Origin of the sequence: Formosimonas limnophila (assembly GCF_014652675.1) — a bacterium.
In the GTDB taxonomy this organism is placed as follows: Bacteria; Pseudomonadota; Gammaproteobacteria; order Burkholderiales; family Burkholderiaceae; genus Hydromonas; species Hydromonas limnophila.
In genome coordinates this window covers 113714-171384 of the sequence record NZ_BMZG01000005.1, presented here as the reverse complement: position 1 = coordinate 171384, position 57671 = coordinate 113714, and the positions used below count along the sequence as shown (strand labels likewise).

General features: G+C 48.7%; 55 protein-coding genes, 1 tRNA gene and 3 pseudogenes (2 of these 59 running past the window's edge). 44 read left to right on the top strand and 15 right to left on the bottom strand.

All coding sequences use genetic code 11. The annotated features are described in order from the left end of the window. A pseudogene (locus IE082_RS11255) lies at nt 1–1006 on the bottom strand (MJ1255/VC2487 family glycosyltransferase); it reaches 23 nt to the left of the window's first position. A gap of 207 nt (nt 1007–1213) precedes the next feature. Further along, nucleotides 1214–2641: a pyruvate kinase gene (gene pyk, locus IE082_RS06020; protein WP_189493059.1), complete on the bottom strand. Its 1428-nt coding sequence runs from the start codon at nt 2639–2641 to the stop codon at nt 1214–1216. A 326-nt stretch (nt 2642–2967) separates the two neighbouring features. Between pyk and IE082_RS06015 the strand changes: the two genes are divergently transcribed. Further along, nucleotides 2968–4194, top strand: a complete 1227-nt coding sequence (locus IE082_RS06015; RefSeq protein WP_189492970.1) for an ISL3 family transposase — start codon at nt 2968–2970, stop codon at nt 4192–4194. Nucleotides 4195–4312: 118 nt separating this feature from the next. Here IE082_RS06015 and IE082_RS06010 read toward each other — a convergent pair. Next, nucleotides 4313–4827, bottom strand: a pseudogene (locus tag IE082_RS06010) (transposase). A gap of 223 nt (nt 4828–5050) precedes the next feature. On the opposite strand from IE082_RS06010, the gene IE082_RS06005 reads away from it, so the two are divergent. The 5 genes from IE082_RS06005 to IE082_RS05985 all read left to right on the top strand — a co-directional run bounded on the left by IE082_RS06005 (nt 5051) and on the right by IE082_RS05985 (nt 10576). After that, nucleotides 5051–7633, top strand: coding sequence for a DNA topoisomerase III (locus IE082_RS06005; protein WP_189492968.1), 2583 nt, complete (start codon nt 5051–5053; stop codon nt 7631–7633). A gap of 161 nt (nt 7634–7794) precedes the next feature. After that, entirely contained in the window at nt 7795–8178 is a 384-nt protein-coding gene (locus IE082_RS11455) for a DUF4345 domain-containing protein (protein ID WP_373295066.1), read from the top strand. After that, entirely contained in the window at nt 8067–8945 is an 879-nt protein-coding gene (argB, locus tag IE082_RS05995; protein WP_373295071.1) for an acetylglutamate kinase, read from the top strand. Before IE082_RS11455 ends, argB begins: the two co-directional genes overlap by 112 nt. 36 nt (nt 8946–8981) lie before the next feature. Further along, nucleotides 8982–9440 (top strand): HIT family protein, encoded by a 459-nt coding sequence (locus IE082_RS05990; protein WP_229809743.1) that lies wholly within the window; start codon nt 8982–8984, stop codon nt 9438–9440. Further along, nucleotides 9437–10576 carry a DUF3734 domain-containing protein gene (locus IE082_RS05985; protein WP_189492964.1) on the top strand — a complete coding sequence of 380 codons (1140 nt, stop codon included), beginning with the start codon at nt 9437–9439 and terminating at the stop codon, nt 10574–10576. The genes IE082_RS05990 and IE082_RS05985 overlap by 4 nt, the downstream gene beginning before the upstream one ends. A 13-nt stretch (nt 10577–10589) precedes the next feature. Here the strand turns inward: IE082_RS05985 and IE082_RS05980 are convergent, their stop codons facing one another. Next, the gene (locus IE082_RS05980; protein WP_189492962.1) at nt 10590–11576 is read right to left on the bottom strand and encodes an RluA family pseudouridine synthase; all 987 of its coding nucleotides are present in this window, start codon (nt 11574–11576) and stop codon (nt 10590–10592) included. Between the two features lie 666 nt (nt 11577–12242). Between IE082_RS05980 and IE082_RS05975 the strand changes: the two genes are divergently transcribed. The 3 genes from IE082_RS05975 (at nt 12243) to IE082_RS05965 (ending at nt 16605) form a co-directional block, all read left to right on the top strand. Further along, nucleotides 12243–15086: an Rne/Rng family ribonuclease gene (locus IE082_RS05975; RefSeq protein ID WP_189492960.1), complete on the top strand. Its 2844-nt coding sequence runs from the start codon at nt 12243–12245 to the stop codon at nt 15084–15086. A gap of 234 nt (nt 15087–15320) precedes the next feature. Further along, complete coding sequence (locus tag IE082_RS05970; protein ID WP_189492958.1) at nt 15321–15512, top strand: hypothetical protein; 192 nt, start codon at nt 15321–15323, stop codon at nt 15510–15512. Nucleotides 15513–15849: 337 nt separating this feature from the next. After that, complete coding sequence (locus IE082_RS05965; RefSeq protein ID WP_189492957.1) at nt 15850–16605, top strand: hypothetical protein; 756 nt, start codon at nt 15850–15852, stop codon at nt 16603–16605. On the opposite strand, the gene IE082_RS05960 is transcribed toward IE082_RS05965, so the two are convergent. The 7 genes from IE082_RS05960 to IE082_RS05930 all read right to left on the bottom strand — a co-directional run bounded on the left by IE082_RS05960 (nt 16582) and on the right by IE082_RS05930 (nt 21217). Next, entirely contained in the window at nt 16582–16911 is a 330-nt protein-coding gene (locus IE082_RS05960; RefSeq protein ID WP_189492955.1) for a DMT family transporter, read from the bottom strand. The genes IE082_RS05965 and IE082_RS05960 overlap by 24 nt on opposite strands. After that, nucleotides 16862–17047, bottom strand: a complete 186-nt coding sequence (locus IE082_RS05955) for a hypothetical protein (RefSeq protein ID WP_189492953.1) — start codon at nt 17045–17047, stop codon at nt 16862–16864. The genes IE082_RS05960 and IE082_RS05955 overlap by 50 nt, the downstream gene beginning before the upstream one ends. 28 nt (nt 17048–17075) lie before the next feature. Continuing rightward, a complete protein-coding gene (gene gatB, locus IE082_RS05950; RefSeq protein WP_189492951.1) occupies nt 17076–18539 on the bottom strand; it encodes an Asp-tRNA(Asn)/Glu-tRNA(Gln) amidotransferase subunit GatB in 1464 nt (487 codons plus the stop codon). A gap of 8 nt (nt 18540–18547) precedes the next feature. Further along, entirely contained in the window at nt 18548–19036 is a 489-nt protein-coding gene (locus tag IE082_RS05945) for a hypothetical protein (protein WP_189492948.1), read from the bottom strand. A 6-nt stretch (nt 19037–19042) separates the two neighbouring features. Continuing rightward, complete coding sequence (gene gatA / locus IE082_RS05940) at nt 19043–20533, bottom strand: Asp-tRNA(Asn)/Glu-tRNA(Gln) amidotransferase subunit GatA (protein WP_189492947.1); 1491 nt, start codon at nt 20531–20533, stop codon at nt 19043–19045. A gap of 54 nt (nt 20534–20587) precedes the next feature. Next, nucleotides 20588–20887, bottom strand: a complete 300-nt coding sequence (gene gatC, locus IE082_RS05935) for an Asp-tRNA(Asn)/Glu-tRNA(Gln) amidotransferase subunit GatC (RefSeq protein ID WP_189492944.1) — start codon at nt 20885–20887, stop codon at nt 20588–20590. A gap of 153 nt (nt 20888–21040) precedes the next feature. Then, entirely contained in the window at nt 21041–21217 is a 177-nt protein-coding gene (locus tag IE082_RS05930; RefSeq protein ID WP_189492941.1) for a hypothetical protein, read from the bottom strand. 798 nt (nt 21218–22015) lie between these two features. On the opposite strand from IE082_RS05930, the gene IE082_RS05925 reads away from it, so the two are divergent. Further along, nucleotides 22016–22249, top strand: a complete 234-nt coding sequence (locus tag IE082_RS05925) for a hypothetical protein (protein ID WP_373295065.1) — start codon at nt 22016–22018, stop codon at nt 22247–22249. A gap of 3 nt (nt 22250–22252) precedes the next feature. On the opposite strand, the gene mutY is transcribed toward IE082_RS05925, so the two are convergent. Both mutY and mutM read right to left on the bottom strand, forming a co-directional pair. Beyond that, a complete protein-coding gene (gene mutY, locus IE082_RS05920) occupies nt 22253–23305 on the bottom strand; it encodes an A/G-specific adenine glycosylase (RefSeq protein WP_189492939.1) in 1053 nt (350 codons plus the stop codon). Further along, a complete protein-coding gene (gene mutM, locus IE082_RS05915; protein WP_189492937.1) occupies nt 23302–24153 on the bottom strand; it encodes a bifunctional DNA-formamidopyrimidine glycosylase/DNA-(apurinic or apyrimidinic site) lyase in 852 nt (283 codons plus the stop codon). The genes mutY and mutM overlap by 4 nt, the downstream gene beginning before the upstream one ends. 77 nt (nt 24154–24230) lie before the next feature. On the opposite strand from mutM, the gene IE082_RS05910 reads away from it, so the two are divergent. From IE082_RS05910 to IE082_RS05835, 17 genes and pseudogenes are all read left to right on the top strand, one after another. Next, on the top strand, nt 24231–25142 hold the full coding sequence (locus IE082_RS05910) for a tetratricopeptide repeat protein (protein ID WP_189492935.1): 912 nt from the start codon (nt 24231–24233) through the stop codon (nt 25140–25142). A 16-nt stretch (nt 25143–25158) separates the two neighbouring features. Then, nucleotides 25159–25710 carry an outer membrane lipoprotein LolB gene (locus IE082_RS05905; RefSeq protein ID WP_189492933.1) on the top strand — a complete coding sequence of 184 codons (552 nt, stop codon included), beginning with the start codon at nt 25159–25161 and terminating at the stop codon, nt 25708–25710. A 5-nt stretch (nt 25711–25715) separates the two neighbouring features. After that, nucleotides 25716–26585, top strand: a complete 870-nt coding sequence (gene ispE / locus IE082_RS05900; RefSeq protein WP_189492931.1) for a 4-(cytidine 5'-diphospho)-2-C-methyl-D-erythritol kinase — start codon at nt 25716–25718, stop codon at nt 26583–26585. A 129-nt stretch (nt 26586–26714) separates the two neighbouring features. Beyond that, on the top strand, nt 26715–26876 hold the full coding sequence (locus IE082_RS11250) for a hypothetical protein (protein ID WP_229809742.1): 162 nt from the start codon (nt 26715–26717) through the stop codon (nt 26874–26876). Between the two features lie 53 nt (nt 26877–26929). Continuing rightward, nucleotides 26930–27151 (top strand): annotated as a pseudogene (locus tag IE082_RS11450) (lipase family protein); the annotation flags it as partial. A gap of 37 nt (nt 27152–27188) precedes the next feature. After that, nucleotides 27189–27533, top strand: a complete 345-nt coding sequence (locus tag IE082_RS05885) for a hypothetical protein (protein ID WP_229809741.1) — start codon at nt 27189–27191, stop codon at nt 27531–27533. 72 nt (nt 27534–27605) lie between these two features. Then, nucleotides 27606–27682, top strand: a tRNA-Gln gene (locus IE082_RS05880). Nucleotides 27683–27821: 139 nt separating this feature from the next. Next, nucleotides 27822–28784 carry a ribose-phosphate pyrophosphokinase gene (locus IE082_RS05875; RefSeq protein WP_189492924.1) on the top strand — a complete coding sequence of 321 codons (963 nt, stop codon included), beginning with the start codon at nt 27822–27824 and terminating at the stop codon, nt 28782–28784. 128 nt (nt 28785–28912) lie between these two features. Next, nucleotides 28913–29467 carry a 50S ribosomal protein L25/general stress protein Ctc gene (locus IE082_RS05870; RefSeq protein ID WP_189492922.1) on the top strand — a complete coding sequence of 185 codons (555 nt, stop codon included), beginning with the start codon at nt 28913–28915 and terminating at the stop codon, nt 29465–29467. A gap of 108 nt (nt 29468–29575) precedes the next feature. Further along, entirely contained in the window at nt 29576–30244 is a 669-nt protein-coding gene (locus tag IE082_RS05865) for a glutathione S-transferase family protein (RefSeq protein WP_189492920.1), read from the top strand. 159 nt (nt 30245–30403) lie between these two features. Further along, complete coding sequence (locus tag IE082_RS05860) at nt 30404–30628, top strand: glycosyltransferase family protein (protein WP_189492918.1); 225 nt, start codon at nt 30404–30406, stop codon at nt 30626–30628. 2 nt (nt 30629–30630) lie between these two features. Further along, complete coding sequence (locus tag IE082_RS05855; RefSeq protein ID WP_268244685.1) at nt 30631–31023, top strand: dTDP-4-dehydrorhamnose 3,5-epimerase family protein; 393 nt, start codon at nt 30631–30633, stop codon at nt 31021–31023. Continuing rightward, nucleotides 30939–31145: a dTDP-4-dehydrorhamnose 3,5-epimerase family protein gene (locus IE082_RS11335; RefSeq protein ID WP_373295064.1), complete on the top strand. Its 207-nt coding sequence runs from the start codon at nt 30939–30941 to the stop codon at nt 31143–31145. The genes IE082_RS05855 and IE082_RS11335 overlap by 85 nt, the downstream gene beginning before the upstream one ends. A gap of 297 nt (nt 31146–31442) precedes the next feature. Then, on the top strand, nt 31443–33002 hold the full coding sequence (gene rsmB, locus IE082_RS05850; protein ID WP_189492916.1) for a 16S rRNA (cytosine(967)-C(5))-methyltransferase RsmB: 1560 nt from the start codon (nt 31443–31445) through the stop codon (nt 33000–33002). 107 nt (nt 33003–33109) lie between these two features. Then, nucleotides 33110–33703 carry a DUF4390 domain-containing protein gene (locus IE082_RS05845; protein WP_189492914.1) on the top strand — a complete coding sequence of 198 codons (594 nt, stop codon included), beginning with the start codon at nt 33110–33112 and terminating at the stop codon, nt 33701–33703. An 83-nt stretch (nt 33704–33786) separates the two neighbouring features. Then, the gene (locus tag IE082_RS05840) at nt 33787–36063 is read left to right on the top strand and encodes a sensor histidine kinase (protein WP_189492912.1); all 2277 of its coding nucleotides are present in this window, start codon (nt 33787–33789) and stop codon (nt 36061–36063) included. Nucleotides 36064–36132: 69 nt separating this feature from the next. Further along, nucleotides 36133–36870 (top strand): response regulator, encoded by a 738-nt coding sequence (locus IE082_RS05835; protein WP_189492910.1) that lies wholly within the window; start codon nt 36133–36135, stop codon nt 36868–36870. Between the two features lie 74 nt (nt 36871–36944). Here IE082_RS05835 and IE082_RS05830 read toward each other — a convergent pair whose 3' ends face one another. Continuing rightward, nucleotides 36945–37334 carry a c-type cytochrome gene (locus IE082_RS05830; protein ID WP_189492908.1) on the bottom strand — a complete coding sequence of 130 codons (390 nt, stop codon included), beginning with the start codon at nt 37332–37334 and terminating at the stop codon, nt 36945–36947. Between the two features lie 403 nt (nt 37335–37737). Here IE082_RS05830 and IE082_RS05825 point away from each other — a divergent pair, with 403 nt between their 5' ends. The 3 genes from IE082_RS05825 (at nt 37738) to IE082_RS05815 (ending at nt 44484) form a co-directional block, all read left to right on the top strand. Next, nucleotides 37738–41730: a DUF3683 domain-containing protein gene (locus IE082_RS05825; RefSeq protein ID WP_189492906.1), complete on the top strand. Its 3993-nt coding sequence runs from the start codon at nt 37738–37740 to the stop codon at nt 41728–41730. A gap of 358 nt (nt 41731–42088) precedes the next feature. Then, nucleotides 42089–43678, top strand: a complete 1590-nt coding sequence (locus IE082_RS05820; protein ID WP_189492904.1) for an ATP-binding protein — start codon at nt 42089–42091, stop codon at nt 43676–43678. 116 nt (nt 43679–43794) lie between these two features. After that, nucleotides 43795–44484, top strand: coding sequence for a response regulator (locus IE082_RS05815; RefSeq protein WP_189492902.1), 690 nt, complete (start codon nt 43795–43797; stop codon nt 44482–44484). A 305-nt stretch (nt 44485–44789) separates the two neighbouring features. Here IE082_RS05815 and IE082_RS05810 read toward each other — a convergent pair whose 3' ends face one another. Further along, a complete protein-coding gene (locus IE082_RS05810) occupies nt 44790–45230 on the bottom strand; it encodes a hypothetical protein (protein WP_189492900.1) in 441 nt (146 codons plus the stop codon). A 204-nt stretch (nt 45231–45434) separates the two neighbouring features. Between IE082_RS05810 and IE082_RS05805 the strand changes: the two genes are divergently transcribed. From IE082_RS05805 to mlaE, 14 genes are all read left to right on the top strand, one after another. Then, entirely contained in the window at nt 45435–46526 is a 1092-nt protein-coding gene (locus tag IE082_RS05805) for a ligand-gated ion channel (RefSeq protein WP_189492898.1), read from the top strand. Nucleotides 46527–46572: 46 nt separating this feature from the next. Continuing rightward, the gene (locus IE082_RS05800) at nt 46573–48099 is read left to right on the top strand and encodes a YifB family Mg chelatase-like AAA ATPase (RefSeq protein ID WP_189492896.1); all 1527 of its coding nucleotides are present in this window, start codon (nt 46573–46575) and stop codon (nt 48097–48099) included. Nucleotides 48100–48357: 258 nt separating this feature from the next. After that, complete coding sequence (locus tag IE082_RS05795; RefSeq protein ID WP_189492894.1) at nt 48358–48687, top strand: ATP synthase subunit I; 330 nt, start codon at nt 48358–48360, stop codon at nt 48685–48687. Nucleotides 48688–48714: 27 nt separating this feature from the next. Continuing rightward, a complete protein-coding gene (atpB, locus tag IE082_RS05790; RefSeq protein WP_189492892.1) occupies nt 48715–49569 on the top strand; it encodes a F0F1 ATP synthase subunit A in 855 nt (284 codons plus the stop codon). 95 nt (nt 49570–49664) lie between these two features. Next, nucleotides 49665–49907 carry a F0F1 ATP synthase subunit C gene (atpE, locus tag IE082_RS05785; RefSeq protein ID WP_189492890.1) on the top strand — a complete coding sequence of 81 codons (243 nt, stop codon included), beginning with the start codon at nt 49665–49667 and terminating at the stop codon, nt 49905–49907. A gap of 110 nt (nt 49908–50017) precedes the next feature. Continuing rightward, nucleotides 50018–50488, top strand: a complete 471-nt coding sequence (locus IE082_RS05780; RefSeq protein WP_189492888.1) for a F0F1 ATP synthase subunit B — start codon at nt 50018–50020, stop codon at nt 50486–50488. Nucleotides 50489–50502: 14 nt separating this feature from the next. Then, entirely contained in the window at nt 50503–51036 is a 534-nt protein-coding gene (locus IE082_RS05775; protein WP_189492885.1) for a F0F1 ATP synthase subunit delta, read from the top strand. Between the two features lie 71 nt (nt 51037–51107). Continuing rightward, nucleotides 51108–52649: a F0F1 ATP synthase subunit alpha gene (gene atpA, locus IE082_RS05770; protein WP_189492883.1), complete on the top strand. Its 1542-nt coding sequence runs from the start codon at nt 51108–51110 to the stop codon at nt 52647–52649. A 23-nt stretch (nt 52650–52672) separates the two neighbouring features. Then, nucleotides 52673–53551, top strand: a complete 879-nt coding sequence (gene atpG / locus IE082_RS05765) for a F0F1 ATP synthase subunit gamma (RefSeq protein ID WP_189492881.1) — start codon at nt 52673–52675, stop codon at nt 53549–53551. A gap of 223 nt (nt 53552–53774) precedes the next feature. Beyond that, nucleotides 53775–54014: a hypothetical protein gene (locus tag IE082_RS05760; protein ID WP_189492880.1), complete on the top strand. Its 240-nt coding sequence runs from the start codon at nt 53775–53777 to the stop codon at nt 54012–54014. A 56-nt stretch (nt 54015–54070) separates the two neighbouring features. Beyond that, nucleotides 54071–55450, top strand: coding sequence for a F0F1 ATP synthase subunit beta (atpD, locus tag IE082_RS05755; protein WP_189493057.1), 1380 nt, complete (start codon nt 54071–54073; stop codon nt 55448–55450). 94 nt (nt 55451–55544) lie between these two features. Beyond that, entirely contained in the window at nt 55545–55961 is a 417-nt protein-coding gene (locus IE082_RS05750) for a F0F1 ATP synthase subunit epsilon (protein WP_189492877.1), read from the top strand. A gap of 257 nt (nt 55962–56218) precedes the next feature. Further along, nucleotides 56219–56965, top strand: coding sequence for an ABC transporter ATP-binding protein (locus tag IE082_RS05745; RefSeq protein ID WP_189492875.1), 747 nt, complete (start codon nt 56219–56221; stop codon nt 56963–56965). Continuing rightward, nucleotides 56962–57671, top strand: partial view of a lipid asymmetry maintenance ABC transporter permease subunit MlaE gene (mlaE, locus tag IE082_RS05740; RefSeq protein WP_189492873.1) — the 5' portion only. The gene runs 73 nt beyond the window's last position; only the first 710 of its 783 coding nucleotides appear in the window; its start codon is at nt 56962–56964; the stop codon falls past the right edge of the window. Before IE082_RS05745 ends, mlaE begins: the two co-directional genes overlap by 4 nt.

Sequence of the window (57671 nt, the reverse complement as noted above, 5' to 3'; positions counted from 1 at the left end):
ATAACTGGTTGACCAAAGGCAAATGCGCTTGCGGTGCAGCCAAGTCTGCCCGCCCAATCCACTGTGCAATCACCTGCGCCACATTCGGATAGCGCATCGGCTCAATCGAATCGGCTGACAAAAAGCTATTGATGGCGCCTGCATCCAAATGCTCCATGGACCATCCCAGCTTTTGCTGCACCAACCCTGTCGCGTTGGACAATTGCTCATATTGACGGTGCAGTGGCTTGACCAACAGTTTTTTGCCAAGATGCAACGCCTCACTGGGCAACTCAAAGCCTGCCTGACAAATCACACCAGAACAAGAGCGCAAATCACTCAAGAAGTTACCTCGATGAAAGGGGCAAAGCTAAATATTGTCAATATGCTGTATCTCAGCCACATCACAATAGACACGAAAAACATGTCGATCAAAACGCCGAAGAAGCCCCACCACCACCTCACGACTCTCGAAAGGCAGATACACCAAAATCATTGACGCATCCAGCTCAGATACTTCAAGCGTGGTGTCAATAATCGGCGGCAAAATCGGTTGGTTAAAATGATGCCAGTGCAAACCAATAGAGTGCTTGGTCGGCGCGTAATAACGCATGATGGCGCGTGCGGATACTTGGCCGCTTCGTTTAGGGATCTCGTAGCGAAAAGCCTCTTGGTGCGAAATACCGACACTGGGGATTTTTTGGCGATGCGCCGCCCATGCTGTAATGGGCTCAAAATCGGAAATCACCACATCGTATTGGCTCACATCTAGGGCCTTTATGTCATTGAATAACACACGAGGTTTTGCGTAACGTATGGTTTGACCATAATCAATTTGCCCATTAGATGTCATAAAGGTCAGTCCATGTGCTTGGGAAAACGGCTCAAACACCGAATAATCCCAAAATTTGGGACAACCCAAACCACTGAACAAAGTGGTCACAGAATGCCCTTGCACTTTTAATGCTGACACCATCAAACGCGAACGACTGATGTGTCCATTACCTGTTGTCTGAACCCCATACAAAATCCTCAAAGCACTTCTCCTTTCGATGAACACTCAGAGACCACATTGGCACTTGATGCAAAAAGTATAGGGAACGAATGTGACACAGTCATGACCAAGTCATGACAATTACACGACAACAACAGCAACTCCCGATAAACACCACACAAACAAAAACGGCATTGAGCCAAAGCCCAATGCCGTTTTTGTTCAATCACCATCAAACCATCACGAACCGATGCGACGCACCAGCATGGTATCAGAACCACCAATCTTGCCCATCGTTGAACCTGAGGTAGTCACCACCAAATCACCCAGCTTGAGCAAACCACGCTTCATCAACAACGCCTCTGCCGTTGCCATAGCGTGCTCACGTGTCATATCCTCTGTCGGCATCGGCACCACCGACACCGTGCGGTACAAACTCAAACGACGCAGCGTGTGGATGTTTCGGCTCATGCATAGAATCGGCACGCCACTGTTAAAACGAGACATCCACAAAGCGGTCGAGCCAGACTCGGTCATGCACAAAATCGCATTGGCATTGAAGTGATAAGCGGTGAACATCGCCGCCATTGCCACAGACTGGTCAATACGACCAAAGGTGCGATTGACCATCTCTTGGTCAAGGTTAATGGGGGTAAATGACGCTGCTTCCACACAGACCTGCGCCATCACGCGCACAGTCTCAATCGGGAAAGCACCCGACGCCGTCTCCGCTGAGAGCATCACAGCGTCCGTACCGTCGAGCACCGCATTCGCCACATCCGACACCTCTGCGCGTGTTGGGACATGGCTGGTAATCATGGACTCCATCATTTGGGTGGCCGTGATGGAAAGCTTGTTTTTTTCACGCGCCATGCGAATCATTTTTTTCTGTAATGCTGGCACTTTCGCATCACCCACCTCAACCGCCAAATCACCTCGCGCGACCATAATACCGTCAGAAGCCTCAAGAATTTCCTCAAGGTTTGGAATGGCTTCCGCACGCTCAATTTTGGCAATCATCAAAGCATTTGTACCACCCGCATTGCGCATCAGCTCACGCGCCATGTACATATCAGCGGCATTTTTTGGGAAAGACACTGCCAAAAAATCTGCCTCAAATGCGGCTGCGGTCAAAATATCCGTCATATCTTTGCTCGTCAGTGCCGCCGCAGACAGCCCACCACCGAGTTTATTAATGCCTTTTCGATTGGACAAAACACCGCCTTGCTCAACCACGCAACGCAAGCTCGATTCATTTTTTGACAATACCTTCATGCGGATTTTGCCGTCATCCAGCAGCAATATATCACCACCAGTGACATCTTTAATTAATTCAGGATAATCCAAACCAACGCGCTGCACATTACCTGGTGTAGCAGAATCTGTATCAAACACAAACTCCGCACCGTTGCTCAACACCACGCTTTTTTCCTCAAACATCGCGATGCGGATTTTTGGCCCTTGTAAATCGGCCAATACACCTACATACACACCTTCTTCTTCAGCAATGCGACGCACCAGATTCACACGGTCAATGTGGTCTTGTGCCGCGCCATGCGAAAAGTTAATGCGCACGACATTCACGCCCGCCCGAATCATTTCACGTAAAGTTTGCTCATCAGATGAAGCAGGCCCGAGCGTGGCCACGATTTTTGTGTCTCTCATTATGTGTCTTCTTGTCTTGTGTGGTTGATCGAATATTGTGTCCTACACGCCCAAGAGGATGCGCTTTTTTCCCAATAAAATCAAGGGTCAATGTAAAATAATTACTTAAAATTTCTATTTATTTGTTGTTTTACTACAAGGCTCAAGATGTGCTGTCCGAACTGTTTAGACCCCGCGAGACTCTTCAAGTGTGGTGATTTTTGAAGGTTTTTTATTTTGAAATAGCTTTGCCAAGGTTGAGTAAGTCCTAAATGGCTTGGTGAATTGTTCTTTTGGTGGTTCTATAACGTTTGGTGTGGGTTAAACTGCTAATTTTGAGAAGAAAGCACATGAACAGTGAGCAGTTACTTGAACTGGCATTGAACTTGGGTGCACCATGGCGTGTAGAGGAATTGAGTTTTACAGGTCAGCAAGGCAGCCAAGAGTTAAAGATTCGAATTGGTTATGCCAAGTGCTCAAAGTTTGAAGATGCAAACGGACAAAGCTGCTCGGTTTATGACTCAGAGGTTAGGCATTGGCAGCATTTAGACTTCTTCCAACATCGCTGTATTATTGAGTGTAAGGTTCCACGGATACTTGATAGCACAGGTAAAGTAAAAACGGTTGTTGTTCCGTGGGCGCGAGAAGGAAGTGGTTTTACGTTACTGTTAGAAGCATTCATGATGTCGTTGATAGAATCAGAAATGCCAGTGAGCCGAGTGGCGCAATTGCTTGGTGTAAACGCCCCGAGAGTATGGGTCGTATTTAATCATTGGGTTTCACGCGCATTGCGCGGCGATTGCTGCAAAAGTCTTACCCGATTAGGTGTTGACGAGACGAGCTCGAAGCGAGGTCAGGACTATATCGCGGTAGCTGTTGATTTAGACCAGCGTAGGGTCGTTGCCGTCACAGAGAAGCGAAACCGAGAAAGTGTACAACGAGTATCTGAGATATTAAAAACTAAGGATGCAACAACGGCGCAAATTTCAGAAGTAAGTATGGACTTGTCACCTTCATATATTGCTGGCGTCAGCGAAACATTTCGGTCTGCCAAAATTACATTTGATCGATTTCATGTGGTGAAGTTGTTGAATCAGGCCATGATGGAAGTTTATAGAATCGAGTGTGCTTGGCATCGTGAATTAAAAGGTAATAAATATACGTTTGTCCGAAATAGAGACACTTTGTCGAGCAAGCAGGAAGCTAATCTCACTATGTTCACAGAGGCCTATCCATCACTCGGCGAAGCCTATCGCCTTAAAGTGCTATTTAATGATTTGTGGGATATGGCAGATGCACAGGAGGCTCGTTCATTTGTAATTGATTGGTGTACCGAAGTTGAGCGCAAACGCATCCGCCCTCTGATGGTGTTTGCTAAAACGGTACGTGGACATTTAACAGGTATTGTGCGGTTTGTTGAAACCAGAATTTCTAATGGCATACTTGAAGGCATCAATTCTAAAATACAACTTGCAAAACGACGTGCCAGAGGATTCCGAAAAATCAAGAACTTCATGAACATGATTTATTTCTTGTGTGGACGTCTAAAAATGAACTACCCACACCAAACGTTATAGAACCCTTTTGGTGTTTGCTTTTGAATCCATTTAAGTGCTTTGTGAGTGTTTGTGCACCAGTTGGCTCAGACAACGCTTGGCTGGTTTGGTTGAGGGGCTTTGGTGTATGGTTCAAGTTTTAGGGCGTGTTAACACTATTCAAGCAATCAACGATAAGTGCGAAAAGAATAAAGCCGCTAAACAAAACATCAAGTTTATCAAAGCGAGAGGATATACTACGAAAGCCTTTTAACCTTCAGAACAAACGCTCGATTTCATTTTTGCGTGCATAAACTTTTCGGTCGAACATGCGTATTTTTGTAGTCCAGCCTGCCCGTGATTTACCTATGGCTTGTATGCCGTTTTTTAAAGCACCAGTGCCATCGGGATGGTACTGTATAGGATGCGCAGCAATTGTTCTTTCTGCAAGTGCTCAAACACTTTGGTGAGCGCATCAGACTTTGACCAGCGGCTCATTCGGGTGTAGATAGTGTGCCAGTTACCAAAGTGCTTAGGCAGTCCGCGCCTCTTGCAACCGTGTTCGGTGACGTACAATATAGCATTGAGCACTTGCAGGTTGCTTAAACTTACGTTGCCGCGTTGTTTGGGGAGGACTGGTTTTATTTGCTTGTATTGGGTTTGTGTGCGCTTCATACACACATGTAACAATTTATTGGTAGTATTAACACGCCATAGCGAAAAATCCCAGTCGTTCAGACTGGGATTTTTTTATGTCTGTTGCAAACAAAAAAATAACAAAAACGACACAAGGCTTGCAAACAGCGCAATCTTGCGCGTATCATGAGCCGAAATTTCGGGGACAGAAAAACATCTGTAGATTGGTTGTCGCATATACACACACTATAATAGGTTAAAAATGAGCAAAATCCTCATCATTGCTGAGAAACCCTCGGTAGCGAATGACATCGCCAAAGCGATTGGTGGCTGTACCAAAAAAGACGATTTCCATGAAAACGACGAGTATGTGGTTGCGGCGGCGGTCGGTCATTTGTTGGAATTGGTGGTGCCAGAGGAGTATGACATTAAGCGGGGTAAATGGAGCTTCACCCATTTGCCGCATATTCCGCCGCATTTTGATTTGCGCCCGATTGCCAAATCAGAGTCGAAACTCAAAACCTTAACAAAACTACTCAAACGCAAAGATGTGTCAAGCATCATCAATGCCTGTGACGCGGGGCGCGAGGGTGAACTGATTTTCCGTTACATCATGCAGTACACGAAAGCGAAACAACCTTCAACACGGCTGTGGTTGCAGAGTATGACGCCCACGGCGATTCGAGATGGCTTGGCTCATTTGCGAACGGATGAGCAGATGCTTAACCTTGCCGATGCGGCGCGTTCGCGCTCGGAGGCTGATTGGCTGGTGGGGATTAATGGCACGCGTGCGATGACGGCGTTTAATTCGAAAGACGGTGGGTTCTTTTTGACCACGGTCGGGCGTGTGCAGACGCCGACACTGACGGTCGTGGTGGAGCGAGAGGAAGCGATTCGCGCTTTTAAGTCTCGTGATTACTGGGAAGTGCATGCCGAATTCGTTTGCGCACAAGGCGTGTACAAAGGCCGCTGGTTCGACCCGAAGTTTAAAAAAGATGCGAAAGAAAACGCGGAAGACCCTGAGCGCAAAGACAACCGTCTGTGGAGCAAGATTTCTGCCGACACTGTGGTCATCGCCTGCGAAGGTCAAAGTGGTGTTGTCACTGAGGAAACAAAGCCCGCAACCCAAATGTCGCCTGCCTTATTTGATTTGACCAGTTTGCAGCGTGAGGCGAATGCCCGCTTTGGGTTCAGTGCGAAAAACACGCTTGGCTTGGCACAAGCGCTGTATGAAAAGCACAAAGTGCTGACTTACCCACGTACCGATGCGCGTGCGCTGCCCGAAGACTATATTAATACAGTCAAACAAACATTGACGCAGCTCAAAGAACAAAACAACTACACACGCCATGTCCAGCCGATTGAAAAAAATGGCTGGGTCAAACCGAACAAGCGAATTTTTGACAATTCTAAAATCTCTGATCACTTTGCGATTATCCCGACGTTAGAGAAGCCAAAAAATCTATCTGAACCTGAGCAAAAACTCTACGATCTTGTGGTCAAACGATTTTTGTCCGTGTTTTACCCGCCTGCAGAGTTTCTCGTCACCACGCGTGTGACCACAGTCAAAGGCCATCATTTCAAAACCGAAGGTCGCGTGTTGACCAATCCGTCGTGGCTTGCCATCTATGGTCGTGATGAGTCAAAAGATGATGACACCTTGGTGGCTGTTGCTGAGGATGAAAAGGTTAAAACAGATCATGTCGATCCTGTGTGCTTGGCGACGCGCCCGCCTGCGCGTTATTCTGAAGCCACGTTGCTCTCGGCGATGGAGGGTGCGGGTAAGTTGCTCGATGATGAGCTCAAAGAAGCCATGAGTGGTAAAGGTCTTGGTACGCCCGCGACGCGTGCGACGATTATTGAGGGCTTACTGGGTGAGAAATACATCGTGCGTGAAGGTCGCGAGTTGATTCCCACGGCCAAGGCGTTCCAGCTGTTGACTTTATTGCGCGGTTTGGGTGTCGAGGAATTGACGTCTCCCGAACTCACTGGGCACTGGGAAACCAAACTGGCTCAAATGGAGCGTGGCGAGCTAAAACGCGATGCGTTCATGCGTGACATTGCGCAAATGACACAAATCATCGTCAAACGTGCCAAGGAATACAATGCCGACACTATCCCTGGTGATTATGCGACACTCAAAACACCATGCCCGAACTGTGGCAGTGTGATGAAGGAAAACTACCGCCGTTTTGCTTGTGCAAAGTGTGAGTTCTCGATCAGCAAAACCCCTGGCGGTCGCACGTTTGAGTTGCCCGAAGTCGAAGATTTGCTCAAAACCCGCGAAACACCACTGCTCACTGGATTTAGAAGCAAACGTGGTTTGCCGTTCGCCGCGATTTTACGCATTGTTGAGGACAAAGAATCGCCCGCTCGTTACAAAATGGAGTTTGATTTCGGTCAATCGAACGATGACGACGAAGAAGTCGATTTCACGGGGCAGACGCCGATTGGCCTATGCATCAAATGCGGTGGTAAAGTTTATGACAACGGCGTTTCTTACATTTGTGAAAATGCGACGGGCTTGACCAAAAACTGTGATTTTCGTTCCGGCAAAGTGATTTTGCAGCAAGAGGTGTCGCCTGAACAAATGGCCAAGCTGCTTACCACAGGTCGCACGGACTTACTCACGAGTTTTAAATCCGCGCGTACAGGACGTATGTTTAAAGCGTATTTGGTGAACAACAACGGCAAAACAGGTTTTGAATTTGAAGCCAAAGCACCGAAAGCTGAGCCAGCGACCAAGTCGAGAAAAACCGCTAAGACAGATGTTGCAGATGACGTCCCAGTGAAAAAGACCGTGGCCCAAAAGACCGTCGCTAAAAAACCTTCCACCAAAAAATAGGTTGAGGTCGAATGACGTTCACTATTCCTCTATTTCTCAGAACCTCCGGCGTAACCATCATCCTGATTGGGCTGCTTTATGGCGTTGCACCACAGGCTGTGTGGCCTGCGTTGCTTGGCTGAGTGGTGGTGCCGCCTGAGTTGCACGCGTTACGTGCGTTCATGGGCTTGTACATTAGCATTGGTGTTTTGCTGATTCTTGCGGCGCGCCGTGAAATGCACTGGCGCAGTGGCTTGACTTTAGAGGCTGCTTTTATGGTAGGTTTGGCTTCTGGACGAGTGCTCGGTTTACTGGTTGATGGGGTTGAACGGCTGGTTTTTGTGGTCTGCACTGATTGCCGAGATTCTCTGTTTGGGAATGTATTATCACTTTTTACGTTTGAAAGAAATTCGCCATGTTCGTTAATACCGACGTCAAAGAACTGTATGAGCAAATTGCGACGATTTCGCCGAATCTCAAAGCGGGTATCCTCGCCGAAGCCCTGCCGCACATTCGACGCTTGCAGGGCAAAACGATTGTCGTCAAATATGGCGGCAATGCGATGACGGATGAATATCTACAGCAATGCTTTGCACGAGATGTCGTGTTGCTCAAGTTGGTTGGTTTGCAAGTGATTGTTGTACATGGCGGCGGCCCGCAGATTGAGAATGCTTTGAGCCGTATGGGTAAAAAAGGCGAGTTTGTCCAAGGCATGCGAGTGACCGACAAAGAAACCATGGTCGTGGTCGAAGCCGTGCTCGGTGGTCAAGTTCAGGGGCAAATCGTCGGCTTGATTAACCACGCGGGTGGCTCGGCGGTCGGATTGTCGGGGCGCGATGCTAATATGATTCGCGTGAAAAAATTAATGCTACAGGATACGCATGATGCGAGTGTGCAGCATGACATTGGTCAGGTGGGCGATGTGACGCACATTGACCCTTCGGCGGTGACGGCGTTGCTCAAAGGCGGGTTTATCCCTGTGGTTTCACCGATTGGCTTTGATGAGCACAACCATGCTTACAATATCAATGCGGATGTCGTCGCAGGCGAGCTCGCTCGTGTGCTCAATGCCGAAAAACTCGTCATGCTCACCAACATCAAAGGCGTTCTGAACAAAGATGGCGAGCTGATGAGTGAATTAAATAATGCGCAAATTGATGATTTAATCGCCGATGGCACGCTCTCAGGTGGTATGCTGCCCAAAATCGCTTCTGCACTTGATGCAGCCAAAAGTGGCGTGAATGCGGTGCACATCATCGATGGACGTGTGCCGCACTGTATGTTGCTCGAAATGCTCACCGATACGGGTGTGGGCACGATGATTACACAGTGATTGGCTGTTGACGTTCGTTGATACAAGGATACCACCATGTTGCCTATTTATGCCCAGTCGCCTGACTGCCCGTTGTGCCAAGACAGTGGTGGTGAGCTCATTTGGCAAAATGATGAGTTGCGCGTCATTATGGTTGCGGACCCTCATTTTGTTGGATTCGTTCGAGTGGTTTGGAATGAGCATGTGTCGGAGATGACTGATTTATCTGCTGATCAGCGCCATCTTTTAATGGAAACGGTGTACTTGGTTGAGGAAGTCATGCGCCAAGTGCTCAATCCGACCAAAGTCAACCTTGCTAGTTTGGGCAACATGACGCCGCATTTGCATTGGCATGTCATCCCACGCTTTACCAATGATGTTAATTTCCCTCATCCTGTGTGGGCCATCACGCCAGAACAAGCGGCGCAGCCACCAAAACCTGTTGTCACGCCCGAACAATACACCGCTTTTGTGACGGCGTTGCGCATCGGTTTGTGGGCTGGGCCATCGTCATGAAAAAATCACTGGTGCACGGGTACGAGCAAGTGGCCTTGGTGCTTCAGGGCGGCGGTGCACTCGGTGCATATCAGGCGGGTGTGGTAGAGGGCCTGATTAAGGCAGGTATTGAGCCAAATTGGGTAGCGGGGATTTCGATTGGCGCGTTCAATACGGCCATCATCGCGGGCAATCCACCTGAGCAGAGATTTAGCGCCTTGCGTGCCTTTTGGCAAGAAATCTGTTCGCCCAACTACAGTCCGACACTTGGGTTGTTTGCACCATGGTTATCGATGTTGGGTGACAAGGCGCGCTATGGTGTGAATAGTTTTGAAGCCACGCGCACTTTGCTTGAGGGGCAGCGTGGCTTTTTTCGTCCGCGCTTTCCGCTGCCTATTTTTGGTAAAAAGTACACACCCGATGAGGTGAGTCACTATCGCACTGATGAGTTGCGTGTCACTTTGCTCAAATACGCTGACTTTGACCGCATTAACCAAGGCGATATCCGTGTGTCGGTCGGCGCGGTGAATGTGCGCACGGGTAACCTCACTTATTTTGACAACACTGACACCACGCTCACACCTGAACACTTTATGGCCAGCGGTGCTTTACCACCTGGATTCCCAGCTGTCATGATTGATGGTGAGTATTATTGGGACGGTGGATTGGTCTCTAATACGCCATTGGCGCACATTGTTGACCATCTCTCGCATAAGGATACATTGATCTTTCAAGTGGATTTGTGGTGTGCCCATGGTCAGCTACCCACTAATTTTTTCGACATCGATGAGCGCACCAAAGACATTGTTTACTCCTCACGTACCCGCATGGTCACAGACCAGCTTGCGGTTCGTGCGCGTCATCGCCATCTGCTGAAAAGCCTTTTGGAAAAAATACCTACCAAGCAACGTGACGCCATCACGGCTCAAGCCGCTGCGTTGGCTGCCGATGATGCGCGTGTCAACATCATGCACCTCATCTATCAAGACAAAGGCTATGAAGGGCACTACAAAGATTATGAGTTCTCAACATTGACCATGAATGAGCACTGGAGTAGTGGTTTAAAGGACATCGAGCGAACGCTCGCACATCCGGCATGGTTTGAAAAGCCCAGTGAAGAGGACATGGTTGTGACCCACGACGTTCACAGAAAGTAAGCTGACTGCGCTGCTAATGAGCGGCGTGCGCTTGCATAAATCGCACAAATTCGACGGGTAAATCACTCGTCACACTCAACACCTCGCCTGTGGCGGGGTGTTTGATTTTTAGCTCATGGGCATGCAAAAACATGCGGCCGTGCTTGGCACGAGCCAGTTGCTTGTTGAGATTGAAATCGCCATATTTTTCATCGCCGACGATGGGGTGATGCAGATGCAGGCTGTGCACACGGATTTGGTGGGTGCGTCCGGTGTAAATTTTGACGCGCACGGCAGTGTACCCATTGAGCGGTTTGTCTATGGTGAATCGACTGTGAGCGGATTGACCGTTCTCGTCGATTTGGACGCGTCGCTCACCAGTGGTTGTGACGTATTTATAGAGTGGTGCTTTGACGTGGGTCTCTTTGGCGGTCAACTCGCCGATGAGAATGGCGTAGTAGCGTTTGTCCATTTGTCCGAGTCGGATTTGTTCGTGGAGATTGACCAAGGCGCTGCGTTTTTTGGCCAAAATGAGCAAACCTGAGGTTTCGCGGTCAAGGCGATGAACGAGTTCGAGGAATTTTTGATGGGGATAGGCCGCGCGCAATTGTTCAATCACACCAAAAGAGACACCTGAGCCGCCATGGACAGCCAAACCTGCCGGTTTGTCAATGATCAGTAAATGCTCATCCTCATAGACGATGGGCAGTGGCATGGCACGGCTGTTGGGTACGGAGTTGCTTGGTTTTTCGGCGATGCGTACGGGCGGAATGCGGATGGTATCGCCTGCTTGAAGCTTGTAATCCGCGTCAATGCGACCTTTGTTCACACGAACCTCACCTTTGCGGATGACGCGGTAAACCCATGTTTTGGGCACGCCCTTGCACACACGCAACAGAAAGTTATCAATGCGCTGACCTGCCTCGTCGTCCGTGACAATGTGTGAGCGAACGCTTACTTCTGGTGCGTTTTGTGCCTTATTGGCATGATTTTGTTGAAATGTCTTGCGTAAGTCATTCATTTTGTTATAATTTCAGGGCTGTGGTCACCAAAACCGCAAAAGCGGCTTTTATGTAAGAGTCTAACGCCAGTGGGCGATTCGTGCGGTATTTATGAAGGTGGCGAATAAAGCAGCATTGTACAGGTTTAACCGATTTTCCCTGTTGATTTTGACGCTCAAGTCGTGGGGTCAAATGACAAAAAACGGGTGTCCAAGCAAACACTTGGCTCGCATGCGCGAACGGTGCTGTGGGGAGGTGGTTGTGGACGTGATGGTTGATAGGAAGTTTTGAAGAATTAGGGTTAGATGCCCAGCGAATCTCGCAGCATCTGGCCAGCGCGGTGTGAGTCCGCGCCGAGTGTGAGCCGAGCCAAGACAAAAGCTCGATTCAAACTCTCCATGATGCGCAACAGGTGATAATTGAGAACAAAACACCTGATGTCAAACCAAAGCGGTTTTTGAGTGATGTGGTCGGTTGTGTCGTGATACACGCGAGGCCGCATTATGCCCGTGTACACACGCGCCGAACCTAATTGTGTTCAATTGATTTGCTGTCATTTTTTAACGTTTTGCGAAAACGTCATCTTCTTTTTTCCTCACGCGTTGCGTTCAGGGCATGGCGGGTAGCTGCCACAGCTACCGATTAATCATGGATTGACCATTTCAATCCATTGAGGGAAATACATCATGAAACGTATGTTAATTAACGCCACGCACGCAGAAGAGTTGCGCGTGGCGATCGTTGATGGGCAAAAGCTCATTGATATCGACATCGAGACCTCAGGTCGCGAACAACGCAAAGGCAATATTTATAAAGGTGTTGTCACCCGCATCGAGCCATCGCTTGAAGCGTGTTTTGTCAATTACGGTGAGGAGCGTCATGGCTTTTTACCATTCAAAGAAATCGAACGCAGCTTTTTCAAAGCAGGCGTCGATCCACGTGGTGCGAGTATTAAAGACGCCATCACCGAAGGTCAAGAACTGCTGATTCAGGTCGAAAAAGAAGAGCGCGGCAACAAAGGCGCCGCACTCACGACCTTTGTGTCGCTCGCAGGTCGTTATTTGGTACTCATGCCAAATAACCCGCGCGGTGGTGGCGTATCTCGCCGCATCGAAGGCGAAGAGCGTCAAGAGTTGCGTGAAGCCATGTCTGAGCTCAATATTCCGCAAGGTATGAGCATCATTGCGCGCACGGCGGGTATTGGCCGTTCTGTTGAAGAACTGCAGCACGATATGGATTATTTGTTGCGTTTGTGGACGGCGATTGACGAAGCCAATAAAGTCAACCCAGCACCACAGCTCATCATCGAAGAATCCAACCTCGAAATCCGCGCGATTCGCGACTACTTCTCGCCAGACATCGGTGAAATTTTGGTCGACAACGCGACAGTGGCTGAAAACGCACGTGGTTTCATGACGCACGTCATGCCGCACATGGCCAACCGCATCAAGCATTACACGGACGATATTCCGCTGTACTCACGTTTCCAAATCGAGCACCAGATTGAAACGGCGTATTCGCGTACTGTACCTTTGCCTTCGGGTGGCGCGATTGTGATTGATCACACCGAAGCCCTCGTGTCTGTGGACGTCAACAGTGCGCGCTCAACACGCGGTTCTGATATTGAAGACACCGCTTTTCGTACCAATTGCGAAGCCGCCGAAGAGGTCGCTCGCCAATTGCGTTTGCGTGACTTGGGAGGCTTGGTGGTCATTGACTTCATTGATATGGAGTCATCGAAAAACCAAAAAGAAGTTGAATCTCGCCTCAAAGATGCGCTGCACTATGACCGTGCTCGCGTGCAAATGGGTAAAATTTCGCGTTTTGGTTTGATGGAATTGTCACGTCAACGTCTACGTCCGTCGCTGTCTGAAGGCTCACACACGACTTGCCCACGTTGTAATGGCACAGGCGTGATTCGTGACATCGAGTCCTCTGCATTGCATATTTTGCGCATTGTGCAAGAAGAGGCGATGAAAGAGCAAACAGCTGAGCTGCGCGTGCAAGTGCCTGTTGAGGTGTCTTCGTACTTACTCAATGAAAAGCGTGCAGAGGTTCATCATCTTGAGCACCGCACAAAAACCAAAATTGTCTTGATTCCAAACCGTCACATCGAAACACCGCACTATAAAATTGATCGCTTGCGCCAAGATGACGAGCGTTTGGACTCAGAGCAAGCCAGCTATGAGCAAGTTGAAAAACCATCAGATGATGTGGAGTACGCTAAAAAAGAAATCGCTAATCGTCAAGAACCTGTGGTCAAGGGCATTGTTCCTGACACACCTGCACCAATGCCGATTGAGAAACAGGCGGTTGTCGCACCAGTTGTGAAAAAAGGCTTTTTTGCGCGCCTCAAAGCATGGTTTGTTGGTGAGTCAGAGCCTGTTGTCGTTGTTGAAAAGCCCAAAAAACCTGCCCGTAACAGCAATGGTCGCAATGCACACAACAACCGTTCGCGTTCAGAAACCCGTGGAGGCAACCGTCCGAACGAGCGTCGTCGCAATCGCAATGATAAAGTGGAGCGAAAAGACGAGGACGCACCAGCGGCTCAAGCCCTAAATGAAACACGTACAGAACGCGCTGAGGGTAACAACCGTCGTGAACGAAACAACCGCAATCGCAATGACAAAACAGAGCGCAGAGAAGTGGTCAGTGCCGATGTCACCAGCGAAACCAAATCGGAGCAGCCACGGACTGAGCGCAGCGAAAGTAACAATAATCGCCGTGAACGAGGCAATCGCAACCGCAATGAGCGCAAGGAAACGGGTGATAACACTGAATTAACAAGTGTTGCGACGGCGGCTGTCGTTGCAGATACTGTGGTTGAGTCTGTGGCTGTGAATACAGCATCAACACCAATACCAACACCTGTGGTGGTCAGCGCACCGGCCATCAATGAAAACGCCGATCCTACCGAGCAAGCAAACGAAAGTGAACCTGCGCGTGAGCGTCGCGAGCGTCGCTCGCGTGGTGGTCGCGATCGCCGTGAACGTCGTGAGCGTCGTGAACAGCGTGAAGCGGTAGGTACAACCAATCCAGAAATGAGTGCCGCTGCCAGTACGGTGTCGCAGCTCATGCGTGATGATGACTTGACGGTGGATCATACCCCCATCACCATTGAGGTTGCTGCACCCGTGACTTCCAGTGTTTATATTGCCCCTGTGTCTGAGTTGCCTGTTGATACAGCCGAGACTTTTGCGGCGTTGATTCAGGATGAGGCTGTTTCTGAGGCTGTTGTTGCCACATCGGTGGTTGAAGTGATTCAGACACCGACACCTGTTGAACCTGCAGCCACTTTGCCTGTGCAAGGGGTTGTTGATTCGGTATCGGAAGTCGTACCATCGGCTGCGCCTGTCGTGTCGTTCGATGCGTTATTGACGCAAGCAGGTTTGGAGCTTGTGCAAACGGACAGTACAGCGGTCACCCCTGTCAGCGTTACCCCGCCTGCGCGCAATCACCCACCGAGAGAGCGCAAACCGCGCGCAATGATTGCTGATGAGCCGTTGCAGTTGATTGAAACTCGTAACTAATAGTGGTGCATGTGATAAAAACCGCAACCTTTACAGGTTGCGGTTTTTTATTGGAAGTGACTTGTCATGGTTTTGATTCTGTGGCAATTAGCCATTAAATTTGCCAGCCCTTTTGTCGATAAGTCTGGTGTAACAACCACAGTGGGCTGATGAGTAGAAATTGTATGTCTTTGAAGAATGATGGCTTTTCCTTCAATATAATGGCCATAAAAGCCGCAGTGCGCAGAAAAGAAAATGTCTACAGCTGCCCCACACCTACGCATCAGAAGCCACAGCCCAACGCGCCAAGCCCTGCAGCGCATGACTGCCACCCCCACCCTCAGCCTGCCGTATGGACAAGCCGACACCATCCCCGCAGCAGCCCATCACGGTGCAAGGTATCAAAAACGCCATCGACGCCACTGCGTGGGCGGCCAAGCAGATTAATCATGATTTATCTGTGCGAGTTTTACGAGCAACGTGGAACTTGAGTGGGTCGATGTGGGCAAGTAGCAGTGCTTAATTGAATAGTTTTCACCGCTTTTGTTGACAGTGAGGCCTTGCACAATTTATAAGCAAGACTCTGCCCTACCGTATCCGTAAAGAGTAGAAAGATTGTTTTTAAGTTTCTGCGAGTTTTTATATATGGGCTTACAATTTGTTTTTGAAGACAGTCAGAATCAATAGAGTCTGACCCCTTTGATTTTTGATTTTTTGTCTACTTTAGGATACAGAGATCAGGGTAGGTGGTGTTCAAATCACTCAATAGGAAAAACTGAAAAGCATGGAAAATAAAGTAAATAAATTACAAATGACTCTGTTGGGCTTATATACCATCATGGCGCTATATATTTTTGGAATTGTATATGAGCTATCCTTTTTTATTACGCTTGGGGCGGATGGGGTTTATTTGCTTGGTTGGAAGCAATTTATTTATTCAGGCTTTTTTCATGGGCTTATCTTCCCAACAATAATGGCAATTATTGCGCTATTTACTGCTTGGATTGCCATGCTTTTATCAAGTCTGAAGGTGTTTTTTTCAAAGGAAGTATATTTAAATAAATCCATTACTGAACGGTTTGACGAAATTAATCGAAAACCTCAAGGTAATCGAGCAAAAGGTTCGGCAGGTGGAGATTCATTTTTGTTAAATTATATTCCGCTTGCAAGAGTATTTTTTTTATTAAATTTTGGCATTTGGATTACCACAATTATTCTATTTCAAAATGGCTATTCGACAGAGTGGAATTTCATCATCATAGGTTTTGCATTTTCTTTGCCTTACTTTTGTGATATTTTTATCATAATTTATTGCGGAAAAAAGAGATTAGCAATGATGTTGAATGTAGCTTTATTTAGTGGCACGTTCCTAGCGTCCGCATTAGGGATAACAGATGCCGCTCAAGCAATTTCTGAGCCAAGCAAAAATATAGTAGTTAGAGATGATTCTATAGTCTTGATTGAACGTCAAGAAAACTCATACATAGTAAACGTAAAAAAAACACCACTACCATTTTTATTTGGCAAGCTTATTGATTAAATATCGGCATCGCTCAGTCTTGAAAAAAGTTAGAAACCAACCCAGCGCAGATGATGAGGAGCCACCAGCCCAAGCACGCGCACTCATCACCTCCCCCGCCAATAGCCAGCTTGACACGGCCGCAATGACCAGCTCGCATGACAGAATTAGCACGGCTTGATGCGTCGATAAGTGTGTCATATCAAATTGATACGCCAAATAAGACACATAAGCGAAGCCACCGAGCAACAGCAGTATCACCGACGCCTGCAACACATCACCCGCCGATGGCCAATACGCTGCCCGCTTCAAAGGGCAGTAACGCAAGCCCAAACACCACAGTCCCCGTGGTTAAAAAAACGTCCTCGATGCGCCAGTCAACCCCAAACAAATAGACTGCCAGCCCGCCCAGTTGGTGCGTTCTTTCAAAATCACAAGCGCCACGCTCATCTGCTGTACTCATGGCCGCACTCCTGAAAATGTTACTACACTTAACCTTTGAGCTTGGAGAGCAGGATTTCGTTTACTTGGGCTGGGTTGGCTTTGCCCTTTGAGGCTTTCATGATTTGACCGACGAGGAAGCCGAAGCTTTTTTCTTTGCCTGCACGGTATTCGTCGACGATGGTGGCATTAGCCATCATGACTTCGAGAACGATGGCTTCAATCGCGCCGCTGTCGGATACTTGCTTTAAACCGCGCGCTTCAATGATGGCATCGACTTGTCCATCGTTGGCATCGGCTTGCTCGCCCATCCAAATCGCTGCAAAGACTTCTTTGGCTAATTTATTAGACAGTGTGCTGTCTTGCACGCGGGCGATGAGCTGTGCCAAACGGCTCGCACTCACAGGTGAATGCGTCAGCTCAAACTCATCGCGGTTGAGGGCTGCGGCTAAGTCGCCCATCATCCAGTTGGCCACGAGTTTGGCGTCAGGCTGGCTCATGGCGGCAACGGCGGATTCAAAATACTCGGCGTGTGCTTTGCTCTGTGTCATTTGTTCTGCATCGTATTCTGATAAGCCATATTGACTGACCAGTCGCTGTTGCAATGCAGCGGGCAACTCTGGCATTGCGGCGCGGACGCGCTCGCGCCATTCGTCACTGATGACGAGTGGCAGCAAGTCAGGATCAGGGAAATAGCGGTAGTCGTGCGCGTCTTCTTTCGTACGCATCACGCGGGTTTGGCCGCTGTTTGGGTCAAATAGCACAGTGGCTTGGACAATGCTGCCGCCGTCTTCGAGGATGCGGATTTGCTCAGAGATTTCGTAGTTAATCGCGTCTTCGAGGAATTTAAATGAGTTTAAATTCTTGATCTCGCGTCGCGTACCCAGTTTGGTTTCGCCAACGCGTCGTACAGAGACGTTGGCATCGCAGCGGAACGAGCCTTCTTGCATATTGCCATCGCACACACCGAGCCAGACGACGAGTGCGTGCAGTGCTTTGGCGTACGCCACCGCTTCTTTCGCGCTGTACATCACGGGTTCGGTGACGATTTCTAATAATGGCGTTCCTGCGCGGTTCAGGTCAATGCCACTTTCGTTGTCGAATAATTCATGGTTCGATTTGCCCGCATCTTCTTCGAGGTGCGCGCGGGTGAGCTGCACGGTTTTTCGATAGGGCGTTTTGTCATCCACCATAATGCTCAGCGTGCCGCCTGAAACCACGGGCAGGTGCAGTTGACTGATTTGATAGCCTTTTGGTAAATCAGGGTAAAAGTAGTTTTTTCGGTCAAATACACTGACTGGTGCAACGTCTGCGCCGATCGCTAAACCAAAGGCAATGGCTTTTTCGACCGCCGTACGATTGAGCACAGGCAATACACCAGGAAGAGCCAAATCAATGGCCGCGGCTTGTGTATTGGCTTCGGCACCATAGGTAGTGGACGAGCCTGAAAAAATTTTAGACTGTGTAGACAGTTGTGCGTGGGTTTCTAACCCGATAATGACTTCCCAGCTCATGGTTATTATTAACCTTTTTTTGCGGTGTTTTGAGGATTATCATTGCCTGCTGGTTTACATGCTCCTGTGTCATGCTCAAGTAAAACAGGTAAAAGGCGATCATTCTGTTTGCAGAGTTTTTTGCAATTATATGTGGCGACAGTAATGTGGCGATCGTCTTGCCAAACATAGATATTGCATTTTTTGTCTTTTTTATGCTCTAACTTGGCTGTGGGGCTGGTGGCCACTTGTGTAAAGTTTTTTAGCTCAAAGCGACATGCGCCCGATTTTGGTACGATTTTCCAGTCAAGAGAGTTAACCACATTGTCTTTGACGGAAATTTTGATATCGTCTCGATAGCCATCGATTGTACGCTGTGCACAACGTCCTTCAATCGTGACAGGCTCGCTGCTTTTAGGTGGCTTTTTCGGCTTTGCCCTATTGTCTGAATTGATTATTTCGGTGTTTTGACAGGCGGATAACAAAAGCACCAGTATTAATGGCAGTATTTTTTTCATGTTGATTTATTCCTTATGGTTAGTGGCTTGTTTTGTGTGCCAGTTAGTCGTGTTTTGATAAATGTGTGCTATTTGCAACAAACGCGCTTCATCAAAGTAATTACCGATGATTTGCAATCCAATCGGCAGTCCGCAAGCGGAAAAACCGCAAGGGATGCTCATGCCCGGTAAACCAGCCAGATTCAGTGATAAGGTGTAAATGTCGGCCAAATACATCTGAACGGGGTCGGCAGATTTTTCGCCTATGCGCCATGCAGGCGTGGGAGCAACAGGTCCCATAATCACATCGCATTGGCTCAGTGCGTTTTGATAGTCCTCTGCAATCATGCGGCGCAGACGTTGCGCTTGCAAATAATAAGCGTCGTAGTAACCGTGAGACAACACATAAGTCCCGACGAGGATGCGTCGTTGCACTTCCCAGCCAAAGCCCTCTGTGCGGGTTTTTCGGTACATGTCTTCGAGGTCGCTGTATTTTCTGGCGCGATGGCCATAACGCACACCATCAAAGCGTGACAAGTTGCTGGACGCCTCTGCGGGTGCAATTACGTAGTAAGTGGGGATAGATAGCTCAGTTTTTGGTAAGCTGACTTCAACCACCGTTGCGCCGAGTGTTTCGTATTGGGCAATCGCCGCTTGTGTGGCTGCTTTGACTTCTTCGTCTAAGCCTGCTCCATAAAACTCGCGTGGCACACCGATTTTTAAACCTTTGAGCGGCTGAGATTCGGTTGCGTTGCTTGAAAAAGGTTGGTTGAGTAAGCGTGCATAATCCTCATCAGCGCGTTCGATAGACGTCGAGTCCTTCTCATCAAAACCCGCCATCGCCGTGAGCAACAGCGCACAATCCGCTGCAGAGCGCGCAAACGGCCCGCCTTGATCCAACGATGACGCATAAGCAATCATGCCATAGCGCGACACGCGGCCATACGTCGGCTTAATGCCTGTGATGCCCGTGAATGAAGCGGGTTGGCGAATCGAACCACCTGTGTCTGTTCCAGTTGCACCCAGTGACAAGCCCGCCGCCACTGCCACCGCGGAACCACCTGACGAACCACCTGGTACGCGCGTCACGTCCCATGGGTTTTTGACTTTGCCATAGAATGAGTTTTCGTTGGACGAGCCCATGGCGAATTCATCCATGTTTGTCTTGCCCATGCACACCGCACCTGCGCTTGATAATCGATCGATGGCTGTGGCGTCAAATGGACTTTTGTACTGTGCCAAGATTTTTGAACCAGCCGTCGTGACAAAATCTCGTGTGACAAACACGTCTTTGTGTGCCAAGGGAATTCCTGTCAACAATTGAGACTGTCCAGCTGCAATAGTTGCATCGGCGATTTTGGCCTGCGCCAGCGTCGCTTCACTGTCTACGGAAATAAAGGCATTCAAGTCGCGTTGCGCTTCAATGCGCGTCAGGAAGTGTTGGGCGACTTCAACCGCTGAGGTTTTTTTCTCATCAAGCTGAGCGCGCATTTCGGAAATGGATAAGGTATGTAGCATGAGCTATCTCATAAAAATAATAGCGGATTGAATAGACGGGTCAGATGTGGGTGATTATTCAATCACTTTAGGTACCAAAAACAGGCCAGCATCTTTTTGTGGCGCGTTCGCCATATTCGACTCTCGCTGATTCACCTCGGTGACCTCATCGGCACGCAGGCGTTGGTTCGCCTCTTGTACCAGAGAAATGGGGTGATTTAACGGTGTGACACCTGATGTATCGACAGATTGCATCTGATCGATCAATGAAAAAATATTGCTTAAATGGGAAAGTGTTTGTGCTTCTTGCTCTGGAGCCAACTTCAACATGGAGAGTCGAGCTACTTTGCGCACGTCATCAATGGTGAGAGACATAGGAAAGCCTTGGTGTAATGGGTCAAAAATTCCAAGGATTATAGCGCAAATGCTGATTGAAACGGGTGGTTAGATGGTATTCATTGGGGTATTGGGCGTTCCGCGCGAAGTGAAACGTCACAGCCTTGCTGAATCAATACCCTATTACTAAGACTACTTGGTTTGAGTTTTGTTTGGGTTGCGCAATGCTTCTTGAACGGGCGAGACGGCTGCTTTGACTACCTCTTCGGTAATTTGGTAAAAATGGCTTTGAGTGGAAGGCGGCCAGTATTGATGCGATTCAAGCAGCACGGACGCCACAGCAGGAGAGCTTTGCGCAGTTGGCGGCACTTGACTTGATTTGCAGCAAAGTCAGCAGCAGGACAACCCGACTCAGACGCAGAATCTCAATAGAAGTGGTCCGAAGATGGGTTAAAAGTTGCTTGAGTATATATAATTCTATTTGAATGTGAGTTGATGTGTTTTGTCGTGTTTTAAAGAATGTTGTTGTAATTGGCATGGGACATCGCAGCATTTAGCGGTGTCTTTTGTAGGAAGCGGCATGGTTGTGCTGCTATTTTTAACTAAGATGAATAATGCTTTGGCATTGGATGTGAGCTTTGCTGTGGTGAGGCGGCATTTGGTCATGAGACTGAGCGGCTGCTTTGGACTTTAACAATCTTACACCCCATAAAGCTCCTTGGTGTTCTACTGGGGGCGGCTGCATTGGTGGCCGCCTCACAGGGTTCAGGAGTTTGGTGTTTATTAGTGTGCTACTAATATAGTGGTGCTTAAAAAGAATATAAATAAAGCGTCATTGCGGGCTTAGCGACTTGTTCGCGTCCGCAATCTCCTATAGATAAATAGATTTTATGCGTTTGATGGTGGGCGTTGCCCACCGCTGACGCCACAGACGGCTCGTTTCGCGTGCCGTGATGTGACCAGCGGCTTTGTCGCTTAGTTTACAACCAATTCTCATACATCAATCGTTGCCGCTGTTGGCGGCAAAGGTTAAGTCAACCCCCGTGAGGAGGTTTGCGAGGGTGGTTTGGCTACGGCCGTCCTGCTTCGCTACACTTAACTTAGCTACGCTAAGTTAGCCTACGCCGTAACGGCGCGTCACGCTGCGGCTTCGCCGCTCCCAGCGTTTTGGCTTGTTGTGACTACACCGAAGTCATCGACAACCCCGAAGTGCGCACGCCCGTCATCAACTACTTCATCCGCCGCATGGACAGCCTCATCGACGGTCGCCGCTTCATCTACGTCATGGACGAATTTTGGAAGATTCTCGATGGCGACGGCGGCCTCAAAGACTTCGCCAAAAACAAACAAAAGACCATCCGTAAACAAAACGGCATGGGCATCTTCGCCAATCAACAATAGAGCTTATTCAGACAATAAATTCAACACTGTGGCCACGGGTTTTGGCACACCGATGGACTCATGGTTGCTTTTCGTGAGCCATAAGCCGCCATTAACCGATTCCATATCTTCGAGCGCGAGTGCTTGCACATCGTCAAGCTCGGTCAGGTGTGGCGTTAAATAAAGTTGCCTGTGTGTGAGGCGATGAGTGATGGTGTTTAATGTTTGAGTGGATGTGTCGGTGCTCACGAGGGGGTGTTCGGGGAAGCTGTATAAGCTAGCCCAGATGCCTGTTTTGGGGCGTTTTTCTAACCAAATGTTGTTGTGGTGGCGGTAGATATAGAGGTCGATGTGCACGTCTCTGACCGCTGTGGCGGTTTTGCGTAGCGGGAGTTCTGCTGTGCGGTTGTCCCTGTACGCGATGCAGTCATTGACGAGGGGGCAGATGCCACAAGCGGGTTTACTGCGGGTGCACAGAGTTGCACCTAAGTCCATCAGGCCTTGAGTGTAGGCGCGCAGAGCCGTGGCGTGGTCGAATTGGATGTCACGAGCTGCTACTGCCGTGATGAGCTGTTCGTGGGCTTGCGCCCAGAGTGTTTTGTCGGTGGAGGCAGATGGTGGTGTGTCGATGCCGAAATAACGGCAGAGAATGCGTTTGACATTGCCATCCAAAATCGCAGCGGGGTAGCCGTAGGCAAATACGGCGATGGCAGCAGCGGTGGATGCGCCGATGCCCTTGAGGGTGATGAGTTGTTCGGGATTTGGGGGAAACGTTCCGCCGAAATCGCTGACAACTTGTTTAGCGCAATGATGCAGGTTGCGGGCGCGGCTGTAGTAGCCCAAGCCCGCCCAAAGTGCGAGGACGTCATCTGTGTCAGCACGTGCCAAGTCTTGAACAGTGGGAAAGCGATTCAGAAAACGCTCGTAGTAGTCCATGACGGTGATGACTTGGGTTTGCTGCAGCATGATTTCGGACAACCAGACATGGTAAGCGTCAGTGGTTTTTTGCCACGGTAAGCTGTGTCGGCCATGCTGACGTTGCCAAAGAATGATGTTTTGCGCGAATGTGTGGCTCATTTGTTGGGGCGTTCTGGTTGGCAATGGGGGCAGAAATACGTGGCGCGTTGGGCTTGGATGATGTGCTCAATAGGCGTTTTGCACATCAGGCAAGGCAAATTCGCTCGGTCGTACACGTGGGCTTCAAGCTGAAAGTAACCGCTCGAACCATCGGAGTGTACGAAGTCTTTGAGCGTGCTGCCGCCACGCGCGATGGCGGCGGACAGGACTTTCTTGACGTGCTTGGCGATGATGTTGCACTCACGACGCGTGAGTTGATTGGCGGGTGTGGCGGGGTGGATTTTGCTGTCAAATAGGACTTCAGAAGCATAAATATTGCCCACGCCAACGACAATTTCGCCGCCGAGCAACACAACTTTAATGGCTTGCGAGCGTTTAGCCGCTCGCTCATAAAAATACCCACCATCAAACGCTTCATCAAACGGCTCAATCCCCAAGGTAGCCAAACGGGGATGCAGTAAATAATCACCCTCAGTTTCATCGTGCCACAGCACCGAGCCAAACCGACGCGGGTCGCGATAGCGCAAGCGATGACTGGCAAACACCCAATCAATGTGGTCGTGCTTTTGTACCGCTGTATCGTGAGTGACGATGCGCAGGCTGCCCGACATGCCGAGGTGTATCATCAATACGCCGCGCACATCATTGACACATTTGACATGCAAAATCAGATACTTACCACGCCGTGAGGTGTGGGTGATGAGTGCGTTTTTGAGTAATTGGGTGAGACGCGCATCGACAGGCCAGCGCAGATTCGGATTGCGCACGATGAATTGGCTCATGGTGTGTTGCTCGACATGTGGCGCAATGCCAAGGCGCGAGACTTCGACTTCGGGTAATTCAGGCATGGTGTTTGACTATAACAAAGATAAATTAAGTACAATGCACATCATAACTCAGAAGACACAACCCAGAGAAAACCCCCATGAAAAAAACGCTCACCCACTTTATCTGCATGGCCGCATTCGGTTTAATGTCTGCGGCACACGCTCAAGAAACAGTAACACCTCAACCAAAATACAACTTGCCCCAACAAAAGCTCACGGCCGATATTATGTTTGGTCAATTGATTTCGGACTTCGCTCTGTCCCGTGGTTTGCTTGCCGATGCGTACAGTGGTTATAGACAGTTGGCTATGAAGACAAAAGATCCGCGCTACGCTGAGCGCGCGCTTGATGTGGCTCGGCTCGCGGGCGATCGCGAAGCGGCGATGCAGGCCGCATTGCTGCTGCAATCGCTTGCGCCGAATTCGCCAATCGGTAGAGACATCAGCGTTGGCAAAAGCTTTGAACAAGTTCAAAAAAACTACAAAGACGGCAATTACCCCGCAGCTTATGACAATCTCAAAACCATCCTCAAGGTCAACCCTGATCAACCGATGGCATTATTGATGATGGGTGATGTGGCGGATCAGTTGGGGAAACAGACTGAAGCACGCGCTGCTTTGACGAGACTGGTCCAAGTTTCGCCAAAAGATGCTGAAGCGCTGAATGCCTTGGGTTATTTTTTGGCGGATAAAGGCATTGACTTGGAGCAAGCGCGCCTCCACATCGAACACGCGCATGACCTCAATCCTGATGCACCTCACATCATTGATAGCCTAGCGTGGGTGGCTTATCGACAAAATCGGCTTGATGAAGCGGTGGAGTGGATTAACCAAGTCGCAGACAGCAAACAAGTGGAGGTTCAAGTGCATCGCGGCGAGATTCTTTGGGTTGCAAACCAAAAAGATTTGGCGATTGCTGCATTTCAAAAAGCCCGTCAAATTGAGTCGAAAAACCCAATGCTAATAAACACATTAAAACGTCTGAACATTGACCCCAAAACCATTCAATAAAAGCGGCACTGACAATATGACCATACTCACACGTACCATTATCGCTGTTATTGCATTGTTGCTCACCGCCTGTGCCAGTGTGCGACCCGTCCGTGATGCCAACAATATCAACGATCAAGTCACCTTTAGTATGGGTGGCCGTTTTGGTGTGACCTACATCGACAACGGCGAAGACAAAAGCACCACGGGCAAAATCGAGTGGCAAGAAACCCGCCGCGCGACCGATATTATTCTCGCCACGCCGCTGGGTAATGCGATGGCCAGCTTACACATCACGCCCCACGAAGCGGTGCTCAAAAGTGCCAATGGCGACATGCTGACCGAAAAAACACCCGAAGAATTGCTCTATCGCGCGCTCGGCTATGAGCTGCCCATTTCTTTGATTCAACAAGCCATTGGGCGGTCAGGTCAACCAGCGCCCGACAGAATTGGTGACAGAGACTGGGATATTGCCATTGCATCACGCTTTGACAACGGAAAGCCGAAAAAAATCATTGCAGAGCGTCAGCGCCCATCGCCATTGACTATGACTGTGTTCATTGATGAGCGTTCGGATGCGAGCGATTGAGCATCATGGCAGCTCACACTTATTTAGCGCCAGCCAAAATCAACTGGTTTTTGCACATCACAGGGCGTCGCGCCGATGGCTATCACACGCTGGAGACGGTTTTTCAGCGGATTGACTGGTGTGACGAGTTGACCATTCAGACAACCGATGATGGTGTGATTACGCTCACAGGTGACTTATCGGGTGTCGCAATGACGGCGAATTTGGCGTATCGCGCTGCGGTGGCTCTGCGTGATCGTGCGGAGTTACCAAAAGGTCACTCGCTTGGTGCACGCATTCATTTAGCCAAAAACATTCCCATGGGCGCGGGATTGGGCGGTGGCAGTTCCAATGCCGCCACGGTTTTGACAGCTTTGAATGACTTATGGGGTTTGGATTTCGCCAATCAAACGTTACAAAAAATCGGTTTGACACTCGGTGCGGATGTGCCGTTTTTTGTCAGTGACTTTAATGCAGCATTTGCCACAGGTGTTGGTGAGGTGCTCACACCGATTGATTTGCCTGCACGTGAGTTGTTTTTGGTTAATCCGAATGTGCATGTGCCCACGGCGCAGGTCTTTTCTGGGTTCAGGCGATTTGGCTTCACGCCGTCGTTGGATGTTTCGCTTAGCGAGCTGCCAGATTTGCTGCCGAATCATCAAGTCTTTTCAAATGACTTGGAGAAAAGTACTTTTGAGATTGCACCAGCAGTGGCTCATGTATACGAGGTATTGAGTGCTGCCATGCCCGATGGCTTTGTGCGAATGAGCGGGTCGGGTGCGACGGTGTTCGCGATGCCAATGGATGGTGCGCAACGTCAAGTATTGGATGATTGGCGACAGGTGTGCCCACCTGATTGGCAATGTCGCTGGGTGTCAACCGCATCATTATTTTAAAAATTATTTTAAAACCAAAGGAGAGTCGCATGATTTATTGGACAGTCGACAGTGTGCCTGAGTTAAAAGGCATGGAAAAAGCAGAGCAAAAACGTTTGTTTAAAGAGATGTTTAAAGAGAAGGACTCGTTTGGGCAAAGAGTTTTGGCTTCGAGTGGCCGGTTTGTTGGCCATTGCTGTGGCATTGGCTGTTTTTTGGCCTCTGGGTGGTTTGATTGCTGTGATTTTGGTGCAGCCCCCATCTATTGACAAGGGGCGTGAATGGTTGCGTGAGCAGAATTATCCGAAATAACCACGGCCGAAACAGTTGTCTTGATCCATGGTTTGGGACGAACGCCGCTGTCAATGCGGCGTTTGGATGTGTTTCTGACGCGCTCTGGCTTTCGGGTTGTGCGGTACGGCTATCGTTCACGAAGCGACGATATGGCAACCATTGTGGCTGGGCTGCAAAAGCAGCTGGGTATTTGGCATGCTCAGCACAATCAGCCCGTATTTCACTTCGTCACGCATTCACTTGGTGGGATTGTGGTGGGGGCGTTGTTGGCGCAGGAGTCTGAAGTGCGCATCGGGCGTATTGTCATGTTAGCTCCGCCGAATCACGGCAGTGAAATCATTGATTTTTGGCCGAGTCATGGGCGATGCGGCGCTGAGCTTACATACGGGTGCGGACAGTTTGCCCAATATACTGCCTCGATTAGCAGAACACCAAGTGATGGTGATTGCGGGCACGCGAAGCATTGAGCCGTGGTTTCACCCGCTGTTTGATGGGCTGCATGATGGCAAGGTTTCTTTGAGCAGTGCGCGGCTAAATGACATTGCACCAGTGGTGTCTTTGCCCACAACCCATACTTTTTTGATGAACGATGCGCGGGTACGACGTGAGCTTTTGAGCTTTCTACGTGACGCAAAAACGGCCGAACGTGGTTTTTATGCTGCAAATTTTCAGTAATTTTTAAGCCTTTACCACTTTTGTTACTAAAACACTTGCGGTTAATTCTCAGGTTGTATTATAATTTTGGGTAGAGGCGTCGCCAAGCTGGTTAAGGCTCTGGATTTTGATTCCAGCATGCGCAGGTTCGAATCCTGCCGCCTCTGCCAAATAATAATAAACTGTTCGATGAATATCGAGCAGTTTTTGTTTATGATGGTCACTATTTTGTGATAGCCGTGAACAACAATGGCGCATTTGTCTTGGCTTTGCGCACATCAAACACCCACTCCCTCGCTTAGGATTGTTATGACCAGCAACGATTTGATGATTTTCACGGGTAATGCTCACCCCAAGTTAGCCAAAGATGTTGCCGATTACTTGCATTTGCCGCTTGGTAAGGCCAATGTGGGTCGCTTTTCTGATGGCGAGGTGATGGTTGAGATTAATGAAAACGTCCGTGGTAAAGACGTTTTTATTTTGCAATCAACTTGTGCACCGACCAATGAGTCATTGATGGAAGTCATGTTGATGGCTGATGCGCTCAAACGCTCTTCGGCTGGACGCATCACTGCCGCTTTGCCTTATTTTGGTTACGCTCGCCAAGACCGCCGTCCGCGTTCGGCACGTGTCGCCATCTCGGCAAAAGTGGTGGCCAATATGTTGCGCGTCGCAGGTGTGAATCGCTTCATGACGATGGATCTGCATGCAGAGCAGATTCAAGGCTTCTTTGATATCCCTGTCGATAATATCTACGCATCTCCTTTGTTGCTCGGTGACTTGATGAGCAAAAAGATCGACGACATCGTCGTAACCTCGCCTGATATTGGTGGTGTGGCGCGTGCGCGGGCTTTTGCCAAGCGCTTGGAAGTCGATTTGGCCATCATTGACAAACGTCGCCCTAAAGCGAATGTATCTGAGGTGATGAACATCATTGGTGATGTGGATGGGCGCACATGCGTTCTCATTGATGACATGGTTGATACCGCTGGTACGTTGTGTAAAGCGGCTGCTGCTCTGAAAGAGCGAGGTGCTAAGCGAGTGCTTGCTTACTGTACGCATGCCGTATTGAGTGGCGGTGCGGAAGAGCGTGTTCGTGATTCGGTATTAGACGAGTTGGTGGTTAGTAACAGTATTCCTTTGTCGCCAAAGGCACAAGAAGTCGCTGCGATGGGTAAAATTCGCCAGCTAAGCTGTGCCAAATTACTTGGCGAGACGATTATGCGCATTGCGCGTGAAGAATCAGTCAGCTCATTGTTTACAGAAGAATGAGTGACAAAACAGTTTGAGCGTCACGATGGAATCGTGAGGCACAAACGTTCAACTGGTCGCGGTTGAACGACATGTCGGTTTGGGTTTATTGCAAAACGCGAATCGAACTTTTTTATTTTGGAGTTTTTATGAAAATTATTGCTACTAGCCGTTCATTGCACGGTACGGGTGCGAGCCGCCGTATGCGCAACAATGGCCAAACGCCAGGCGTGGTTTACGGTGCTGCCGCAGCCGCTACATCGATTGAACTCGAACACAACAGCCTGTTCCACGCTTTGCGTAAAGAAGGCGTGCGTCACTCTGTGCTTGATTTGGAATTAGACGGTACTGTTGAGCAAGTCATTGTTCGTGACGTTCAAGTTCACCCGTTCAAACCGATGATTTTGCATGTTGACTTACAACGTGTGAAAGCAGACGAAAAAATCACTGTTAAAGTACCTTTGAAATTCGTTGGCGGTGAAAACTCACCAGCGGTTAAAATCGGTGGCCAACGTGTTAAAGCAGCGGTATTTAATGTCAAAATCGCTTGCTTGCCAAAAGACTTACCATCGGTTTTGACGGTTGATGCGTCTAAATTAGAAGCAGGTCAAGCCATCAAGGCCAGCCAATTGACGTTACCAGAAGGTGTATCACTGGTATTGGGCAAACAAAAAGACATCACACTGGCTGTTGCTGGTAAGTAATTTTGTTTCGCGTATCACCAAAAACCCGCAGATTATTTGCGGGTTTTTGTTTATGATGGCGTTTAGAGCCGATCGGCGGTCATTTATATCACATCAACGAGGGATGGTATGCAACTCATTATTGGTAATAAAAATTACTCATCGTGGTCGCTGCGCGCATGGTGGCTACTTAAATCACTAGGCGTGTCATTCAATGAGGTGATCGTTCCCTTGGCTCAGCCAGAAACGCGTGCGACCCTGCTGCAATACTCACCATCAGGTAAAGTGCCTGTTTTGATAAATGATGAGGTAGCGCTGTGGGATACCTTGGCTATTACTGAGTATTGCCACGAAAGTTATTTGGGTGTGTGGCCTGTGGATCACGTGATGCGTACCTATGCCAGAGCCATTTGTGCGGAAATGCACAGTGGGTTTGCTGCATTGCGCGCCGAAATGCCAATGAATTGTCGTGTAAGGGTTAAGGTCACACCGAGCGCTGCCTGTATTGCTGACATTGAGCGTGTTTGTGCGATTTGGCGTGATTGTCGAGCGCTTTATGGCCATTTAGGGCCGTGGTTGTTTGGCAAATGGAGTGCAGCCGACGCATTTTTTGCTCCTGTTGTGATGCGCTTTAATTCTTACGGGGTAGAGCTTGACGATACATGTTTTGCTTACTTGCACACAGTTTGGTTTGATCCGTATATTCGGGAATGGGTGGCTGCTGCGGTGGAAGAAACGTGGGCTTATCCTGCGACCGATGATGTAGCAATTGCTGCGAGCGCACTGAGTGCGCTTTGACATGGTGTTGACAGCTTCGTAGCGACTTTCATAGCCTTTAGATTTGAGGCACTCGTAATGGCGACGGGCTGTCATGCGCTGGGATTTTGGTTGGGACTGCTTGGTGTGCAGTCGGTGGGTTAGTTCGGTTAAATAATCGCCTAAACGTGGATAAAAACAATGGATCGTGGTTTTGCATGGCTTGATACAGGTACGCACGAGTCGTTCCACGATGCAGGCTCGTTTGTCGCATCTATACAAAAGCGTCAAGGCTTGCAAGTGGCATGTGCCGAGGAAATTGCTTATCGAATGGGATGCATTAACCGAGATAAGCTTATTGAGTTGGCGCAATCTTTGCTAAAAAGTGACTGTGGTCAATACCTCCTGAAAGTAGCGAAAGGTTAATCATGAATGTCATCCAAACCGAAATCTCAGGCGTCCTCATCATCGAGCCGAAAGTATTCGCTGACGAACGAGGCTTTTTTATGAAAAGCTTTAACCAGCAGAAATCTAACGAAATCGTTGGCCGAGAAGTCAACTTCGTGCAAGACAATCATTCCCGCTCATCGAAAGGTGTCTTGCGCGGCCTCCACTACCAGCTATTACCAATGGCTCAAGGGAAGCTCGTTCGAGTTACACAGGGTGAAGTATTTGACGTTGCTGTTGATATGAGGCGCAGTTCCCCTACATTCGGCAAGTGGACAGGCGTGGTTAAGTGGCAAATAAACATCAGTTTTGGATACCTGAAGGCTCCGCGCACGGGTTTTATGTGCTCAGCGACACCGCAGATTTTTATATAAAACTACGAATTATTATTCTCCTGCATGAGTGCTCAGTGCGTTGGGGTGACTCTACTTTATCTTTGTGGCACAGAGACGCAACAGGATACAGCTATAACACAGCTCAAATGAATGCACGCTAGGCTGCGAATACGCCGATTGAGCAAAGTCATGACCGTATGGCGACGGTCGATCAGCAGCTGTTAATTCGGCCAGAGCCAAACTCAGGATAGAAGCGACCCTAAAATGATTTGATGGGTTGTAAAACGTATGGCGGCACCGTAAAGTTAAGCGGTGTCTTTTTTAGTTTGCTAGACTTTATTGCCTTCATTTAAATGAGGCAAATGATGCTGCTGGTTTTTTGGTACAAGTTCTTAAAGTTGAGGTGGGCATAGACGTTATAATGCAGGCAATTTCACGCCAAACACCTTGGATATCTCATGAATGATTCTGTAAAAAAACTTAGTTTACCCGTCAAGCCTAAATCAAAAGCAAAATCCCATACATCAAAAGTCATCAAAAAATCTTCTCATACAGCGCCATCCCATCGGCCTTTTTCGGCCAGTCAAAAAACACACGTGGCGTCATCTGACCGTTCTGGTGTACATGCTCAAAAATTAAAGTCTTCTCGTCGCGATGAGTCTGCTTTGGTTGAGGGGGCTCATTTTGATTTGATGGCGATTTCGCCGCCGCCTGCTTCGGTTGAACCGAGCTCGTTGGCGTATCAGTTGACGATGGCCGCACATGCCGCTCATGCAGTAGTTGAGGGGTTTTCGTTGCAGCAGGTGTTGGCTGTTTTGCCGATTGACGAGGTGGCGCGCCCGAATGTGCAGCGATTGAGCTTTGATGTGATGCGGTATTTGGGCTTGGTTCAGTTTTGGGTACAATGTTTTGTGGAAAAGCCGCCTGCGCCTTGGTTGCAGGCGATGCTGTGGGTGAGTTTGACGCAGTTGTATTTGCGCGAAGAGGATGAGTTCACATTGGTTAATCAGGCCGTGGCGGCTGTGGAGGCGCGTCGCCCTCATGCAAAGGGTTTGGTGAATGCGATTTTGCGCCGATTTTTGCGTGAGCGCGATGCGTGGGAGGCTGCTGCGCAGGTGGATGAGGTGGCTGCGTGGAATCACCCGCAATGGTGGATTGACCAGCTTAAGGCCCAGTATCCTGATGATTGGCAGCGAATTTTGACGGTGAATAACACCCGTCCGCCGATGACACTGCGTGTGAATGCTCGGTTGATGGATGTTGCAGGTTATCAAGCTTTGCTGGCTCAGGATGGGCGTGAGTCTGTGGCTTTATCAAATTTAAATGGTGATGCGTTGGTATTGAGTCAGCCGTGCTCTGTGTCGGTTTTACCACGATTTGCCGATGGTGTGGTATCGGTTCAGGATGCGGGGGCGCAGTTGTCCACGCAGCTGCTGGACGTGCAAAATGGGATGCGTGTTTTAGATGCTTGTGCGGCACCTGGAGGTAAAACCTGCCATCTTTTGGAGCATTTTGACGTTGAGTTGTTGGCACTTGAAAAAGATGAGGCGCGCGCACGGCGCATTGATGAGAATCTGTTACGATTGAACCTAACTGCTCAGGTTCAGGTTGATGATGCGAATCTGGTGAAAAGCTGGTGGGATGGCGTGCCGTTTGATCGGGTTTTGCTTGATGCGCCGTGTTCAGCCAGCGGCATCGTGCGTCGTCATCCAGATATTCGCTGGTTGCGTGAGCCGGAGGATTTAGAAGGGTTGGCCAAGCAGCAGCGGCAGTTGTTGCGCTCGATGTGGCAAGTATTGGCAGTTGGTGGGCGCATGCTGTATTGTACATGCTCGATTTTTGAGGATGAGGGCGAGAGTGTCTTGGCCGAATTTCTGAGCCACACGCCGAATGCACAACGCATGGATTTGCCTTTGATTCGTCGCGTGGCTAGCTCTGATGGGCAGCTGCTGCCTCGAGTGGACGATGGGTTGAACCACGATGGCTTTTTTTATGCAGCGTTGGTTAAGGTTGCTTAAACTAACATGTTGTTTACAAACAACCGATTTTGTTGGTTTTTTGCGACATGTTCGGCTTTTTAGATGTTTTGTTACCGGCTTGTTGTAGAAATCACGATAATGCAAACATGATTGTTGCTTTTCCACTTTCGCTGAAACATTTATTGACGTTTTTTTTGCGCGTGTTGGTGGCGTTCGCCTTGGTGCTGTGTTTGCCTACACATGTGGCGCAAGCTGAGATTGCGCCACAGTACGCGACGATGAGTCGCTTGTCCGATGGCGATTATGCAGTCAATGCTGATTTTCGTCTCAGTTTGCCAACACAGTTACAAGAAGCTGTGAATCACGGTACGGCGCTGTTTTTCAATGTTGAGTATCGTTTGAGTCGGCCGCGATGGTATGGCTTGGATGAGGACGTTGTCAGTGCGCGTCGCGAGTACCGTATTTCTTATAATAGCTTGACGCAGCAGTATCGCGTTGCAGTGGGCAATGACCAGTATCGATTCAATACTCTGAGCGAGTCGGTGTTGTTCGCTTCGCGTCCCGAACAATGGCGTGTTGTGGACTCTTCGCAATTGGCGGTGGGTGAATCCTATCAAGCGGCTATCCGTATGTATCTAAATACTTCAAAATTACCGCGTACTTATCAGCTCAATGCTTTGACTCAACAAGTTTGGGGTTTGTCGTCGAACTGGTATCGTTTCACCTTCACTCCACGCTAAGTGCTTTGGCGGCATAGTCAGCTTCACAATGTTTTCATATCGTTTACAATCTGTGACTGTACTATTCAACGACACTTCAATCCATGAATAAATACCTCAAAGGCCTGCTGGCAGGCGCCATGATTCTCGGCACATTACTGCTGCTGGGTCTGGCGCTGTCCACACGCGGTAGCGAAGCGTTTGAAAGTCAGTATCCGACATTGTTGGTGCTCAACATCATTGTCATCATTGTGATGATTGGCCTATTGGGAGTGCTTGCTTACTGGTTGTTGGGGCGTTTTCGTCGCAATGTCTTTGGCACGAGGCTACTCACACGGTTTGCACTGTCATTTGCTTTGCTCGGCATTGTTCCTGGGGTGATTTTATTTGCCATCTCAACGCTGTTTGTTTCACGAACCATTGACACATGGTTCAATCTTGATTTGAATCGCGCGCTGGAAGCTGGCTTGACGTTTGGGCGTGAGCATTTGAGCAGTGTCTCAGAGCAAAGTCGCAGTGATGTGGGGCGCATCAGCTTGCAATTGGCTCAGCGCAATACCATCAGCGACAGTGATGCCAAAGAGTGGCTCACGCGCTATCAGCTTGAGCGGATTGTCATACTCAATGCAGTGGGCGCAATTGTGTGGCAACAGAGTCAAACGGGTGAAAATCTCGTTCTGCCAAGTCCTGATTATGTGAATACCGCGAGTTTGGACAAATCTGCCGATGGCGTGACGGTCATCGAAGATGAGTCAGACACCGTGGATGGTAATGATACCAGTACTGCCGCCTCGCCCATCATTCATGTCTTGTACCAAATTCCCAACCAGTCTGCTGAGAGTCAAACTCGCTATGTATACGCGCAACGCGTCATGCCTGCGGCGTTTTCGGCTGATGTTGGGGCGATTCAAACGGGCTTACGCGATTATCAAGCCACTGAAGCCTCACGCAACAGTCTGAAAAACCTCTATCGCGTCACGCTTGGTGTGTCATTGCTGTTGACCGTGCTGGCTGCGGTTGCGGCGGCTTTCTTGATTGCTAATCGCATGATTCAGCCGATACTGTGGTTGGCCGAAGCCACACGCAAGGTGGCCAAAGGCCAATACGCGCTCGTGCCTCAGCGTGTCAAAGGCTCGGATGAGCTGATTCAATTGGTTGACTCATTCGGCGACATGGCCAGTCAACTCAATACTACACAAGCCTCACTCACCGCGAATCAAAAAGCACTGGAGTCTGAAAAGGCATACTCTGAGGCCGTGTTGGACAATCTATCGGCGGGTGTTCTCGTGTTTGATAGTCACTTTGTTTTAGAGGACCACAACCAATCAGCTTCACGGATTTTTAATGTGCCACTAACCCCATTCATCGGTCAGCATATGGCCAATACGACTGCGCTCGCATCTCTATATGATGCGGTATTCGCAGCGGCCAATCATGCGCGCTCCCAAAGCAGTCATGCACCATGGCGCGTGCAGCAAAATGTCGTGATTGAACGAGGTCATCACGAGGATGAAATCACGCTGTCGATTCAAGGCTCGCGTTTCACCCGCGCCGACAGTGATGGTTATGTGTTGGTGATTGATGATATTTCACCCATCATCTCGGCGCAGCGGACTTTGGCGTGGGGTGAGGTAGCCAGACGTTTGGCGCACGAAATCAAAAACCCGCTCACGCCGATTCAGCTATCTGCTGAGCGACTACAGCATAAGCTGTCGGAGAAACTCGAAGAGTCAGATCAACAGCTGTTGGAGCGCAGTACACGCACCATTGTCAATCAGGTGGGCGCGTTGCAAAACCTTGTCAATGAATTTCGCGACTATGCTCGTGCTCCTGAGGTCAGCTTTGCCCCTGTCAGTTTGAATGAGCTGATTACCGATATTTTGGTGCTGTACGAAAGTGGTCAGATTGGTGAGTCACCGCAATACCTGATTCGAGTGGGGTTGGCGCAAGGCTTACCTGACATTCTTGCCGATGCGCAGCAGCTGCGTCAGGTGTTTCATAATTTGATTAAAAATGCGATAGAAGCCAAAAACGATCAAGGTTTGCCGATCATTGATATTCAAACCCGCCTTGTGCCTCTACAAAGCAGTGGTTTATTGAACCAAATAGGTGTGAATTTCAGTATCAAAGATAATGGTGTTGGTTTCACTGGCAAGGCACTGGCGCGAATGTTTGAACCATACAATACCACCAAGGCGACAGGTACTGGTTTGGGGCTGCCTGTGGTCAAAAAAATCATTGATGCGCATCACGCAAAAATCGTTGTGAAAAATTGTTTAAAAAATGAGACGTCTAATGAGATTTTGGGCGCACAAATTGATATACTGTTTTTAAATGTGGCTCAAAATGAGACAGCTTCGTTAACGCCGCCACTTTTATAATAGGGTTGATGTGAGCCGAGTCTAAGGACAAGGTCAGTCAATACAAAAACCTCACACAGGTAGAACAACATGGCCAATATCTTAGTCGTCGATGATGAAATGGGCATACGCGAATTGCTCTCCGAAATTTTATATGACGAGGGCCACGTCGTTATGCTGGCCGAGAACGCCGCCCAAGCGCGTGCTGCGCGTGACAAGATGCGGCCTGATCTCGTTTTGCTTGATATTTGGATGCCTGATACGGATGGCGTGACGTTACTCAAAGAGTGGGCGTTGAATGGCCAACTCACCATGCCTGTGGTGATGATGAGTGGTCATGCCAGCATTGACACGGCGGTCGAAGCCACGCGCATTGGTGCTTTGGACTTTCTCGAAAAGCCGATTACTTTGCAAAAACTGTTGCACACGGTTCAGCATGGCTTAAATAAATCAGGAGCGCCAGACATTAAAGACGTCGTGATGCACATGAGCAATGCCCATTATGCCGCCAAAGTGGACAAAACGGAGGAGGCGACCGACTTGTCCGTACCCACAGCCGGGGATAATGACTCGTCTAATGTCGTTGAGGTGGTTGTCGAGCAGCAGCTCGCTCCGAGTGTACAGCAGCTCATGGCGTTGGATTTGGAGTTGTCGTTGCGTGATGCGCGTGATGCTTTTGAGCGTATTTATTTCGAGTACCACCTTCAGCAAGAGAAGGCGAACATCACTCGCATTGCTGAAAAAACGGGCTTAGAGCGCACACATTTGTACCGTAAGCTCAAACAGCTCGGAATCTCGATTTCAAAATCCTCGAAAAAAACAGCGTGATTGTGCAATTATTCACGCCATAAAAAACTGGGCAACAGGCTCAGTTTTTTTATGGCAATTCGAGTTGATCACTTTCATTGAGTGGGTGCACCTTTCAGTAGCCAATCGACCAAATACGCTGTTTCATCCACTGATATTTTTGACGCATTCGCAGGCATCGCAACCGCTCCAAAGCTGCCCTGACCGCCATTTTGAACTTTATCGATGAGTGTGGCTTTCATATCTTGACCTTTGTACTTTTCACTGATTGCACGCCATGACGGACCAACAATTTTGTTATTGAGTGTGTGACAAGTTAGGCAGTTTTTTTGCTGAGCCAGTTGCAATGGTGGTGGGAATGTTTGTGCTGCGGGTTGTTCAGTGGCAGCCTCTGCTGGCATTGGAGTGACTTTTGGGGAGGGTTTTGATGGACTGCAGGCAGTAAAAAAAGTTGTAATCAGTGCAGTGATGAATAGGTGACGCATATTAGTCCTTAGGGAAATAGGAAAAAAGTCATCATCGACTTCTTCGCAGAGCGCGTATGTGGAGTTAAGATTTTTCAGAGAAACAGCAGTCATTGACGCAAACAATCAAAAAAAAATCGGTCATTTGTCGTGCTCAATGTTCTCTGAGGTGGCTCGATATGCCTAAAAAACCGACTTATTTTGCAGTTTCTTGGTCTACGAGGGCTGATTATAATGAATAACCACAACTGGCGCGGCTTTTGTTCGGGTTCGCTCGGTTTGCCGTGCCGCAAAAACTCATGTTTTCATGTAGAATGACAAGCATTGCCCATTACATTAAGCACTGCAACACATCTCCATAGGTCGCCCATTTGCTCCTAACGCATGAGCGGCCTATTTGTATTTTGCAGAGCGAGGATTATTCATGAATGCACCGTTTAACGCGCCTTTAAACCCCAATTTTGCCTACATTGCCACACCATCGGCGGCCTTGACTGAGTTGCTGGACTCATCACGTATGCGTGAAATTCCGTACAACTACACATCATTTTCAGACCGAGAAATCATCATTCGCCTGCTGGGCGATGACGCGTGGCAAATCGTTCTGGAACTGCGTTCTGAGCGGCGAACAGGTCGTTCTGCTCGGATGTTGTACGAGGTGTTGGGTGATATTTGGGTGGTTAATCGCAATCCGTATCTGCAGGACGATTTATTGGACAACCCCAAGCGTCGTGCTGCCTTGGTTGAGGCGCTCAATCATCGATTAAACGAAATTGCTAAGCGCCGCGACATTGACTTGGTGACGAATACCGATGAGGCGTCTCGCTTGCGTGCGGCCAAAGTGGAGGCTTTGGTTACCAAAGCGCGCACGGCTGTGGCCAACTTTGCTGAGCAATTTCGCCAAATGTATGATTTGCGCCAAGCGGCGAAATCAAAGTTTGCCAAACACACCGCCAAAGGCAATATTAAATTCGATGGTTTGAGCCGCGTCTCGCATGTGACGGATGCGACCGACTGGCGCGTGGAGTATCCGTTTGTGGTGCTCACTCCGGATACCGAAATGGAAATAGCGGGTTTGGTGCGCGCTTCGATTGAACTGGGCTTGACCATTATCCCACGCGGTGGTGGCACGGGCTATACGGGCGGTGCAGTGCCGCTCGATGCGCGCTCGGTGGTCATCAATACCGAAAAACTCATTCAAATTGAGCCTGTACAAATGTGGCGCGGCGCGATGATGAGCGAGGATGTGGCGACGATTGAAACAGGTGCAGGTGTGGTGACGCGCCGCGTTGAAGAATACGCCAAAAAAGCAGGCTTGGTGTTCGCCGTCGATCCGACCAGCGCTGATGCGTCGTGCGTTGGTGGCAATGTGGCGATGAATGCGGGCGGTAAAAAAGCGGTATTGTGGGGCACGGCGTTGGATAACTTGGCGAGTTGGCGCATGGTCAACCCAGATGGTGAGTGGCTGGATGTGACGCGGCTTGACCACAATATGAGCAAAATTCACGATGCGCCCTTTGCCACATTTGAAGTGGTGCGTTACTCGAGTGACCGACAAAAAGAGCTGGGGCGCGAGACGTTAAAAATCGAGGGCTATAAATTCCGAAAAGCAGGCTTGGGCAAAGATGTGACCGATAAATTTTTATCGGGCTTGCCTGGTGTCCAAAAAGAAGGTTGCGACGGCCTCATCACCAGCGCGCGTTGGGTGTTGCATCGCCAACATGCGTTCACGCGCACGGTGTGTTTGGAGTTTTTTGGTCAGGCGCGCGAGTCGATTCCGTCGATTGTTGAAATCAAAGATTATTTGTTTGAAACTGCCAAAGCCGAGGGCGGCGCAACCCTTGCTGGGTTGGAGCATTTGGATGAACGTTATTTGCGTGCGGTCGGTTATGCGACCAAAAGTCGTCGCGGCGATTTGCCCAAAATGGTGTTGATTGGCGATATTGTCGGTGACAATGAAGATGCGGTCGCGCACGCGACATCCGAAGTGGTGCGCATGGCTAATACGCGCACGGGAGAAGGTTTTGTCGCGGTGGCCAAGGAGGCGCGTAAAAAGTTCTGGCTCGACCGTGCGCGCACTGCGGCGATAGCGCGGCACACTAATGCCTTTAAGGTGAACGAAGACGTTGTGATTCCATTACCACGCATGGGCGAATATACCGACGCGATTGAACGTATCAACATTGAGTTGTCCAGCCGCAACAAGCTCAAGTTGCTCGCGGCGTTGGAAAATTACTTCAAAGGTGATTTACCGATTACCAAAAATGAAGAAGAGCATGATTCGAGCGTCAATAAAGACGAAGTGCTGGGTGAGCGTGATGACGACGCACTGTTGTTGATTGGTCGTGTGAAAATGCGTTGGACATACTGGATGTCGCAGATGGATGAACGATTGGCCGATGCCATTGAAGCGGCGGTGGATTTCACGGAACCAGCTCAAATCGCTGCGTTGCGCGAGCGCTTAACCCGTGAGCCTGAGGTTAAAGTATTTGATGTCTTGCAAGACCGCACGATTCGCTTGTCGTACAAACGTGAAGTGCGCACTGAATTGCGTCGTATTTTCACGGGTTTGTCCTTCACACAAATCCTCGATGAATGTGGACAGATTCACAAAAAAATATTGCGTTCGCGCGTATTCGTCGCGCTGCACATGCACGCAGGCGATGGCAATGTGCACACCAACATTCCTGTCAACTCGGATGATTATGACATGCTGCAAGAGGCCAACGAGGCTGTTGCGCGCATCATGCAAATCGCGCGTGACCTCGATGGTGTGATTTCGGGTGAGCATGGCATTGGTATCACCAAACTCGAATTTTTAACCGAAGAAGAACTCGCGCCGTTCCGTGCGTATAAAAACAAAGTTGACCCGAACGGTTATTTCAATCGTGGCAAACTCATGCCCCATGCGGATTTGCGTAATGCTTATACCCCATCGTTTGGCCTCATGGGTTCAGAGTCGCTCATCATGCAGCAGTCCGATATCGGTGAGATTGCAGCGAGTGTCAAAGACTGCTTGCGCTGTGGTAAATGCAAGCCCGTGTGTTCGACCCATGTGCCTGTGGCGAACTTACTCTACTCGCCACGCAATAAAATCCTTGCCACTTCATTGCTCATCGAAGCGTTTTTGTACGAAGAGCAAACGCGGCGCGGCATTTCGATTAAACATTGGGAAGAGTTTGAAGACATCGCCGACCATTGCACCGTGTGTCATCGCTGCGAAAAGCCGTGCCCTGTCAACATCGACTTTGGCGATGTGACGATTGCCATGCGCAACTTATTGCGCAAAATGGACAAAAAAACACCGAACATCGGCACGAATTTGGCCATGATGTATTTGAATATGAAAGACCCCGCCACCATTCGCATGTATAAAAAAGTCGTGCTCGAGTGGGGTGGCAAGGCACAAAACTGGGCGCACAAACTTGCCAAATCGATGCTCATCACGCGCTCGCAAATCAAGCAGCCCGCGCCGACTATTGGCCGTGCGCTAATGCGCGAGCAGGTGATTCACTTCATTAATAAACCCATGCCCGGTAATTTACCGAAAAAAACCGCGCGTGCATTGCTCGACATCGAAGACAATAAATACGTACCGATTATCCGCAACCCACAAACCGCATCCGATGCTGAAGCCGTGTTTTATTTCCCAGGCTGTGGTTCGGAGCGATTGTTCTCGCAAGTTGGCTTGGCCACCCAAGCTATGCTTTATCATGTGGGCGTGCAAACTGTTTTGCCTCCTGGTTATCTATGTTGCGGCTACCCACAACACGCCACAGGCAACTCGGACAAAGCGGACAAAATCACCACCGACAACCGCGTGCTGTTTCACCGCGTTGCCAACACACTCAATTATCTGGACATCAAAACCGTGATTGTTTCGTGTGGCACGTGCATGGATCAACTTGAAAAATATCAGTTTGAGCAGATTTTTCCGAATGCGCGCTTGCTCGACATCCACGAGTTTTTATTGGAAAAAAACATCAAAATCGAAGGCGTCAACGGCGTGCGCTACATGTACCACGATCCATGCCACAGCCCGATGAAAACTCATGCACCGCTCAAAGTGGTTTCCAGCTTGATGGACACCGACGTGCCTTTGAGTGACCGCTGCTGCGGCGAATCGGGCACGTTTGCCTTGAGCCGCCCTGACATCGCCACGCAAGTTCGTTTTCGCAAAGAAGAAGAATTGCGCAAAGGCGCAGATGAGTTGCGTGCCGATGGCTTTGAAGGTAAAGTCAAAGTACTCACTTCATGCCCAGCGTGTTTGCAAGGTTTGCACCGCTACCGTGATGACATTGATTCAGACGCTGATTACATTGTGGTGGAAATGGCGAAACATATTTTGGGTGAAAACTGGTTGCCTGAGTATGTGAAGATGGCCAATAATGGTGGCATTGAGCGCGTATTGGTATAACACGCTCTTCAGAGGGGTGAAAAAGACGCGATTTCGAGCAGGATATCGCGTCTTTTTTGTGCGCACAAAAAAACCGCACAGGTTTAAGCCTGTGCGGCGAAGGAGGGAACACCACTTCCCGATTCGGTGCCCGTGCTGAGGAAGCGCGGCATTGTTGTTCCGAATATGTAATCAGTATATCGAGGGTTGGCTTTTATGTCAATACAAATGGTAATTATTTTCATTTGCAATTTGAAGGTTTTTTTGATGGAGCGGCTGTGTCAATAAATTTCCACGTTTTGTGCATGTTTGCGGCTTATACTCATGATTCTCGCAAGTTTTATCGTTTTGTATTTCGCACAAAGGCTTTTGGGGTTTTATGGCATTGTCTTTACAAAAGAAATTCTTTCTGGCTTTTTTTGCCATCGCCGCCATATTGGTATTGCTGATCACAGGTGCTCAACACAAAGTGTTGCGCGATGGTTTTGACAATTATATTGCCCATGTGAAAGTACAGCGACTTTCAAACATTGAACAAGCGGTGCTTGTCTATTCGGCTAAAAATCAAGGTGTGCGTGGCTTGTCAGAAGGAAATGCTTGGTTGAATTTGGTGATGGGGGCAGAGGCTGAGCGCAGCCAAGAGCGTGAGGCGCGTCGCCAAGGTCAAGAGAATAAGCAAGAAAAAGACAAGCAGCCTGCTTTGCCAATTTGGCCAGAAGCACCTTCATCGTCAGCAAATGGTGCGATGATTTTTCCGAATTATTCAAAAAGTCGCCCACTTAAAGACTTACAAAGTCCTTATCTGAATCAGTATCTGAAGCAAATGGATTCGGGGCAACTTAGTTTGCCGCCTTTTTTGCGGGGTGTGGCGTTATTGGATGCGGATGGTGTTTTGGTGGTTGGTGAATTAATTTCTGCTGAGCAAGCCTTGCGCGCGCCAATTAAGGATGTAAACGGTCACTTGGTGGCACAGTGGCTGATTCGCAAAGGCGCGCCAGAGATGGATGTGTTGGGACGACGATTTTTGGAGGAGCAGCTTGAGTCGATGTTTTTCATGCTGGCGGCCGCAGCGGTTTTTTCAGCCGTGTTTGCATGGTGGTTGGCGCTTTATTTCCGCCGCCCGATCGGGCGTCTCAAAGATGCTTTTCGTTTGGTATCGGTAGGGCGTTTGGATACGCGCTTGCCTGCCAAAGGACGTGATGAGGTGAGTGAAATAGAGCAACACTTTAACCTAATGGCAGGGAATTTGTGTGCTCAAGAGGTGGCGCGCAAACAGTGGATGGCCGATACATCACACGAACTGCGCACACCGCTGACTATCTTGCGCAGTCGCATGGAGGCTATGCGCGATGGCGTGATTCCGAACAACGATGCAGAGTGGAATCGCAACCTGAAAGTGGTGACCGATTTCTCGGTACTGGTCAATGATTTGCAAGCCATGGCGCGTGCTGATGCTGGCCAGTGGGATTTACAAAATGCGCAGGTGGACATTAAGCAATGGCTATCTAATGTTTATCGGGACAATAAAGCCTCATTTGATGCGGCGGGATTGACTTTGCAATTGGAGATCCCTGATGAGCCCATGTCGGTATGGGGCGATGAACAACGATTGCAACAGGTACTGCGTAATGTTTTAGTCAACAGTGCGCGTTATACGGATGCACCGGGCTTTGTAAAGTTAACGGCGTGTCGCGTCGACAATCTTGCTCGAATTACGGTCGAGGACTCTTCTCCGAGTGTTTCTGACGAAGCGTTGCCTCACTTGTTTGAACGATTTTACCGTGTCGATGCGTCGCGTAACCGTGGTACTGGTGGTTCTGGCTTGGGCTTGGCGATTTGTGAGAGCATTGTTCATGTGCATCGTGGCGTCATTCATGCTGAACACTCGGACATGGGTGGGTTACGTGTGGTGGTTGATTTGCCTCTCTGGCAGCCAAACAAGACTGCTGGTAAAGTTGCTAAAAAGTAAGTGGTTGTGGGAAATGAGTGGTGGTTTTTTCAGACAAAAATGAATTTGTGCGCCGTGCGTACAAGTGATGATGAACCAATGAGCGCAGTGCTCGTTGACCTTTTAGGAGTGCAGCAATGACAGAACGAAAATCGGTCGTCCTTTTGGTTGAGGATGAAGAGATGATTGCCCAAGTACAACAGGCTTATTTACAAAATGCAGGCTACACTGTTCTTTGGCGCGATCGCGGTGATGCAGTGATTGATGTGGTGAAAGAGTACAATCCAGACATCGTTTTGCTGGACATCATGATTCCTGACGTGCAGGGTCGTGATGGCATTGCCTTATGCCGAGAGATTCGTGAGTTTTCTGATGTGCCCGTGATGATGATTAGTGCGAAAGTCGAAGAGTTTGATCGCATCATTGGCTTTGAAAATGGCGCGGACGATTACATGTGCAAACCATTTAGCCCAAAAGAGATGGTGATGCGTGTGCAGGCGCTCATCCGTCGTCGTCAGCGGCACAATCCAGCCAGTGCGATTTTTGTCTACGATGAAGCGGCACAAATCATTCGCTATGGAGATAAAAAAATTGACCTAACGCCCACCGAATTGCGTTTATTTGTGACCATGCTTGAGCAACCAGAGCGTGTGTTTTCTCGTGACCAGCTCATCACGAATGCTTACAACGATAACTTGGATGTGTTTGATCGTGCCATTGACAGCCATATCAAAAATTTGCGCAAAAAAATCAGCGTCGTGCTGCCTGAGGTTGATGTGGTGCAATCTGTGTATGGTCTTGGCTACCGCTACTCGCCGCCTGTATGATGCGGGTTCAAGTGTTGTGGAAGGAGTTAAAAAATGCCCGATGATTTTCATCGGGCATTTTTTAATGATTGCGCTTTAACCGCAATCCTCAAATCATTGGATTTAAGTTTATTGGTGTTTAGCAATGGATGGTTTATTACAGCAATTGAAAATCCTTTGTACATTTCATCCGCATAAAAAACCGCCGACACAAGGGTCGACGGGAAGAGGGAGATGAAATGATCGAAAACAGAATCACTCAACGATAAATTTATCATAAAAGAACGAGCATTCGTTTTATTGAGCGCTCTCTCTTTTGGGGTTGCTTACATGTCATTTTTGTTTTCCATGTGTTTTTTCATGTTTGCTGGTCGAGCCATTAAGCCTTGACCGTTTTTGCCTTGTACGCAAGTGGCCTCGACACTCGTGCCAGCTTCGTGCCAGCTTTGCAGTGAGACTTTGTCGCCTTTGGATTTGCCTTGGCAGGCGGCGATCGCTGCATTACGATATTCTACCATTTTGGGAGGCATTGCAGCGAGCGTGCCGTCATGGTCTGGTGCACATACCGCAGTGACATTGCCCCACATTGGGTTGTTTACAGTGACGCTGCTGCCTTCTATTTTGCCTTGGCAGGCGGCGATCGCTTGCTCGTGCACTTGTTTGTGGTGTTCGCCCTTCATGCTGTTACAAGCGAATGCGCTGGTGGCGCTCATCAGTGATACTGCTGTCATGAGTGCGCCTAGAGTGAATTTTTTGGTCGTTTTCATAGTGTACCCCTTGGTAAAAGTGAGGATTAAATAACTGAGATTGATCGTTCAACAAAGTTTGTTAGATCGAACAGATGTGATGATAGGTGAACAATGCGAAGACATGATGATAAGAATATGGACAGAGTTTGATGCATTGCATGATTGATTTTATTTGTCGAATGATGGACACTACGAAAGAATGATAAACAAGGATGGGAAAAAATGAACCAATCAACTAAAAATAACTGGTTAGTGAAAATCTGTATGGTGTTGTGTATTTTCTTGTTCGTGCCAGCTGTGTCTGCGCAATCACACACGCCATCTTCAGCCGCAGATGCTATGAATCAAACGACGATGGCAAAAGTTAAAGAGCTTGCAAAAAACTCTCAACCAGCCACAGCAAAACAGGTGCTCGTGGGGGTTTATTTAAACGATGTGCAGGCGATTGATTTAAAACTGCATAACTATATGGTGGATTTTTATATTTGGTTTCGCTGGAAAGGCGAGGATATAAACCCTGCTGCTTCCATGGAGTTTGTGAACCACTCGGAGTCTTGGAGCTCTATGCTGACAGATACGTATGAGAAGCCAGAAAAGTTAGAGGACGGTAGTTTTTATCAAGTCAAACACGTGCAGGGTAAAATGAGCCGAAAAATGGATTTGCGACATTATCCCTTTGATAAGCAACTGATCCGTGTGGTGATTGAGGATGGCATATCAGATGCATCTGCCCTTCAGTACACCGTGGATAAGGTATCGGTGAACTCGGATTTGAAATTACCAGGTTTTTTGTTTCAGCCTCCCACGTTAGTTGCGAGTGATTACAAACACCAGACGACGTTTGGTGATCCTCGCTCAGAGACAGCTTCAACGTACTCTCGTTTAACATTTGATTTGCCTATTGAGCGGCCGCATGTCAATGCGTTTATGAAAAACATTGTGCCAATATTACTTGCCGTGATTTGTTGTTCGCTTGCTTTTCTGTTACACCCCTCACTGGTTGATGCTAGATTTCAAATTGCAGTCGTGTCCTTGCTGTCAATCGTAGCATTGCAAATGACAACAAGCCAAGACCTGCCGACAATTGAGTATATGACATTGTTAGATAAGTTGTATGTTATTGGGTATTTTTACTGTATTTCTGTAGTGGCTGCATTGGCGCTATCGACTAAAATCGCGCATATCCATGATGGTGAAGTGGATACAAAAGCGATTCGTCGAGCGGTAAGGTTTGATCGATTTACTGCGCTCGCTTGTTTGGTGGTTTATGTCATCGCGACGCTTTTGGTTATGCGTCCGATGTTTGGTGGTTGATAATGGCCGTTTTATCCAATTGTGTCAAATATTCAGGGGTTTGGGTATGAGTTTGGCGGTTATTAAATCTCGTGCGTTGCTTGGTATGGCTGCGCCGCAGGTCACGGTTGAAGTGCACTTGGCAAATGGTCTGCCTTCATTCAATATCGTCGGGCTACCTGAAACTGAAGTTAAAGAATCCAAAGACCGTGTGCGTGCCGCTATATTAAATGCACAGCTCAACTTTCCTGCTAAGCGAATCACGGTTAATCTCGCACCTGCCGATTTGCCGAAAGCGGGTGGGCGCTTTGATTTGCCGATTGCTTTGGGGATTTTGCTGGCCAGTGGGCAATTGCAGGTAAAAAACATTCACCAATATGAGTTCGCAGGCGAGCTCTCGTTGTCGGGTGAGCTGCGTCCCATCCAAGGGGCGCTTGCCATGACTTTTGGCCTCACCCAAGAGGCGATGAGTGAGCAGCGCGAACCACCGATTGTCATATTGCCGTTGGACAACTGTGTTGAAGCTGCGCTGGTCTCGAACGCGCGTGTTTGGTCGGCGTGCTCGTTGCTCGAAGTCTGTGCCAAACTGCGTTCACCAGAGGCGCAAAGCGAGGTTGAGGTTGACGATACATTATTGAGTGTGCTCGATGAGCAAGAGCTCGATTGGTCGGATGTGCGCGGTCAGCTTACCGTTAAGCGTGCCCTCGAAGTTGCCGCAGCCGGTGGCCATAGCGTGCTGATGGTCGGGCCGCCCGGAACAGGAAAGTCCATGCTCGCGGCGAGATTGCCGGGCATATTGCCACCTATGAGCGAGGTTGATGCGATGGAGTCAGCCACGGTACAGAGCAGTGCAGCACAATTTAAACCGTCGAATTGGAAAAAACGGCCATACCGAAACCCTCATCACACTGCATCTGCTGTTGCGCTCGTTGGCGGTGGTTCAATTCCACGTCCTGGTGAAATTTCGCTGGCCCATCATGGCGTGCTGTTTCTTGATGAGTTGCCAGAGTTTGACCGAAAAGTTTTGGAGGTTTTACGTGAACCTTTAGAGTCAGGTGAAATTCACATTTCACGTGCAGCACGGCAAGCGACTTTTCCTGCGAAGTTTCAGCTCATCGCCGCCATGAACCCATGCCCGTGCGGCTACCTCGGACATCCGACACAAGTCTGTCGATGCTCGCCGGATAATGTACTGCGTTATCAGGCGCGTTTGTCAGGCCCTTTTCTCAATCGCATTGATATGCAAATCGAAGTTCCAGCAGTTGCGGTCAGTGATTTAAATAAAATGAGCTTGGGCGAAAAAAGCAGTAGCGTCGCTAAGCGTGTGTGCACAGCTTTTGATCGGCAAATAAAACGACAAGGTGTTGTCAATGCCAGGCTTTCTGTCAAGCAAGTTGATTCATACTGCGTTCCTGATGATGCCGCTCGCCAGTTGCTTGCTAAGGCGATGGGGCAGCTCAGTTGGTCAGCTCGTGTGTATCATCGAGTTCTGCGCGTTGCTCGTACAATAGCGGATCTAGAGGGGTTGGATACCATTGGCTTGCCTCACATGGCGCAGGCGGTTCAATATCGACGAGCGCTCAAAACGGTTTGAAACGACACTTCAAGAAGTTGGCACATGATGTGCTTTTATCAGCCGCCCCATGTGTTGAGGCTCTTTGCAATGTCTCGTAAAGAGTGCAAAATCCCCACACAAAAAAATGATGCCAAAGCGATTGTGAAATAATTATCCAACTTAATCATAAACTTGGGGAATTGTACGTTGACATGCTCACAGGCCGCCTGTACAATTCGAAGGATTTTGCGGAGGGGCGCTCTAATAGTGATCTCCTCAATTATGAAGGTGTCAATTATGTGGTTTGCCGTTGCCTTGCAGGCTGCGTTTGCTGTGTTAGCTGTTGGCATCTCTGCTTTTTTTGGTGTGTCTGCTGTTTACTCTGCTATGGCGGGTGCAGCAGTAGTTTTGGTGCCCAATCTGCTGTTCGCAATGTATTTAACATTGTCCGTTCAGCCGTCAGCTATAAGGTTTTTTGTTGGTGAGGCAGTCAAAGTTGGGATGGTGCTTCTGCTCTCGTTGCTCGTTTGGCGCGATTATGGTAGTCAGATTGAGCCCGTCGCGTTTTGGGTGGCATTGATTGTGGTGTTAAAAGCAAGTGGTTTGGCATTATTGCGATCGACATAAATAGGTTTAACTTAATTTGAGGTTTTTATGGCTGGAGATGCAGCGGGTGGTGTAACACCATCGGAGTATATTAAACACCATTTAACCAACTTAACCAGCGCTGGTGAAGCGCAAAAGACCATTGTGGACTTTAGCGTCTTTAATGTTGATACTCTGATTTGGTCTGGTTTGGTCGGTTTGTTGGGTTTGCTGTTTTTGTGGTTGGTGGCGCGTAAGGTCACCTCTAGTGTGCCCAGTCGAACTCAGGCTGCGGTTGAGGCGCTCATTGAATGGGTGGACGAGCAGGCCAAGTCGATTGTACATGGCAACTTGACGTTTATTGCTCCTTTGGCGTTGACGGTGTTTTTTTGGGTCGCGTTTATGAATGCGCTCGATTTGGTGCCGATTGACTTGCCCGCCAAAGTTTTGGAGTGGACGGGTTTGAGTCATAGTGTTCACTACACGCGCATCGTACCAACGGCTGACGTGAATGCGCCACTCGGTATGTCGCTGGGTGTGTTGATTTTGATGTTTTATTATGGTTTGAAAATCAAAGGTTTGGGTGGCTTTTTCCATGAGTTATTTACCGCGCCATTTGGTTCGAATGTTTTGCTGATGCCGTTCAACTTCATTTTGAATTTGATTGAATATTTGGCAAAGTTCGTCTCGCTGGGTATGCGGTTATTTGGTAACATGTTTGCGGGTGAGCTGGTCTTTGCCTTGATCGCCTTGATGGGCGCGGCATGGACTGGTTGGAATTTTACCAGTGTTGCTTTGAGCTTCGGGCATTTGTTGGCTGGCTCAATTTGGGCTATTTTCCATATCATGGTGATTTTGTTGCAAGCGTTTATTTTCATGATGTTGACCTTGGTGTATATTGGCCAAGCGCACGACAAGCACTGATTATGAAGTAAGGGCGGCTGCCAAATATTGGCGGTCATGGTTTGAGTGGTTTTTGTGGTTTTAAAGCAGTACTTTTTTAAACTTAAGGAGTTGTTATGAGCAGTGTTGGCATGGTTGCATTGGCGTGTGGTTTGATTATCGGCTTGGGCGCAATTGGCGCGTGTTTGGGTATTGCTATGATGGGTGGCAAGTACCTCGAAGCATCGGCTCGTCAACCTGAATTGATGGACAAATTGCAAACCAAAATGTTCATTTTGGCTGGTTTGATTGACGCTGCGTTCTTGATTGGCGTTGGTATCGCCATGATGTTTGCTTTCGTTAACCCATTTCAGGGTTAATCAGATTTCTTCGTGGGGTGTTGCGAGTGCAGCTGCTTAATTGTTGCGCTCGCGGCATTGTGTGATGGGCGGCTAAGCTTTGCTGACCCTGTTTCATAAGGAATTCTGTTGTGAATATCAATTCGTCTTTATTTATCCAATGCTTAGTCTTTTTAGTCTTAGCATGGGTAACCATGAAATTCATTTGGCCGCCAATGATTAAGGCGATCGATGAGCGTCGTGCAAAAATCGCAGAAGGTTTGGATGCCGCTGCCCGTGGCAACAAAAGCCTCGAAGCAGCAAAAATTGCTGCTATGACGTTTGAGAAAGAGGGTCGTGCCAAAGCGCACGATATCTTGACAGACGCCGAAAAGCGTGCGCAAGCCATTGAAGCGTCAGCCAAAGAAAAAGCAGTGCTTGAAGCGCAGCGCATCATTAATGCTGCAAAAGCCGATGCGGCACAGGAAATTGTACGTGCCAAAGAAATCTTACGTGACCAAGTGTCAGGTTTGGTGGTGGCGGGTGCTGAGCAAATTTTGCGTCGTGAAATCAACGCGCAAAACCACTCGGATTTGTTGGCGCAGTTTAAAGCACAACTGTAAGATAGGTAAAAACTATGGCTGAAATCAGCACCATTGCTCGTCCTTATGCTCAAGCTGCATTTGATGTGGCTCAATCAGATAATGCTCTGTCGAACTGGGCGACGTTTTTAAGCGATGCTGCAACAGTGGCATCGCAACCTGAAGTGCATGAAATTGCAAATAACCCACGTGTTTCAGCTGCGCAGTTGCTGAGCTTATTTGAGGCAGCGATTGGTGTGACGCACGATTCACAGCGCAACTTTTTGGCTACATTGGTCAATGAGGGTCGTGTGGACGCGCTGTCTGCCATTAGCACTGCTTTTTTGGCACACAAGCACGCATTCGAGGGTTCGGCCGATGCGCACATTGTTTCAGCGTATCCGATGGCCGATAGCGAAGTGGCTGATGTAACAGCAGCGCTTGAAAAGAAATTTGGCAAGAAGTTAAACGCGACTGTCTCAGTCGATGAGTCGTTGATTGGTGGCTTTAGTGTTGCCGTTGGCGATGAAGTGTTAGATATGTCTGTTCGTGCGAAGCTCGTTCGTATGCAGACTGCTCTCACGGCATAAGTAAAAAGTATTGAATTCGGAGTGGCGCGCTTTTAAACCGCGTGTCATCGTGAACCATTTTGGAGCAGAATATGCAACTCAACCCATCAGAAATCAGTGAGCTGATTAAAAATCGCATTCAAGGCGTGGACGACGCTGCAAACTTGCGCACGCAAGGCACCGTTGTTTCTGTCACCGACGGTATTTGCCGCGTACACGGTCTGTCTGACGTGATGCAAGGTGAAATGTTGGAATTTCCAGGCAACGTGTTTGGCTTGGCCTTGAACTTGGAGCGTGATTCAGTTGGCGCGGTGATTTTGGGTCAATACGAATCTATTTCTGAAGGCGATATCGTGAAATGTACGGGTCGTATTTTGGAAGTTCCGGTCGGCCCAGAATTGCTCGGTCGTGTGGTTGATGCCTTGGGTGCGCCGATTGATGGTAAAGGCCCAGTCAATGCCAAAGAAAAAGACGTGATTGAAAAAGTGGCGCCAGGTGTGATTTGGCGTAAATCGGTTGATCAGCCTGTGCAAACAGGTATTAAAGCGATTGACGCGATGGTTCCAGTGGGTCGCGGTCAACGGGAGTTGATTATTGGTGACCGCCAAACAGGTAAAACTGCGGTGGCGATTGATGCAATCATCAACCAAAAAGGCAAAAACCTGAAGTGTATTTACGTTGCTATTGGTCAAAAAGCGTCATCGATCATGAACGTGGTGCGTAAACTCGAAGAGCACGGTGCAATGGAATACACCACCATCGTTGCTGCTTCAGCATCTGATTCAGCTGCTATGCAATACCTCGCGCCATACGCAGGTTGCTCAATGGGCGAATACTTCCGTGATCGCGGTGAAGATGCATTGATTATTTATGATGACTTGACCAAACAAGCATGGGCATACCGCCAAATTTCTCTGTTGCTCCGCCGTCCTCCAGGACGTGAAGCTTACCCTGGTGACGTGTTCTATCTCCATAGCCGTTTGCTCGAACGTGCAGCGCGTGTGAATGAAGATTATGTTGAAAAATTCACCAATGGGGCTGTTAAAGGCAAAACAGGCTCACTGACGGCATTGCCAGTTATTGAAACGCAAGCGGGTGACGTGACTGCGTTCGTACCAACCAATGTGATTTCGATTACGGATGGTCAGATTTTCTTGGAAACAGACTTGTTCAACGCGGGTATTCGCCCAGCGATTAACGCGGGTATTTCGGTTTCTCGTGTGGGCGGTGCTGCACAAACCAAAGCGGTTAAAAAGCTCTCAGGTGGTATTCGTACCGACTTGGCTCAATATCGTGAGTTGGCTGCATTTGCCCAGTTCGCTTCTGATTTGGACGAAGCCACACGCAAGCAATTAGAGCGCGGTCGTCGCGTGACTGAATTGTTGAAGCAGCAACAGTACAAACCACAACAAGTTTGGGAAATGTCGGCCTCTTTGTACGCTGCCAACTCAGGTGCGTTTGATGATGTTGAAGTGAAAGACGTTTTGGCATTTGAAAAAGGTTTGCATGATTACCTCAAAACCAACAACCCTGCTTTGATTGAGTCAATTGAGTCAAAATTAGAGATTTCTAAGGAAGATGAAGCGACTTTGAGCGCAGCAGTAACGTCATTCAAACAAAACGCAGCATTTTAATCGCGGCTATTGAGGGCTAAACAATGGCAAGCATGAAAGAAATTCGCGGCAAGATTAAGAGCGTACAAAACACGCGCAAAATCACCAAAGCCATGGAAATGGTCGCCGCTTCAAAAATGCGCAAGGCGCAAGAGCGCATGCGCGCTGCGCGTCCGTATGCTGATAAAGTGCGCAATATTGCTGCGCACATGTCAGAGGCAAATCCCGAGTACAAACCCCCGTTTTTGACGAAGCGTGAAGAGGTTAAAGGCGCTGGGCTGATTTTAATTTCGACGGACAAAGGGCTGTGTGGTGGCATGAACACTAATATCATTCGCGCTTCAACTGCGCAGATGAAAAAGTGGACAGACTCAGGTGTGACGGTGCAGACAACAGCCATTGGTAGCAAAGGCTTGGGCTTCTTGAATCGTATTAACGCTCGCGTTGTCTCACACAACACCCATGTCGGCGATGCGCCACGCATTGATGACTTAATTGGTTCTATTAAAGTTCAGTTAGATGCTTATATGGCTGGTGAGATTGATGTGTTGTACTTGGGTTATACCAAGTTTATTAACAGCATTAAGCAGGAGCCGACGTTGGTGCAGCTATTGCCGTTGACTCAGGACAGTATGTCCCAGTCTGACGATGAGAAAAAGGCATATTCTTGGGATTATGTCTACGAGCCTTCAGCCGAAGCTGTGGTTGACGAGTTGCTTGTGCGCTATGTCGAGGCTTTGGTTTATCAGGCCGTTGCTGAAAATATCGCGTCTGAACAGTCCGCACGTATGGTGGCGATGAAAGCCGCTTCAGACAATGCGAAGAACGTGATTGGTGAGCTGCAGTTGGTGTACAACAAGTCTCGTCAAGCAGCGATTACCAAAGAACTATCGGAAATCGTCGGTGGTGCTGCGGCGGTTTAAAACCGTTTCCGCTTTTTACTCTGGTTTAAATTTTTAATTGGGATATGTAAAATGAAAAATGCAGCTCAAATGAAACCAGTGCTCGACGCATCATCTAAGAAGTAATGAAATGCGCCACGGTTTGAATGATTTTAGCCGTGGCGTCATTAGTAATATGAAGCGGGCTGTTGTAATGTGTGTGTCGTTAGTGATGGTGGGGGCCTGTTCTCCTAGAAATGAGTCATTGACCACAGACACAGAGCAACATAAAGTGGGCAAAATGTTTATATTGCCCAAGGCGTGCGAACCGATTGAGCCGCTGTTGGTGGTGAGGTGCAGAAGCACTGTTCAAACAGAATCAGAAGTAAAAAAGCTGCTCGCTGTATTAAGTGAGCAGTTACAAACAGCCCCAGCGGCTGAGCAGTTGAGAATTTGCCAAGACGTTCAACAGTTTTGGCAAGCAGCATGTGGTGTGGCGCAGTAACGATGTTGGTTAGGTCACAACGAGTCATTTAAGTTTTAAATAAAGAGAGTGCAATGATGGTAGAAGGTAAAATCGTTCAGTGTATTGGTGCGGTCATCGACGTCGAATTTCCGCGTGATAGTATGCCTAAAATTTATGACGCGCTCGTCTTAGATGGCACAGATTTGACGTTGGAAGTGCAACAGCAGTTGGGCGACGGCATTGTCCGTACCATTTGCTTGGGCTCATCTGATGGCTTGCGTCGTGGCACTATTGTGAAAAATTCTGGTAAACCGATTACCGTACCTGTTGGCTCAGCAACATTGGGTCGCATTATGGACGTTTTGGGTAATCCAATTGATGAGGCGGGTCCTGTGACTTCTGAGCATCATCGCTCGATTCACCAACTCGCACCGCGTTTTGAAGACTTGTCTCCGTCTACTGAATTGCTCGAAACAGGGATTAAGGTGATTGACCTGATTTGCCCGTTTGCTAAGGGTGGTAAAGTCGGCTTGTTCGGTGGTGCGGGTGTGGGCAAAACCGTGAACATGATGGAACTCATCAACAACATCGCGAAACAGCACGGTGGTTACTCGGTCTTCGCTGGCGTGGGTGAGCGTACTCGTGAAGGTAATGACTTTTACCACGAGATGAAAGACTCGGACGTTTTGGATAAAGTTGCTCTGGTTTACGGTCAAATGAATGAACCTCCAGGAAATCGCTTGCGCGTTGCGTTGACTGGTTTGACGATGGCTGAACATTTCCGTGACGAAGGACGCGACATTTTGTTCTTCGTTGACAATATCTATCGCTTCACTTTGGCCGGTACAGAAGTGTCTGCATTGTTGGGTCGTATGCCTTCTGCGGTGGGTTACCAACCAACTTTGGCGGAAGAAATGGGTCGTTTGCAAGAGCGCATTACGTCAACCAAAACAGGTTCGATTACGTCTATTCAAGCTGTTTATGTTCCAGCCGATGACTTGACCGATCCATCTCCTGCGACGACCTTCGGCCACTTGGATGCAACTGTTGTTTTGAGCCGTGATATTGCTTCTTTGGGTATTTACCCAGCGGTTGATCCACTTGACTCAACCAGCCGTCAAATCGATCCAAATGTGATTGGTGAAGAACATTACGCAGTGACACGCGGTGTACAGCAAACGTTGCAGCGCTACAAAGAATTGCGTGACATTATCGCGATTTTGGGTATGGACGAATTGGCTCCTGAAGACAAATTGCTCGTTGGTCGCGCACGTAAAATTCAACGTTTCTTGTCTCAACCGTTCCACGTGGCTGAAGTGTTTACAGGCTCTCCTGGTAAATATGTGACCTTGAAAGAAACCATCCGTGGCTTCAAAGGCATTATCGCGGGCGAATACGATCACTTGCCTGAACAAGCGTTCTACATGGTGGGTGGCATTGACGAAGCCGTTGAAAAAGCTGCAAAAATGAACTAATAAAATCTGCAAAGTGGGCAAGTTGATGATTGCCCACTGAGCATTTTTGAAAGTGATGGGTTTATCCCATCCTACGCTTGATTAAGGTTTACAAATGGTATCTACATTACACGTTGATGTTGTGAGCGCAGAAAAAGAAGTTTTTTCCGGCGAAGCACATTTTGTTGCTCTTCCTGGTGAGTCGGGTGAGTTGGGTGTTTTACCGGGTCATACACCGCTCATTACGCGCATTAAACCTGGCACGGTTCGTATTCAAATGTCTGATGCAACTGAAGAGTTGGTTTTTGTCGCTGGTGGTATTTTAGAAGTTCAGCCGAACCATGTGACTGTTTTGGCTGATACGGCGATTCGTGGTGAGGATTTGGATGAAGCCCGTGCACTGGAAGCAAAAGCGCGTGCTGAAGCAATTTTGGCAGAGAATAACTCTGACATTGACTACGCTCGTGCACAGTCTGAATTGTCTGTGGCTATGGCACAAATTGCTGCATTACACAAAATGTTGAAAAAATAAGAATGTTGTAATTGGTAAAGTGCCAATTAAACAACACATTGCATGCGCCACTGTCAAACAAGTTGTAAAAAAGCCCGCTGAGCTGATGCAGCGGGCTTTTTGTTGGTAAAATGCTGCTACGCAGTAAGTAAGAGGCGTGGTTCATATCAAAGTGGCGATTGTCACTCTTGGCCTCAATATTGCAGATTGTTGTTTTTCAAACATACGTCATCTGATTCAGAGTTCGTTTTTATCAAGAGTAGAGTATATAAATAAACATGATTGAATTAACCCACGTTCATTTCGCTTATACAACCAGTGCAGCCATTGTCAGTGATGTGTCACTGAGTGTCGCGCGCGGACAGATTGTGGCGGTGATGGGGCCTTCGGGTTGTGGTAAAACGACGCTATTGCGCTTGGTCGCTGGCTTGCTCAAGCCATCACAGGGTTCGGCCAGTTTGCTGGGTTCGGCATTGCCCTACGATGATGCCAAGGCATTGCGCACGCTGCGCACACAGATGGGTATGCTGTTTCAGTTTGGTGCCTTATTTACGGATATGTCGGTGTTTGATAATGTGGCCTTCCCATTGCGAGAAAACACTTTGTTATCACTAGAAGAAATTAAAACTGTGGTCATGAGCAAATTGACGGCGGTTGGCTTGGCTGACGTGGCAGAAAAAATGCCTTCAGAAATTTCAGGCGGGATGGCGCGTCGTGTGGCTTTGGCGCGTGCGATTGCACAGAGTCCAAAGATTATGTTGTTCGATGAGCCATTTACAGGATTAGACCCGATTGCGATGGACACGATTGCTCAATTGATTCGTGAGCAGACGGATAGTTTGGATGCGGCGTCCATCGTGGTGTCTCACGATGTTCAGGAAACATTCGCTATTGCAGATTATGTGTATGTGATGCATCAGGCGCGAATTTTAGCGCAGGGAACACCGCGTGATTTATTGGCCAGCGATGATCCTTTTATTCGCCGATTTGTGCGCGGTGCAACAGTGAGTGAGGTGCATGCATGAGTATCGTGACTTGGATTGAGCGTATTGGCACTTCTACACGTGAAGGTGTCACAGGACTGGGTTTTGCTGTGCGGATGTTGGCGGGTATGTTGGCTAATGTCGGTGTTTGGTTCACACGCACACGTTTGGTCGTCGGGCAGATTCATTTTTTGGGCAATTATTCGTTGCTAATCATGGTGGTATCGGCTGCGTTTATTGGTGCTGTACTTGGTCTGCAATCATTTTATACACTGAGTCGTTTGGGCGCTGAACAAGCGGTCGGTCTATTGGTGGCTTTGGCACTGGTTCGTGAGCTCGCTCCTGTGATTGTGGCAATATTGTTCGCTGGACGCGCAGGGACGGCAGTGACCGCTGAAATAGGACTGATGAAAGCGGGTGAGCAGTTGGCTGCGATGGAGATGATGGGTGTTGACCCGATGAACCGTGTGTTTGCACCACGGTTTTGGGCTGGTGGGTTTGTCGTCCCCGTTTTGACGACCCTGTTTGCATTAGTGGGGGTGTATGGTGGCTATGCTGTGGCTGTGCTGTGGCTGGGTGTGGACGAAGGTGCGTATTGGTCAGTGATGAACAGCGGCGTGGATGTGCAGGCAGACATTATGCAAGGTTTGCTCAAAAGTTTTGTTTTTGGTTTGGCGGTGAGCTTTCTGGCTGTGTATGAGGGCGCGATGGCGCGTCCCACACCAGAAGGTGTGGCGCAGGCCACGAC

What these genes read in the sequence shown, in the direction of transcription:
- IE082_RS06015 (WP_189492970.1), top strand. Translation starts at nt 2,968, where the DNA reads ATGAACAGTGAGCAGTTACTTGAACTGGCATTGAACTTGGGTGCACCA.
- IE082_RS06005 (WP_189492968.1), top strand. Translation starts at nt 5,051, where the DNA reads ATGAGCAAAATCCTCATCATTGCTGAGAAACCCTCGGTAGCGAATGAC.
- IE082_RS11455 (WP_373295066.1), top strand. Translation starts at nt 7,795, where the DNA reads ATGGGCTTGTACATTAGCATTGGTGTTTTGCTGATTCTTGCGGCGCGC.
- IE082_RS05990 (WP_229809743.1), top strand. Translation starts at nt 8,982, where the DNA reads ATGTTGCCTATTTATGCCCAGTCGCCTGACTGCCCGTTGTGCCAAGAC.
- IE082_RS05985 (WP_189492964.1), top strand. Translation starts at nt 9,437, where the DNA reads ATGAAAAAATCACTGGTGCACGGGTACGAGCAAGTGGCCTTGGTGCTT.
- IE082_RS05980 (WP_189492962.1), bottom strand. Translation starts at nt 11,576, where the DNA reads ATGAATGACTTACGCAAGACATTTCAACAAAATCATGCCAATAAGGCA.
- IE082_RS05975 (WP_189492960.1), top strand. Translation starts at nt 12,243, where the DNA reads ATGAAACGTATGTTAATTAACGCCACGCACGCAGAAGAGTTGCGCGTG.
- IE082_RS05970 (WP_189492958.1), top strand. Translation starts at nt 15,321, where the DNA reads ATGTCTACAGCTGCCCCACACCTACGCATCAGAAGCCACAGCCCAACG.
- IE082_RS05965 (WP_189492957.1), top strand. Translation starts at nt 15,850, where the DNA reads ATGGAAAATAAAGTAAATAAATTACAAATGACTCTGTTGGGCTTATAT.
- IE082_RS05955 (WP_189492953.1), bottom strand. Translation starts at nt 17,047, where the DNA reads ATGAGTACAGCAGATGAGCGTGGCGCTTGTGATTTTGAAAGAACGCAC.
- gatB (WP_189492951.1), bottom strand. Translation starts at nt 18,539, where the DNA reads ATGAGCTGGGAAGTCATTATCGGGTTAGAAACCCACGCACAACTGTCT.
- IE082_RS05945 (WP_189492948.1), bottom strand. Translation starts at nt 19,036, where the DNA reads ATGAAAAAAATACTGCCATTAATACTGGTGCTTTTGTTATCCGCCTGT.
- gatA (WP_189492947.1), bottom strand. Translation starts at nt 20,533, where the DNA reads ATGCTACATACCTTATCCATTTCCGAAATGCGCGCTCAGCTTGATGAG.
- gatC (WP_189492944.1), bottom strand. Translation starts at nt 20,887, where the DNA reads ATGTCTCTCACCATTGATGACGTGCGCAAAGTAGCTCGACTCTCCATG.
- mutY (WP_189492939.1), bottom strand. Translation starts at nt 23,305, where the DNA reads ATGAGCCACACATTCGCGCAAAACATCATTCTTTGGCAACGTCAGCAT.
- mutM (WP_189492937.1), bottom strand. Translation starts at nt 24,153, where the DNA reads ATGCCTGAATTACCCGAAGTCGAAGTCTCGCGCCTTGGCATTGCGCCA.
- IE082_RS05910 (WP_189492935.1), top strand. Translation starts at nt 24,231, where the DNA reads ATGAAAAAAACGCTCACCCACTTTATCTGCATGGCCGCATTCGGTTTA.
- IE082_RS05905 (WP_189492933.1), top strand. Translation starts at nt 25,159, where the DNA reads ATGACCATACTCACACGTACCATTATCGCTGTTATTGCATTGTTGCTC.
- ispE (WP_189492931.1), top strand. Translation starts at nt 25,716, where the DNA reads ATGGCAGCTCACACTTATTTAGCGCCAGCCAAAATCAACTGGTTTTTG.
- IE082_RS05875 (WP_189492924.1), top strand. Translation starts at nt 27,822, where the DNA reads ATGACCAGCAACGATTTGATGATTTTCACGGGTAATGCTCACCCCAAG.
- IE082_RS05870 (WP_189492922.1), top strand. Translation starts at nt 28,913, where the DNA reads ATGAAAATTATTGCTACTAGCCGTTCATTGCACGGTACGGGTGCGAGC.
- IE082_RS05865 (WP_189492920.1), top strand. Translation starts at nt 29,576, where the DNA reads ATGCAACTCATTATTGGTAATAAAAATTACTCATCGTGGTCGCTGCGC.
- IE082_RS05860 (WP_189492918.1), top strand. Translation starts at nt 30,404, where the DNA reads ATGGATCGTGGTTTTGCATGGCTTGATACAGGTACGCACGAGTCGTTC.
- IE082_RS05855 (WP_268244685.1), top strand. Translation starts at nt 30,631, where the DNA reads ATGAATGTCATCCAAACCGAAATCTCAGGCGTCCTCATCATCGAGCCG.
- rsmB (WP_189492916.1), top strand. Translation starts at nt 31,443, where the DNA reads ATGAATGATTCTGTAAAAAAACTTAGTTTACCCGTCAAGCCTAAATCA.
- IE082_RS05845 (WP_189492914.1), top strand. Translation starts at nt 33,110, where the DNA reads ATGATTGTTGCTTTTCCACTTTCGCTGAAACATTTATTGACGTTTTTT.
- IE082_RS05840 (WP_189492912.1), top strand. Translation starts at nt 33,787, where the DNA reads ATGAATAAATACCTCAAAGGCCTGCTGGCAGGCGCCATGATTCTCGGC.
- IE082_RS05835 (WP_189492910.1), top strand. Translation starts at nt 36,133, where the DNA reads ATGGCCAATATCTTAGTCGTCGATGATGAAATGGGCATACGCGAATTG.
- IE082_RS05830 (WP_189492908.1), bottom strand. Translation starts at nt 37,334, where the DNA reads ATGCGTCACCTATTCATCACTGCACTGATTACAACTTTTTTTACTGCC.
- IE082_RS05825 (WP_189492906.1), top strand. Translation starts at nt 37,738, where the DNA reads ATGAATGCACCGTTTAACGCGCCTTTAAACCCCAATTTTGCCTACATT.
- IE082_RS05820 (WP_189492904.1), top strand. Translation starts at nt 42,089, where the DNA reads ATGGCATTGTCTTTACAAAAGAAATTCTTTCTGGCTTTTTTTGCCATC.
- IE082_RS05815 (WP_189492902.1), top strand. Translation starts at nt 43,795, where the DNA reads ATGACAGAACGAAAATCGGTCGTCCTTTTGGTTGAGGATGAAGAGATG.
- IE082_RS05810 (WP_189492900.1), bottom strand. Translation starts at nt 45,230, where the DNA reads ATGAAAACGACCAAAAAATTCACTCTAGGCGCACTCATGACAGCAGTA.
- IE082_RS05805 (WP_189492898.1), top strand. Translation starts at nt 45,435, where the DNA reads ATGAACCAATCAACTAAAAATAACTGGTTAGTGAAAATCTGTATGGTG.
- IE082_RS05800 (WP_189492896.1), top strand. Translation starts at nt 46,573, where the DNA reads ATGAGTTTGGCGGTTATTAAATCTCGTGCGTTGCTTGGTATGGCTGCG.
- IE082_RS05795 (WP_189492894.1), top strand. Translation starts at nt 48,358, where the DNA reads ATGTGGTTTGCCGTTGCCTTGCAGGCTGCGTTTGCTGTGTTAGCTGTT.
- atpB (WP_189492892.1), top strand. Translation starts at nt 48,715, where the DNA reads ATGGCTGGAGATGCAGCGGGTGGTGTAACACCATCGGAGTATATTAAA.
- atpE (WP_189492890.1), top strand. Translation starts at nt 49,665, where the DNA reads ATGAGCAGTGTTGGCATGGTTGCATTGGCGTGTGGTTTGATTATCGGC.
- IE082_RS05775 (WP_189492885.1), top strand. Translation starts at nt 50,503, where the DNA reads ATGGCTGAAATCAGCACCATTGCTCGTCCTTATGCTCAAGCTGCATTT.
- atpA (WP_189492883.1), top strand. Translation starts at nt 51,108, where the DNA reads ATGCAACTCAACCCATCAGAAATCAGTGAGCTGATTAAAAATCGCATT.
- atpG (WP_189492881.1), top strand. Translation starts at nt 52,673, where the DNA reads ATGGCAAGCATGAAAGAAATTCGCGGCAAGATTAAGAGCGTACAAAAC.
- atpD (WP_189493057.1), top strand. Translation starts at nt 54,071, where the DNA reads ATGGTAGAAGGTAAAATCGTTCAGTGTATTGGTGCGGTCATCGACGTC.
- IE082_RS05750 (WP_189492877.1), top strand. Translation starts at nt 55,545, where the DNA reads ATGGTATCTACATTACACGTTGATGTTGTGAGCGCAGAAAAAGAAGTT.
- IE082_RS05745 (WP_189492875.1), top strand. Translation starts at nt 56,219, where the DNA reads ATGATTGAATTAACCCACGTTCATTTCGCTTATACAACCAGTGCAGCC.